The organism is Psychrobacter sp. UBA2769 (assembly GCF_002352555.1).
GTDB lineage: Bacteria > Pseudomonadota > Gammaproteobacteria > Pseudomonadales > Moraxellaceae > Psychrobacter > Psychrobacter maritimus.
Genome location: NZ_DEIR01000001.1, coordinates 57,672 through 115,342 on the forward strand (window position 1 = coordinate 57,672; position 57,671 = coordinate 115,342).

Below are 57,671 nucleotides of genomic sequence, written 5' to 3' on the forward strand. Positions count from 1 at the left end.
TTACCGTCCGCATTTTTCTCATAAGTATTTTCGACAGCGGCCCATGCGGTAGCAAACCAGCGTGATTCATCTTCATATTGTTTACTGGCGCTATTAAATGCTGCGCGAAAAATCTCTTGCGCATGCTTAGGCAAGTTGTCTTTTACGGCATCTGGTAATTCTGACAATTTATCGTAAGGCATAAAGACTCTCCTTGTCGGTATTTTTATCCTACTTTTGAACCTTTCCTTTTTTAAAGTATCAAGCTTTAACTCATCAAGCTGTTCTGAAATTGTTAAGTTATTCGCCATAAAAAAAGCCCATAACGATTACTCGTTACGAGCTTTTTTAATAATCATGCTTTGAATCATAACACTTTGCTAAGCAATGATTATGAGTTTAACGCCGCCTGTGCTTTTTTCTGCTTCTTAACGGTCATGGCAAGCAGTTGAATAGCGGCAGGCGTAACACCACTAATGCGTCCCGCTTGGGCAAGCGTGGCAGGGCGAATTTGCGCCAGCTTTTGTACAATCTCATTAGATAACCCTGACACCACACTATAATCAAAATCCATTGGCAATGCAGTATTTTCCAAACGCTTCATCTGGTCGATATCTTCTTGCTGACGGTCAATGTAGCCTGCGTATTTAACAGAAATCTCAATCTGCTCACCGACTTGGCTATCAACCTCTGAGCCCGTGATAGCAGCGATATCATTAAAATGTATTTGTGGGCGTTTTAATAAATCGTAAGCAGTCGATTCTTTAGAAAGCACCTCTCCTGTCTGCTCGGTCACTTGCTGACCTAGAGCATTAGCAGGCGTCGCCCAAATATCTTTAAGACGTGAAGTTTCGGTAGCAATGGCTTCCATTTTTTCTTGATAGGCTTGCCAGCGCACGTCATCTACCAAACCAAGCTTACGACCGGTTTCGGTTAAGCGTTGATCGGCATTGTCTTCACGCAACAGCAAGCGATATTCGGCGCGGCTGGTAAACATACGATATGGCTCAGTGGTGCCATGCGTAATCAAGTCATCGACCAGTACGCCAAGATATGCTTCATCGCGGCGCGGCGTCCAAACGTCAAATTCACTGTTTTCACAGGTGACCAGTGCCGCATTAGTACCGGCTAATAAACCTTGCACGCCTGCTTCTTCGTAGCCTGTCGTACCATTGATTTGACCAGCAAAGTACAAACGGTCAATCGATTTGGTCTCTAAAGTTGGCTTCAAGTTTTGCGGATCAAAATAATCATACTCAATCGCATAGCCGGGACGGGTGATGTGCGCATTCTCTAGACCCTTCATACTATGGATAAAATCTAATTGCACATCAAACGGCAAGCTGGTTGAGATACCGTTTGGATATAGCTCATGCGTGGTCAAGCCTTCTGGCTCGATGAAGATTTGATGACTGTCTTTATCGGCAAAGCGGTGAATCTTATCTTCAATTGATGGACAATAACGTGGACCTACCCCTTCGATTTTGCCAGAAAACATCGGTGAGCGGTCTAGGTTTTCACGGATAATGTCATGGGTACGCGCATTGGTATGGGTAATATAGCAATTGACCTGTTCAGGATGCATGGACACATCGCCCATATAGCTCATCACTGGTAGCGGTGTATCGCCTGGCTGCACTGTCATGACACTAAAGTCAACGCTACGCGCATCGATACGCGCTGGCGTCCCTGTCTTTAGACGTCCAACGGGTAATTTCAATTCACGTAAACGGTCAGCAAGCTTGATAGAAGGCTGGTCGCCTGCGCGCCCCCCTTTTGAATTCTCTAAACCGATATGAATGACACCGCCTAAAAACGTACCTGAAGTCAGTACCACGGTTTGTGTGTTAAAAATTATACCGGTTGCCGTCACAACCGCTGTCGCGCGACCATTTTCGACCAAGATATCATCAGCCGCTTGTTGGAATATATCCAAATTTGGCTGATTCTCTAACGTATGACGAATGGCGGCTTTATAAAGAATACGATCCGCTTGCGCACGCGTGGCACGAACTGCTGCACCTTTACGACTATTTAACACGCGAAACTGGATACCAGATTTGTCAGTCGCCAATGCCATGGCGCCGCCAAGCGCATCAATCTCACGCACCAAATGCGACTTACCAATACCACCAATCGCAGGGTTACAGCTCATCTGCCCCAGCGTCTCGATATTATGCGTCAAAAGTAAAGTTTGCGCCCCCATACGTGCGGCCGCCAGAGCAGCTTCTGTGCCAGCATGACCGCCGCCGATCACTACCACGTCGTAATTTTTTGGGTATTGCATGTATGCCTCACTTGACTCTCAACGCAACCGTGAGCCAGAGGCTATGGTTAAATAGCATGGCTGCCGGTAAATAAACGTCAGTCGAATTTAAAAAGAGATAACGACTCAGATGAGCCATTAAAGATAGGTTAGATAGCCGGTAATTATAACAATTTTTTGCCGCTGAAAAAACGTTATACGAAAAACTATTTAAATTAACTATTATTGCAATTGGCTATCAAGGCATATCAATAGAAGCTTGATGAACCTAGGTGGGATTTATTTACCAGGGCTGAGCGGTACAATACGGTCGGAGTGCCCACTTGCCAGCATATGATGGCTGCCATAACCTTCTGGATTAATCTGCAAATAGGCATTCATCTGCCCAATAGCATCACCATCATCGCTGGCCAAGACTTGCTCTTTAATCATCTCAACTGGCGGCAACGGCAAGTTTTTTAACAAGGCCAAACGCTGAGCGTTATCGCCTTTATTGACCACAAGCTCGATAAGTTGACGCGCATCGATGGGTAAATCTGGGGTGTTTTGTGCCAATAATGCCAAATGATAGGCACCGGCAGCATCTTGATCAGCGACGATACGCTGCTCAATAGCAATATAAGTCGCCTCGGTTGCACCGCCTGCCACGCTTAGCTGATGGATACATTTAAGGGCAGAATTTGGCTCATTATCCGCCATATCGATTAAACGGGTTGATTCGTTTTTTAAATGCTCGCGGCGTTTTTCGATGGCTGCTTGTTCAGCCGCCTCTTGTTGCTCCGTTAATTCCGTGTTTGTTAATTGATTATTCATATAATTCTCTCTTTTATGCAAAATATATTTATCTTGCACACTATATGGGGCTAAAAGCTATAAAAACAATAAATTGCATAGACAATAAAAAACCCGAATAGCCATTCCAATCTACTAAAGAAGGCTATTCGGGTTTAGTGTGCTTCAATGCTTCAAAAATGCTTCAAACTATTTATTGAGACATATAAACTGCCCAATAAACGCGCTTAAATATTAAGCAGCAGGACTATTGGCTTCAACCAAAGGTTTAAGCTCGCCTGATTGGTACATTTGTAAAATGATGTCTGAACCGCCCATCAACTCGCCGTCGATCCATAACTGTGGGAACGTTGGCCAGTTAGCAATCTTTGGCAATGTTGCACGGATTTCTGGATTTTCTAAAATATTAACAAAGGCGAATGGACGACCGATTTGCGTCAAAACCTCAATCGATTTGGCAGAAAAACCACACTGCGGGAACTGCGGCGTGCCTTTCATATAAAGAATGACTTTATTGTCTTTAATTTGATCACGAATCAGCTGTTCAACATCGTTTGCAGCAGTATTTGGGGTTTGCTCACTCATAAAAGCTCCTATGTATTAAAACTATTTATCAAAAAAAGATATTTCACATTAAATTTGGCATGTAGCTGCTACATGGGGCGATTGCCATTATATTGCAACCATCATAGATCATTATCAGGGATTAAGCGTCCGACACATTAACATCAGAAACATAATCGCCCGCCAGATTTGTATTCGGCACCAATAATACCATGGCATTGGCCATGATGCCCTCTTGGCGACCGGTAAAGCCCAGTTTTTCAGTCGTTGTGGCTTTAATGCTGACATTACTCACATCAGTTTGCAAGTCACTGGCGATATTTTCGCGCATCGCTTGATTATGCGGTGCCAATTTTGGACGCTCACACATGACGGTAATATCGGCATTGCCTAAAGTATAACCAGCGGCTTGCACTTTACCATACACATAACGGAGTAGGACGCGCGAATCCAAACCGGCGTGCGCCGCATCGGTATCTGGAAAATGCTGCCCAATATCACCGAGCGCCAATGCGCCAAGCAGCGCGTCAGCAAGCGCGTGCAACACCACATCGCCATCAGAATGTGCAAGCAAACTATGGGTATGCTCTATCGGCACACCTGCCAGTATCACATATTGCTGCTGCTCGCCCGTATTATGAAACGCATGGACATCGATACCTTGACCAATTTTTATCATTATCATTCCAAGTGAGTTAAGGGTGATTGAAATAATTTAGAACCACTATCTAAATTTCTAAAGCGGTTTTACGCTCAGTAAGCGCGCATAGGTCGCCACCGCTTACAATTAACTGTTATAATATGACGCTTATTTTATCACAATACCCAGACCAAAATACCCCGTCCAAAAAACGAGATGACCTTATCAGCTGACTAAGTCTATCACTCTTAGCCGTTTTATTGATAAATAGCGTCATGTCACACTTTGGATAACGTATAAATTGTTGAGCAATTTTATGTCAGCCACGCCAAACACCGCAAACCTACCCGTTTCAGATTCTTTTAGCGTCCATCGTCCTTTGACGCTTGCCGATATCGACAATCCTAGCAGCAAGCACGTCATCGTCGGTATGTCAGGCGGCGTCGACTCTTCCGTATCGGCCGTTTTGCTCCAGCAAGCAGGCTTTAAAGTGGAAGGTCTGTTTATGAAGAACTGGGAAGAAGATGACGGCACCGAATACTGTACGGCAATGGATGACCTAGCAGACGCGCAAGCGGTGTGTGACAAAATCGGTATCAAGCTGCATACCGCCAACTTTGCCATGGAATATTGGGATCGCGTTTTTGAGCATTTCTTAGCAGAGTACAAAGCCGGACGCACCCCAAATCCAGATATTTTATGCAATAAAGAAATCAAGTTTAAAGCGTTCTTAGACTATGCACTGACCCTTGGCGCTGATTATATTGCCACCGGTCACTATACGCGCCGCAGCCTGAACTATGAAAATAACAACGGCGAAACCGTCGCCCAGTTATTGTGTGGACTGGATAATAATAAAGACCAAAGCTACTTCTTACATGCGGTTGGTGGCGATAAAATCGCTAAGACGCTATTCCCAGTAGGTGAGCTTGAAAAACCAGTCGTGCGTCAAATTGCTGAAGAGCATGACTTGGCGACAGCTAAAAAGAAAGACTCTACTGGTATTTGCTTTATTGGTGAGCGCCGTTTTAAAGACTTTTTACAACAGTACTTGCCGGCGCAAAAAGGCGATATCGTCACCGACGACGGTCATGTGATTGGTCAGCATGATGGCTTGATGTATTATACTTTAGGTCAGCGCGGCGGCATCGGTATCGGCGGCGTCAAAGACCGTCCAGAAGAACCGTGGTTTGTATTGGCAAAGGATTTGGACAAAAACCGTTTAATCGTTGGTCAAGGTCATGAGCATCCGATGCTAATGAGCAATGAGCTACAAGCTTATAAGCTTGACTGGGTCGATGGCTTGCCGCCTGCCGATATTTTTAGCACGGAAGGCTTACGCTGCATGGCAAAATCTCGCTATCGTCAGCCCGATCAGGCCTGCCGTGTTTATACGCTAAATGATGATGGCTCTGAGGTTCGTGTGCTATTTGATGAGCCGCAACGTGCCGTTACTCCTGGTCAATCAGCAGTATTTTATATCGATGAGGTGTGTCTTGGTGGCGGTGTGATTGCTGTTATTGATGCGCCTTGTGGGTTTTAATTCTTAGGTTTTACTCAATTACTGAATAAATATTATAAGTCAATTGAGCGATTGGCTGAAGCTCTGAGGTAAATTGATAAAAGCGAATATCATAGCTTCCTGAAGTCCAGCCATCATATGGTTTAAAACTTACCCAATTCTGGTTACTGTCGGCGATAATATTCTTTTTCTCAAATAATAGCACTTGCCCTGTTTGATTGTTGACCCATTTTACAAAAACAAAAGGGCTAGCAGGGGCTTTACCATCTGTGTCCAAATGCGCAAATAGTTTAGTATCTTTATTTAGGGTTGATGTATCTAAAGAGTTTGGCGGCATTACTTGACTTAAAGATAATTTGACATCGCCTACTAAGGGTTGATTGTCATTTGATTTGTATAGTTCTTCGACAGCTCGCTGGGCAAACCGTCTTTTATCTGAGATAACATCACTGGAGCCTTTTGCCATAAATTTATCAACATACTGACCTAAGACGTAATCCGGCATATCATTAACGATATTTATAGCTTGCTGCTGTGAGTAATCATTAATAGAGGGAGATGAGACCTTTGTGTTTGGATCAGCTGATAATTTTCCTGCGCCTATATTATTTGCGTAACTCTCTAACTCCACTAAAGTATTACTTACTTGATTAGAGCCATTTTGATTATTTGTGTCTATAGGGGTTTGCCGCTTTGTCTGCATAACCCGATCCATTTGCTGTTTGGTCATAAACAAATAGGTGCTTAAAACACCAAATAAAAAGGCAACAAGAACAGATGAGATAAATAAGGTTTTGTCTTTCATAAGATATCAATGGTTTAATACTATAGTTGATTGAGTTGAAGACTTCTGATTATAACTTTTAGAACATAAAAAAAGCATCCACTACCCGTGTGAATGCTTTTAAAAATAAATCGACTTATCTTTTAAGCCGATAGATATTATTTAGCACATTGAACTATATAACCATTAAAGTTGAGGCTACCAGCAGATATTCCCCCTGAAATTTTTGAGCCTAAAGTAACAGTATTGCCCGAACATTCATAGCTACTCTCTTTACCGCCATTAACATTCGGAATTGCGAAAGTACATGTGCCTTCTCTAGGTACATATACATTGTTACCTTCAGATTTACATTTAGCAATACTAGGCTTGGGAGGAGTTGTAGGTTGTGTATTCGGAGTTGTGGGTGCTGAGTTAGAGCCCGTGTAAGATGAACCACTACTATCTGAGTCACCACCACAAGCAGTTAAACTCAAAGTAGATCCTAATAATAAGACGCCCAATAATTTATTCATTGTTTGTTCCTGGTTTGATATGAGTTTGAGTTAATCCGGCAATATATCACTAGCTATTTATCAAGTAAACATTATTTTACTAATGTGATATTTGTTTTTTAACTTAATCTTATTTATAAACAGGTTATAATTGTGCCATTAAAATTTCTGTACTGTGTTATTTACTATTTTATTTACTATTAAATGAGGCCCCTTCATGACTCCACTTACCGCACTCTCCCCAATCGATGGCCGCTACGCATCTAAAGCCGACAGCTTGCGTCCTTATTTATCTGAATTTGGTCTGATTAAAGCCCGCGTTACCGTCGAGATTCGCTGGTTACAGTCATTGGCGGATAATAGCGCGATTGGTGAGTTGGCAGCGTTTGATGCCGATACCAATGCCTTTTTAAACAGCATCGTTGATGACTTTAATGAAGCCGATGCGCAAGCCATTAAAGATATCGAAGCGACGACCAACCACGATGTAAAAGCGGTTGAATATTTTATCAAAGACAAATTCCGCGGCAATCAGCAGTTAGAAGATAGCTTAGAATTTATCCACTTTGCTTGTACCAGTGAAGATATCAATAACTTGTCATATGCGTTAATGCTAAAAGACAGCCGCGAAATTGTCGTTTCTAAAATGCAGCAAGTAACCGACAGCATCGTTGACTTGGCTATTACTCATGCTGACCAGCCAATGTTGTCACGTACGCATGGTCAAACTGCCAGCCCAACGACGCTTGGTAAAGAGATGGCAAACGTCGCTTACCGTCTAGCTCGCCAAATTAAGCAAGTGAATCAAGTAGAACTATTGGGTAAAATCAATGGCGCGGTCGGTAACTATAATGCGCACTTCTCAGCCTATCCTGATGTTGATTGGCAAACTCATGCTGAGCAATTTATCAATGAGCGTTTAGAATTGACCTTTAATCCTTATACCACGCAAATTGAGCCGCATGATTATATCGCTGAATTGTTTGATGTGGTAAGACGCTTCAATACTATTTTGATCGATTTTAACCGTGATATTTGGCAATATATTAGCTTAGGCTATTTCAAGCAGCGCCTAAAAGATGGTGAAGTGGGTTCTTCTACCATGCCGCATAAAGTCAATCCGATTGATTTTGAAAACTCAGAAGGTAACTTGGGCGTGGCAAATGCGATGCTTGCTCACTTAGGTGAAAAATTACCGATTTCACGTATGCAGCGCGATTTATCAGACTCTACCGTACTGCGTAATATCGGTGTTGGCTTAGCTCAAAGTATGATTGCCTTTGATGCTTGCCTAAAAGGTGTGAGCAAACTTGAGTTAAATGCGCAGCGCTTAAATGATGATTTGGACAATGCCCAAGAAGTGTTGGCAGAGCCGATTCAAACGGTCATGCGTCGCTACCGTGTCGAAAACCCATACGAGAAGCTAAAAGCTTTAACCCGTGGCAATGCCATGACTCGTGAGGCCATGCTAACCTTCGTTGAAAGTGATGAGTTGAATGCTGTGAGCGATGCGGATAAAGCGCGCTTACGTGAAATGACGCCTGCCACCTATACCGGTAATGCAGCTGAGCAAGCACGTACAATTAAAGAGTGGATTGCTAAGATTTAATAAACGCTGCAGTTACCTTAAAAAAAGATATCAATGACTATGCATTGATATCTTGCTAAATAATTGACCTTACTTTGAATGCTATGATTTATCCTTAAAGATGCGTCTTTAGAGGTACATAGCTTTTGAGTAAGGTTTTATTTTTTATCCTTTTTATCTTCGTCATCACTATCGCCCGGTATGATGGCTTTACCGACAGCGACGGTGCCTTTGACCACGCCTTTGGTGGTTTTATAAGCGATTTTAGCGGGTACGGTCACTATCTTATGGACACAAGCTTGTAATAAAAACACGCTAGCGATAATGACGATAAAATGCAATTTTTTCATAAACTTCCTACGATTGATGGAGTGTTCTGACAGTAGCTATTGATATTGACACTGTAATACTCACTATCAGATAGGCAATAATCATAAACTATTAAAACTGTCCTATAAAGCACTCCTCACTATTAATCTTATACCCATTTTTAGATATGGATTTATCAATGACCTCAATTCCCCTTTGTTTACCTGATTCTATTACGCCTGAGCAATTCTTAAACGAGTATTGGCAAAAAAAACCATTACTCATTAAACAAGGTCTACCGCTATTAATTGGTATGTTCGAGCCAGAAGACATGCTTGGGCTTGCGCTTGAAGAAGACGCTTCGGCGCGCCTACTGACCCAAGCCGCGACTAAGCAAGAAGGTGCGCCACAATGGCAACTCAAAAAAAGCCCATTGGCTGAAACTGATTTTGATAACTTGCCAAAACAATGGACCGTACTGGTGCAGAATATGGAACAGTGGTCACCTGAGCTTGGTCAATTATGGCAAGCATTTGACTTTATTCCGCAATGGCAGCGTGATGATATTATGGTCTCATATGCACCTAAAGGTGGCTCGGTGGGCAAGCACTATGACGACTATGATGTGTTTTTAGCGCAAGGGTTTGGGTCTAGACGTTGGCAGCTCGGCAAATTCTGTGATAAAGATACTGAGTTCGTTGCCGATGAGCCGATTAGATTGTTTGATGATATGGGTGAGCTCATCTTTGATGAGATACTAGAAGCTGGTGACGTGCTCTATGTACCGCCGAAACTTTCACACTTTGGCGTCGCGCAAGATGACTGCTTAACCTTTTCATTTGGCTGTCGTCGTCCAAATTTGATGCAAATTATCGATAGCCTAGCTGATATCGCCACCAACGATAGCGATTTATTTATCCCGATGCTACTACCACAAGCGCTGCAAGCATCAGGTGAATTGCAAGCAGATAGTATCAATGCGATTAAAGACCAACTATTACAAATGCTGCAATCTGAGCGCGGCGACGATATTATTCGTCAAGCAGTGTCGGAAGTCGTGAGCAAACGTCAGTATGATGCGCTAATTCCAGAAGAAACGGTAGACACTGATGAGCTGATGCAAGCATTATCAGAAGGTGCAACGCTGCAAGCGGACTATAGTAATCGCCTACTCTATAGCCAAACTGATGATGGCGTGACGCTATATGCCAATGGTCAACGCCTTGATGGTCTTGATGCTGCGGCAACAGCCATACTAGTGCGCTTGGCTAATGGCGAGCACTTGCAACATCAAGATGTCATAGATATCGATCCTGACGAGTTGAGCGAATGGTTAGAAAATGGTTGGGTGTGGCTACAATATCCCGAATGATACGGTAGCCATATTTTTAGCGATTGAGGTTTAAACATCGTTAATAATTAAAAACGATCAGTATTTTTTTACGCAAACTTAAAAGCTGTAGTAGAAAAAGGCTGATCGTCATTTAAAGATGTGTCCCAGTTCGTAGAAACTTTGCAATTTACTTTCTCTACACCCTTAACACACGAACTGTTCCTGTATGATTTAACCTTATGCTGTAGCCGCTTTTTTATAACGGCTTACCCCTGCAATGACGGTCTCCTCAACCACTCTATCATCACCGAGCATCATCAATACAAATAGTTGTTCTTCAAGTATTTTAGTCTGCGCCATACGTCTTTCTAATAAAGGCGTCGATGCCATGTCTATTACTACAAAATCCGCTTCTTTATTAGGCATAAAGTTACCGATTTTATCATCTAGCATTAACGACTGTGCATTGCCCAAAGTAATCTGGTATAGGCCTTGATGAGCGGACAATTGGTTGTTTTGTAATTGCTGAACTTTATAAGCCTCTGACAAGGTTACTAACATCGATAAACTGGTTCCCGCCCCTACATCAGTGGCAATACTTACGCCGGTATAGCTTAATGTTTTAGGCAAATCAAATAATCCACTGCCTAAAAACAAATTAGACGTTGGACAGTGCGCTATTTGCGTACCAGTTGCGCGTAGCCTTTCGTATTCTGGAGTCTCCAGATAGATACCATGTGCCAAAGTGGTGTATCGACCCAGCAGCCCCATATCCTCGTAGACATCTAGATAACCTTTATACTTGGGATACAGCTCACGTACAAAAGCCACTTCCTCACGGTTTTCTGCCAGATGTGTTTGCAGATAAACAGTGTCGTAGCTGGCATATAGCTCGCCTGCCAATTGCAGCTGTGTTGGCGTTGAGGTAATCGCAAACCTTGGGGTAATAGCCACATGTTGGCGTCCACGACCATGCCAATTATCAATAATATCTTGCGAATCTTTTATACTTTGCTCAGCAGGCACACACAGATGCTCAGGCGCGTTTTGATCCATCAACACGTTACCCGTAATCATGCGGGTATTGAGCCTGTGACTTTCAGTAAAAAAGGCTTCTGCGGACTCAGGATGGCTAGTAGAAAACACCATGGCGCTGGTCGTGCCATTGGCGAGTAACTGGTTTAAGAAGAATTGCGCCGTATCATGGGCAACTTTTGAATCACCAAAATTGGCTTCAGTGACAAAAGTATAATTATTGAGCCAATCAAGTAGCTGCTCACCGAAAGCCGCAATCATATCTATCTGCGGATAGTGCACATGGGTATCGATGAAGCCCGGCATAATCAGCTTATCTCGATAATCATGAATCTTGACCGGTTCTTGACCATTAGTTTGAGCATAACTTGCTAATATTGCTTCGCTACTACCATAATCTATAATGCAGCCTGTCACATCATCGACAACCAGCGCACCATTAGCAATATACTCAGGATAGACGTTAAGGCCTGCAATGACTGGTAATAGTGTTATGCTTTTATCAATGGTTGCTGGATTTGAATAATTAGAAGCTGTTGAGTTGGGTTTTCCAGTATGCGCACGCTCAACTACTTGATTCAGATCATTTTCGGTAAGATAGTGCAGGAGCTGCGCTTGATAAATATGTAGAGCCATTAGTAAATCTCCCTTCACTTGGTCATACCGAACGTTTTAGTTAGAATCTAAATTAATGGTAAAGGTAGAAATCAGTATTGATGGTCTAGCAGTTATGGATTATTTTTGATGATAATGCTGCAAAATTTGCGCAGCGATAGACACGGCAACGGCCATAGGTTCTTTACCACCAATCGGTAATCCAATTGGCATGGTTAGTTGCTCGACTATCTGCTTATCATAACCACGTTGCAGCAGACGACTTTTAAAACGCTCTGCTTTAGTTGCCGAGGCAATACAACCAATATAAGGCATCGATACTTTTGAGCGACCATTATCTAAATCATTATCTAAATCATCATTATCGAGACTAGTTGCTAAACCGTTTGCCTCTAAAGCAGCATCTAACGCGGCACGTACAAGCTCAAAATCCAGACTATGATCATGGGTCATAACTAGAATAAAACGCTGACCGCTTTGTTTAAATGGTTCAATAAACGGGCGAATGAAATCAACAGGATCATCATCAATATGCGGGCGAATATGAGCAGGAAGATTATAAAGCTTGGGCTGATTTGAGCTAGGCTGAGTTTCTAATCCTTGAGACAAATCTTCTGTTTGAATAGATTTGTTTGGCAAATTAGATTTATCTAATAAATAGCGCTCAAACATCTCAGGGCGACTATCGACCCAATCCACTTGGCAAGGCAGCTCCGCCAGTATCGTCATCAACGCTGCTGCCACATGCCCTGCCCCAAATACCAATATTGACATCGGCGGCGTCACATTAAAGTATTCAAACATGACAGTGACACTACCACCACAGCACTGCGCTAGCTTTGCGCCTAGCGGATAATGCTTGGTATAAACCGCATCGCGTCTTACTACTTTAGATGGCGTCGACTCACTGTCGTTATCTTTATCATTGTCATTGTCATTGTCGGTATTTTTATTGACACTTTTGTCTCTTTTAGAAGCTTTGAGTATGGTTGTATCTATCTCACCATTTAGCAATTGCCGTGCTGTCATGACGACATCATGCTCAAGACCGCCGCCGCCAAGCGTATCGCAACAGTTATCATGGGTGATCACCATTTTGGCCTGTAGCGCTCGGGGCGCAGACCCATTAACCGCAACGATAGTCGCCAATACATGCGCAGACCCTTGCTGCTGATACTGGGCTAGGCCATCATACCAACGTACTGGTATTGGCATAGGTGGCAATGATGAATTATTCACTGTGCGTCGGTTCACTATGGGCAGGGCCTCTAGCCGTTGCTACGTTAGGATGCTCTATCGCTTCTGGCTGCTCGTCGACTGTCTGACCCTCGACCTCTGGCGGCTTGATATCTTCGGCATGTGGCACAAGTTGTGGCTTAACTTTATCATCGTCAATACCGCAGTTGTCCTCCTCATCTCTAGTCAAGCTATCAATCGCATCAAAGTTTACATTCGTGTCAAGCTCCCACTCTTCGCCTTGCATGCGCATCACCGCTTTTAATACTGCCTCTGGAGTTGCTGGCATCGTAAGATCAGGGTTCTTTTTATAATCACTTAAGCTTGCGACTGCATTATTGATAGCACACCAAACGCTAGCTGCCAGCATAAAAGGTGGCTCACCAACTGCTTTAGAATTATAAATGGTTTGCTCTTCATTTTTACGATCGTATAATTTAACTTTAAATTGTTTTGGCAAATCATGTGACGTTGGAATCTTATAATTCGCGGGGCTATTGGATGCTAGTGTTCCCTTTTTATCCCAAGTAAGCTCCTCAGTTGTGAGCCAACCCATGCCTTGCACAAAGCCGCCTTCAATCTGACCAATATCGATAGCGGGGTTAATCGACTGTCCTGCATCATGTAAGATGTCGCAGCGCAGCACTTGATACTCACCCGTTAACGTATCTATTTCAACTTCAGAACAGGCAGCGCCTAAGGCAAAGTAGAAGAAAGGTCGACCCCACGCTTTAGAACGGTCGTAAAATATCTTTGGCGTTTTATAGTAGCCAGTAGAAGATAGACTAACGCGGTGCTGATACACTAACTGCACCATTTCAGCAAAAGTAAAATCTTCCTTATCACCAATATAGACATGATTGCGCTCAAAACGTATGTCTTCTTGCGCCACTTCAAAATACTCAGCGGCAAACTCGACGATACGTGCCTTGATGGTTAAACAAGCGTTTTGCGCGGCTTTACCATTGATATCGGTGCCTGATGAAGCCGCAGTCGGTGAGGTATTAGGCACTTTGTCGGTACGCGTTGCCGATACTTTTACGGTATCCAAATCCACATCAAACTCATTGGCGACGATTTGAGCAATTTTGACAAACAGCCCTTGCCCCATTTCTGTCCCGCCATGGTTGAGGTGGATACTGCCATCGGTATAAATATGTACTAGAGCGCCTGCTTGATTGAGCGTCTGCACGGTAAACGAGATGCCAAACTTCACAGGCGTTAAGGCCATGCCAAGACGTTTGTCGCTGCCCTCAGCTTCGGCTTGCTCATTGGCTTTTATCATCTGCTGGCGACGCTGATCATAATCACAATCTTTTGCCAGTGTCTCCATAATCGTTGCCAAATCAAAATGCTCAATTGGCTGACCATAATGAGTACTTTGGCCATTTTGGTAGAGGTTAGTCAAACGCACTTGCAGAGGGTCTTTGCCTAAAGTATAGGCAATATGGTCCATCATATATTCGGCAGTCATCAGACCTTGAGGCCCGCCAAAACCTCGATAAGCAGTATTCGACACCGTGTGCGTTTTACAGCGATGCCCTGCCACCTGCGCGGCTGGATAATAATAAGCATTGTCACAGTGGAACATCGCTCGATCGACGATAGCATCGGACAAATCTGGCGCATAACCACACAAGCCAGCCAGCTGCATATCGACGCCAAGAATTTGTCCTGACTCGTCAACGCCGACTTCATAACGGTTGGCAAATTCGTGGCGTTTACCGGTCACTACCATGTCATCTTGACGATCCAAGCGCATACTGACAGGGACATTGTGACGTTTGGCAACGATACCGCAAAAGCATGCCCATGCAGCTGCTTGGGTTTCTTTGCCGCCAAAACCGCCGCCCATTCTGCGTACGACCGTGTTGACCGCATGAAAGGGTAAATCCGTTACTTCAGCGACCAGCTGTTGCACTTCACTCGGATGCTGCGATGAGGTATAGACTTCAAGTCCGCCATCATCACAAGGCACGACATAGGACACTTGGCCTTCAAGATAAAAATGCTCTTGACCTAGCATATGAATATGGCCTGCAATACGCATAGGCGCCTTTGCAAGCGCTGCTTCGGTATCACCGCGCTGCATGAAGTGGCTTGGACGTACAAACTGTTCCTGCTCTAAAGCCTCATCAATACTTAATACTGCTGATAATGGCTCATATTCTACAACTGCTTTAAGCGCTGCCTTTTTTGCGGCACGGTGAGTGGTTGCCACCACCAAAAATAGCGTCTGACCTACGTACTCTGTGATCTCATCCACCATCAATGGCTCACCGTCAAACACTGCGCCGATATCCGTTTGTGCGGGTAAGTCTTTAAAACTTAAAACATCAATGACCCCATCAGCCGCTCTAACAGCACTGAGATCCATACTGGTTACCCGAGCATGAGCGTGACTGCTTTTACCGACTGCCAAATGCAAAGTGCCTTGCGGCTTTAGGATATCATCCACATAGGTTGCCGTTCCCATGACGTGGCTTATCGCACTATCATGTTTGGCAGAAGTGCCGATTTTATTTTTAGGCGGACGTACGCGGCGAATACTGTAGCTGTCAAATAAGGATGATTGATGGCTCATGATGATTCTCTCTCAGTTTGCGTCTCTTTTATCAGCTGCTTGCCACACTTAATTAGTAAACGTTGCACCACATGCAAGCGATACTCACGGCTTGCTCGGACATCTGTTAATGGCGAGACATCCATCGGTAGCGCTTTTGCAGCCTTCTCAAAACTTGCAAGCTCAAGGGGTTGACCTAGGAGCGCTTGCTGGCAATTTTTTGCTAATAATGGTATTGCCGCCATACCGCCGAGACCGATTTTTGCATGGTCAATAGTCATACCGTCTGCTGACAGATCGATTCTTACGGCAACCAAACAAGCAGAAATATCATCTTCATAACGCTTACTAATTTTATGAATAAATAAATGCTGATTAGCCTGCATCAGTGGCATATGAATAGCGACAATATAACTGCCTGCCCGTAGCTTGGTCTTTTTATAATCTATAAAAAATTCTGATAAGGGTATTATCTCGTCTATATAAGGCTTTTGATTATGTTCATTGTTTTCATCTTTAGCGTTTGCCTCTTCACCACCAATATCTCCATTATTGGGATTACAATGACGCAAATGAATGCGCGCTTCTAACGCCAGTAAAATTGGCGGTAAATCTCCAATTGGCGAGGCATTGGCAATATTACCGCCAAGCGTACCCATATTACGGATTTGTGGTGAAGCGGTTCTTGCGAATAATGCGGCAAAGGCAGGAAAGTTATGTTCCAGTATTGGTAGCATTTGCTGATAGGTCATGCCAGCCCCAAACGTCAATTCCTGTACTACTTCTTCATTATCAGTTGAATTGGCTAACTCGGATAACAGCTTTGCATTAGCCTTTGAATCATGCTTTGAGCTAGACTTTGAATGAGAAAGCGACCAAGTTTTTAGTTCATCAATAGCGGACAGCTGAATAATCACTTCATGATCAACCAAGTGCTGCGTAATGCTTAATCCCAAGTCCGTACCACCCGCCCAAATAGTCGCTTGTGGATATACGGCCAATAACTGATTAAGCTCGTCCACTGTCTTTGGAATGAATAACTGCCGCGACCCTTCAGCAAGAGCAGGCTCTATAGTCGACGCTTTATTCGAGGTATCCAATGATGCAGTTTTAAGCAGCGCATCACTTTTACTTGCCATCGCATCCGTCGCTAAGCTTATAGTCAAATCTTTTGCGACTGTTTTATCAGCGTCTCTTTGCTGACCAATCTTACCCATCGTTAGACCTGCTTCAATGATGGGTCGATAACCAGTACAGCGGCATAGATTCCCTGAAATTGCGGCGACAATATCATCATAGCTTAGGTCATCATAGCTTGATTCACCATTTGTGCTGCCCTGCTTGGCATTTTGCTGTTGTTGCATACGATGGTTTTCATACAAATTCGCCAGAGACATCACAAAACCAGGAGTACAAAATCCACATTGCGAGCCATGACAGTCAACCATCGCCTGCTGTGCAGGATGCAATAGGGCCCGTTCTGGGTGATGTGCTGGATTGTCCGCCAGATAAGAAGCGGTCATTAAATGATGACCATCCATCAGCGACAATAGAGCGATACAGGAGTTAAAAGTATAAAAAGGAGTGCTGTCACTAGAGTCGCTTGTCGCATGGTTAGGCAAGCGTTGCGCCATAATGGTACAGGCGCCGCAATCGCCACTACCGCAGCCTTCTTTAGTATCAGTTTGATGTTCGTGCAAGCGTAGATACTCAAGTACCGTCGTATTCGGATTGAGGTGGCTTATCTCATGGTGCTTTCCGTTCAGATAGAAACTAATCATAGCAATACTCGGCTAAAAAATTGGGCTTTGTGAAATTAAACAGCTTACATAGATTGTTAATATAAACACTTGCTAAATGGTGCAAACCAATCAATTAATATGTAATAGCTATCACACAATAATATTTACCAATCACACTTCTATTAAATATTTACTTTTATATATCAGCGTCTTGGGTATCTTCTGGTAAGAATAAACTCAATGCAATGGCAGTAATCGCTCCTATAGCGACAGGCGATATCAGCACGTTACGTATAAACTCAGGCAGTTGTGATAACACCTCAGGCACCATAGATACGCCGATACCGATGCCTACAGAAGTAGCAATAATCAACATATCACGGCGGTCAAGCTTAGCGCTAGCCAATACTTTTATGCCAGCTACCGCTACTGTCCCAAACATAACCAATGTTGCGCCACCAAGTACTGGCTGCGGCATGGTTTGCAATATGGCGCCAAAGATAGGAAACAATCCAATGACAATCATAAGAGCCGCAATATAAATACCGACATGACGGCTGGCGACGCCCGTAAGCGCAATGACGCCGTTATTTTGGCTAAAGGTGGTCGACGGCATGCTGTTTAAGGTGGCAGCAATCATAGAGTTGACCCCATCTGCCAATACCCCGCCTTGAATTCTATTAAGATAGACAGGGCCTTTGACAGGCTCTTTTGATACTACAGCGTTGGCTGTTAGATCGCCCGTCGTTTCGAGGGCGCTGACACAGTACAAAATAGCTAATGGAATAAAAGCGGTGATATCAAACTGAAAACCAAATTTGAATGGGATAGGAATGGTAATAAAACCGACATTGTTTAATGAAGAAAAGTCTAATCTGCCCATGAAAAAGGCGGCTAACATTCCTAAGATTAAGGCAATGACAATAGAAGAAAGTCTTAATAGTGGGTTTTTTGAGCGGTTAAATACAATCACCGATACCAGCACAACCATCCCTAAGAATAGGTTCTGCAAACTGCCAAAATCTTCGGCGCCAAAACCGCCTGCAATATCAGTCATGGCAACTTCAATCAGCGGAACACCGATGAGAATAATAATAGTGCCAGTGACCACAGGGGTAAATATTCTTTTTAATTTGTGAATAAAGCGGCTAAGAATAATCTCGACAAAGGCGGCACAAAAACTAACCCCAAAAATAGTAGCCAAAATATCTTCTGGTGAACCACCCCGCCCTTTTACAATCAGTCCAGCAGCGATAATAGCGGTTAAAAAAGCAAAGCTAGTACCTTGCAAACTGAGCATGCCCGCGCCTATAGGACCTATTTTTTTACATTGAATATAAGTGCCAATTCCAGAGGAGATGAGCGCACAGCTGATCAGATAAGGAACGTAATCACCCAAACCCAAGGTTCCGGCGACAATCAAGGTAGGAGTGACAATAGCGACGATACTAGCCAAGAGGTGTTGTAAAGCGGCAAAACTTGCCGGCCAAAAGCTAGGCTTGTCATTGAGCTGATACATCAGCTCAGCGTTTTTTTGAGACTCTAAAGATTGAGACATTTTAATCATCCTTGATTAATATGATCTTAAATCTATTAACAATCCTTGTTAATAGTTGTAGGCTGCTCTAGTTAAATTCCCCACCTTATTATTGGTCACAATATCAATTAAAAAGATGACTATTTGGTCAGGTTTTATTTATAGTATCACCACTATTGTTTGCCTACAAGCTAAAAAACCATGGATTTAAGAGATTTTTAACTTCTAAGCAAAATAATAAATACTTTAAAAAGACTATAAAAAACGGTCAGTAATCATTTCCCAAAACGCTTGGAAAACAATTACTGACCGTTATGTTTGTGCTTCTATTTTTTATCTACTAGCAATAATCTAACTTTTTATCTAGACGAGATTATTACTCTGTTCCAAGCTCCAGTAAGCTGGCATTACCACCAATCGCTGTGGTATTAATGGTTCTTACCCGTTCGGTGACAAAGCGATAGAGATAATCAGGCGTCAGCATCTCTGACAGTCCTTCCATGTCAGTGACAGCAATGACTTGCGTCAAGATGCCGTCAGTATTAGCAAGCTCTTGGCTAATCGTTTGGACTTCGCTTTGATTACCAGCGACAGCCACTTGTGCCAGACGATCGATATATAGCAGCGTCACGGTCTGTGAATCGTTCGCCACACTCAACACATCATCACTAATGCCCGTCTCGTACAGTATTTTTGCAGCCTCATTGCACATCTCATCTTGGCTTGGGCAATGTAGTATCACCTCGTTACCAGTCAATAATGCGGCTATAAGCTGCCCAAGTACTGCCATTGCGCGCGCAGACTCACCACCGATGACCATGGTTTTGCCACGAGCGGTCACGTATAAATCGTTGGATTCACCCGTCGCGCCCGTCATACGCTGCACTTCATCTAAGCTTGGCGCAGCACTTAATAAATGATTGAATAAACGCTTTGCTTTATTAACATCGCCAGTTAGCAAGGCCAACTTTGCAATGGCTGCTTGTAGATACGTTGCGCGATTGACCGCGCCAAGTAATCGCCAAGATTCACAAACTTGGGCATGATTCTTTTTAAATTCAGTCGCCATCTTGCTACTCCTTATGCGATTTGTGTTTGAGTGAGTGATTCAGTCGTTATTAACTCAGATTGCAGCTGCATGAGACGGGCTACATAATGTGGACCACCCGCTTTTGGACCCGTACCCGATAGACCACAGCCACCAAATGGCTGAACGTTTACAACGGCACCGATTTGGTTACGGTTGATGTAGGTGTTACCAACAAACGCACGGCGCTCTATATGCTCGGCAATATTTTCAATACGGCTATGAATACCTAAAGTCAGACCAAAACCAGTACCATTAATGGCATCGATAAGCTTATTCAGATCAGGCGCTTTATAACGCAATACATGCAATATCGGACCGAAATGCTCGCCACCGATGACATCGATACTTTTGACCTCAATCGCCGTTGGCAAGACAAAGGTAGAATGCTCTTCGCTGACAACCGAGCTTGCACTCATAGGCGTCTGCGCCAAAATAGTTGCTGTTGGTTCAGCGCTCATACGTTCGATATGTGCCTCCAGACTGTGCTTGGCATCCGCATCAATCACCGGACCTACGTCTGTGGTTACGTGTAGGGGATTACCGACGACCAATTCGGCCATAGTCCCTTGTAGCAATTCGATTAAATTATCCGCGACTTCTTCTTGCACGCATAAGATACGACAGGCTGAACAACGCTGACCGGCTGAGCCAAAGGCTGACAATACCGCATCTTTAACCACCTGTTCAGGTAGCGCGGTTGAGTCAACAATCATGGCATTTTGACCACCCGTCTCAGCAATAAAGACCGGTAGCTCGCCACTGGCTTGCACATGATTGTTTAAGCTTTGGTTGATACGCTGCGCCGTTTGGGTTGAACCGGTAAAAATAACGCCTGCGATATTATCAGCAGCTGTCAATGCACCACCAACATCGCCCGCACCCGTCACTAACTGTAATGCTTCGGCTGGAACCCCAGCTTGATACATTAACTGCGCACCAAAATGAGCGATTAAGCTGGTCTGTTCAGCAGGTTTAGCCACTACTGTATTGCCTGCTGCTAGTGCTGCAACGATTTGACCGGTATAAATAGCCAATGGGAAGTTCCAAGGGCTGATACATACGAAAGTACCGCGTGCTTTATAAACCTGACGCGAGGGTTTACCTGTTAAATCAGTAAACTCATGAACTACGTCGTCTAAACGCTCTGCTTCGTCGGCATAAAAGCGGCAAAAATCAACCGCTTCTTTGATTTCATCGATACCGTCTTGCATGGTTTTACCGGCTTCAATCTGGCAGAGCGCCATCAGTTCAGCATAGTTTTCTTCATATAAGTCTGCCACCTTGCGCAATATAGCAGCACGATTCGCGGCTGGTACTGCTTGCCACGCACTTTGCCCTGCTACTGCCGCATCGATAGCTTGCACCGCCAATTCCGCATTGGCATATTTTACCTCACCAGCGATGACTTCATGATTCCAAGGTGCACACACTTTCTGAAATTCAAGCTGATGAGTCTTACCATCCGCTTCGTATTCATCAACTGCTTTACCATTGATAATAGAAGTTGCTGACCACGTTTTATGCAGATGACTATCAATAGCAGCTTTAAACGGTAGCCATTGCGACTCTACAAAAATATTGGGACCGAAACTGGCACGACGCTCGCCATAGATATCTAACGGCAGCGGAATATCAGGGTTATGTAAAGTATCATTGGTCAATAATTTGTCGTATGGATGCACGGTTAGCTTATCAATGGGATAAGATTTGTCTAATAACTGATGGACAAACGAGCTATTGGCACCGTTTTCAAGCAATCGACGTACCAAATATGGTAGTAAGTCTTTATGGGCGCCAACCGGTGCATAGATACGTACCGGAATTTGATAGGCTTGCAAGATATGGTCATAAAGCGCATCGCCCATACCATGTAGACGCTGAAACTCGAAGTCTCTATGCGCACTCATGGTCATAATCGACGCTAGCGTGTGCGCGTTATGCGTCGCAAACTGTGGCCAAATCAGACCACGCAGATGCTCAGACAATAAGAAGCGCGCGCAAGCAAGATAGGCTGTGTCCGTACCTTCTTTACGCGTCCACACAGGATAGCCGGATAGACCTTTTTGCTGCGCCAATTTAATCTCAGTATCCCAATACGCGCCCTTTACCAGACGTACTGGAATACGATCGCCGACTTCAGTTGCCAAGCGCGCTAACCACACTAAAATAGCAATCGCGCGTTTAGAATAACCTTGGACTACGATACCTAGCCCATCCCAATCAGCGGTTAAATTATCGCGATATAGAGACTCAAATAGTTTCAGAGAAATCTCAAGGCGATCGGCTTCTTCGGCATCGATACTGATATCGACATTAACTTCACGCGCCGCCTCAATCAGTAGTAGGCAGCGTTGACGTAATAGACCCATGACTTGCTCTTCTTGGGTCGCTTCATAGCGCGGATGCAAGGCTGACAGCTTAATAGATACCGACGGCTTTGGCATACCCTCTTTAACTTTAATGCTGGCAGTGGCTTTAATCGCATGCAGATAATCGTTGAAGTATTTTTCAGCGTCTTTATGGGTAATTGCTGCTTCACCTAGCATATCAAATGAATAGGTATAGCCTTTATTACGATATGGTTGGCTGTTTTTATTCGCCCCTTCAATGGTTTCGCCCAATACAAACTGATGACCCATAATACGCATGGCTTTTTGCATCGCACTACGAATGACCGGCTCACCCATCTTTTTGGTCATGCGGTCCAAAAACCCTGATGCCGTAGTATTGCTATCAATACTGACCACACGGCCGGTCATCATCATGCCCCACGTCGAGGCATTGACCATGAAGCCATTGTCATTTTTTAGATGCTTTTTCCAATCAGCCACACTCATTTTGTCATGAATCAGCGCATCGGCAGTATAGTTATCCGGCACCCGAATCAATGCCTCTGCCAAGCTCATCAGCAAGATACCTTCTTGGGTATCGAGGCTATATTCAAGTAATAATGAGTCAACCATTTTCACAGCTTTGCCATCATTACGTACGTGCTCGACCAGTTGGCGCGTCTGCGTTGCAGCGGCTTCACGTTCGCTATCAGTCGGCTTGGCAAGGGGCAACAATTCTGACAACCAACGTTCTTCATCCACGCTATATAAAGGTGAAATACGGGCGTGCAGCGTTTCTGACGACTGAGCAATATAGTCTGGCGCTAGCAAATCTACCGGCTTAAATAAAATCGGCTCTTGCGGGGTAAACTGGTCTACTGGGTTCATAACAACTCCATAACTATCGTTTAAAAACCATAATAAATAGCGTGGTAAAAATTCTGATTATTTTTGGAAAATACTTATAACCATCATTAAATTGAATACATGATTAAATTAAATAATAGTCGTCGATGAATATTTACAGCAATAATCAAAAGGCCAAACCACACCATCACAAAACGAGAAAATCCAGCATAGGCTGGACGCGGTCAAGTAGGTCGTTTTAGTGTTAAACGGGCTACGTTAACAATATAAAGGCAACAACGAACAGCTAAGCGGCATTAGTGCCTTCTTCTTGTTAGTAGTGAATGGAGAGTGATGCTCAGATGCGGTATCGTTTTAATAAAACCGTATCTGTCATCTTATATGACGCAAATTCACTGTAAGAAAAACCTCTACGGCGTTGATTGAGGTGATGCGCTTAGCTTAGTCATGGTAGCATAAAAAAAGCGTCAAACGCACGCTGTTACTTATTTTAACCAAGCAGAATATGGTTTAAAAACAATTGGTTATTAACATCACAGTAAATATCAAGATTTGGTTATATATCTAGATTGCTGACGCTGATTTAACTGGTTTTTTGAAGCCATAATTAGGGTTTTCCTATCCCACTTATTCACGTTTTACCTATGATTTTCCTATAAAAAACCCTCTTTATCAGATTAGTAGATAAAGAGGGTTTTTATGGTGAACACACTAGCTAATATTTTATAAGAAGACAATCTTAATCAATAATACAGCTGTTAAAAGCCAAACAGGAATACTCACATCAGAGAATTTACCAGCGACTACCTTGATAGCGGTATAGGTGATAAAGCCAAGTGCAATACCGTCAGCAACAGAATAGGTCAAAGGCGTAAATAACAAGACCACCACGACTGGCGCCGCTTCTGTTAAGTCATGCCATTTCACGTCTTTTAATGTGCCCATCATCAGTACTGCTACGTAAAAGATAGCCCCTGCTGTCGCATAACCAGGAATCATGGCAGCAAGCGGTGAGAAGAACACGCTGAGTAAAAATAGCACGCCAACGGTCACAGCCATTAATCCAGTACGACCTCCGGAGGCGATACCTGAGACACTTTCGATATAACTGGTCGTTGATGAGGTACCCAGTAAAGTACCTGCTACAGTCGCCGTCGAATCTGCTAACAACGCTTTACCCATATTAGGAATTTTACCATCTTTACCAATCAAACCTGCTTGACTGGTGGTTGCAATCAGCGTACCTGCCGTATCAAATAAATCCACAAATAAGAAGGCAAAGATAACACTAATCATTGCTACATCAAACGCACCAGCGATATCAAGCTGCATAAACGTTGGAGCAATAGACGGCGGCGCTGAGATAATACCTGAAAACTGGGTATTACCGGTGATAAGGCTAATAAGTGCTACCAGCAAAATACCAATAGTTACCGCACCTGGTATTTTTTTGTGAGACAAACCAACAATAATGATAAAACCAAGTGCTGCCATTGCCGGCGCAAATGCTGTCATATCACCAAGACCTACTAATGTCGCATCGTTATTAACGATGACACCAGCAGTTTGCATGGAGATAAACGCCAAAAATGCACCAATACCAGCGACAACGCCTTGTTTGATACTGTCTGGAATAGAATTAATGATGATTTCACGGATTTTAAATAAGCTGAGTAGGACAAAAATACAACCTGACAAAAATACCGCGCCAAGCGCCGTTTGCCAGCTGTAGCCCATGCCCAAAACCACGCCATAAGTAAAGAAGGCGTTGAGTCCCATACCTGGGGCTTGCGCGACTGGCAGGCGGGCATAAAACCCCATGATAAAACAACCAATAGCGGCGGCAAGACAGGTGGCAACGAATACCGCGCCTTTATCCATTCCAGCGTCAGCAAGTACGTTAGGGTTGACAAAAATGATGTAAGCCATGGTTAAAAACGTGGTTACACCAGCTAAAATCTCTGTTTTGATCGTGGTATTTTCACCGTTGATCCCAAAATAGCGTTCGATTGCGTTCATAAGAGTCGCTTCCAAATAGCAGTAAGTAAATTATCATTATCCACCTGCGTTGATAAGCGCCGTTTTGCAATAGCGACCATCAATGCTGCTTTTAAATCAAACATATAAAAATACATCCAAATTGCGACGATAAATGACGCTTCCAAATTGCGACTATAAATGACGCTTACAAACTAAGATTCGAGATGATGTTTTTAATCCTTTAGCCACATATAACTTTGGCAAATGCAGAGCCACCATGAAAAGCGATAGCAACAAACAATTACATTCTAGTGAAATTGTCTTACAATTTCAATTAATGTCACGCTTTTTAAGTTAATGGGCACAATTAGCTGACTATATCGACAGCCTTATAAAACCCATTCACTATTATAATTTTTGCACCAACGATTAAATTTACATTTAACACTTTAATAAATGACCTTTTTATCATTTCACAGTACACTACGGGGTTATAGCGAAGAGGCAGAATTAACATATTGTGAAAATGCTACCCGCCCCTAGCCGCTATAAGCATTTAGCCATTAAAATCAAAGCCGTTATTATTAATTACCCATGAGCCTAACCCATGCCTGAATCATTAAATATTGTCGACCTCATCACCCAAGCCAGTCTATTGGTACAGATTGTGATGGCATTGTTATTATTAGCCTCGTTGCTTAGTTGGGTGATTATTTTTCGTATGAGTGCCCGTTTGGGTACGGCCAAAAATTTCGACCAGCAGTTTGAAACTTGGTTTTGGTCAGGAGAAGATTTGGCGAAGCTTTATCAAGGCGTGCAAGGTTCGCCTGAGCGCCAAGGGCTTGAGCAGATTTTTTATGTTGGGTTTTCTGAATATTTAAGAATGCATAAAAAACGTCAGCCTAAAGATGACATCATCGATGGCGTTGAACGTAAGCTTCGCGTTGGCTTGGGTCGTCAGCAGCAGTTGTTAGAATCAGGATTGACGACGCTGGCAAGTATTGGTTCGGTAGCACCTTATGTTGGTTTATTTGGCACCGTTTGGGGCATCATGAATGCCTTTTTGGGACTGTCGCAAAGCGAACAAGCGACCCTAGCGACTGTTGCGCCCGGTATCGCTGAAGCCTTGATTGCCACTGCCATGGGTTTGTTTGCCGCTATTCCTGCGGTATTGGCTTATAACCATTTTACCGCCAAATCAAGCCGCCTATATGACTCACGTGCTTTATTCTGTGATGAGATGACGGGGATGCTCCAACGCGAAACCAGTATCGAAAATCCGCAGCCTAGTACGCAAGTTAGCCAAGTTAATCAAAGCACTCAGGTAACCGGTCTATGAAACAAAGTCCCTATCGCCGTGAGAAAAAAGCGCTGAATGCGGAGATGAACGTTGTTCCTTATATCGACGTCATGCTAGTGCTGCTTGTTATCTTTATGGTCACAGCGCCGATGCTGATTACGGGCGTCGACGTTGATTTGCCAAAAGAGCAAACCAATACCATGAGCCAAAGTCAGCTACCCGTGATTGTGTCGTTAACGGGCAGTGGCGAGATTTTTATCAGTTATGAGAACAATATCGACTTGCCGATTAGCGAGCCGGAGCTGATTGATACATTATCCAATCTGCAAAATCAAAGTAGCGAAGTGGGTGCACAGCCTTTACAAGTGATGATCAATGCCGATCAAAACAATCAGTATGGCGCTATCATGACCCTGATGGCAACTTTACAACAAGCAGGCATCCAAAAGGTAGGGCTATTGACAGGCGCGCCTTTGCCCGCGCCCTCATTATAATAACGCGCCCTCATTATAAGACCGCCCACTTTTAGCTCAATAAGACCGCCCACTTTTAGCTCAGTTGGTTATAATAAAGTAGATAATTTGATGAAGCTCTTTTTTCAGTCTCACGTTCTTGAATGCGCTATTTTTGAGTGCCCTATGTTTAAGTACCCTGTTTTTGAGTACCATATCCTTGAGTATCAGTGCCATGCGTAATGCGCCGACTGTTTATGTGCCGACCGAACCTGAAGGTAACGGGCTAACCTTGCCTACGTTGCTCAGTTTTCTGGCACATGGTCTTGTGATTGGTATCCTAATTTATAGCTATCAGAATATGGAAGTCGAGACCGCGGGCACTATTGAGACCGTCATGATATCCCCTGAACAATTGGCTGAGATGCAAGGACAGATACTTGCCAATCGTGCAGCGGCTGCCAGCGCCATGCAAGCCGACAGCGGTGCGAGCGGCTCATCCAGTAATATGCCAGAAAATAGTACTGATGGCAGCGTCAGCTACGACAGCCCAACGCAGCCCAATTCTCAGCGCGTGCCTGTTTTTACCCGTTCTGATGATTCCGCTAGTCGCCCCATGCTAATGAGTGAAGAGCAACACCAACGCCTACTTGAGCAAACGCAAGAGTATGAGCGTAATATGGCGGAGTGGGCAGCGCAATTAGATGAGTCTGTACTAGAAGAGCATGAGCAAATTGAACAAGATAAGAAACAACAGCTTATTGAAGAGCAAAAAAGACTCGGAGATTTTCGTAATAAGCAAAATAATCCGCCTAAGATTAAACGCCCTACGGCCAATGATAGAAATATAGAAATCAATACCGGTAGTTCTGGTAGCGCAGGTCAAACGCTTAGCTTAGGAGATGATGGACAGTCGATGCTATCTGGTGACGCCACGACTTCAAGTACCGCAAAAGGCAGTAGCCGCTCGGCATCCAGTGGCAGCCGCGGTGCTAGCAATAGTGAAATTATCAACCTCATCAAACGCAACTATAATCCACCGACGGCAGCAAAAGGCTCGACGCAGCGCGCTACCTTAACCATCACTGTCAATGCTAGTGGTAATGTGGTTAACGTCTCTGCCTCAGGACCTGATAGCGCGGTCAATGAAGCGGCGAAGCAGGCGGTGTTGAATACCGGCAGCTTACCAATTGATGCCGATGATCCTAAATACCCTACCTTTACCATACAGTTTAAGGGCAGCAATTAATCAGTTGCCCTAAGACGATATTATTGCTAACTTTAGCTAACGCAACCTATATATGCGGCGATATTATCGTTATCGTCAGTTTACCGCCTTTAAAAAACATTATCCCAACCTAGGAGTTCGATTTGGTCATGCGCATCCATACAAAACTATGTCTCTCTTTACTTGCCAGCACCTCAAGCTTATTGCTTGCTCCTAGCGTCTTTGCAGCACCCGTCGTTCTAGAGTTGGATTATGAGATTCCGGTGCAGCAGAACCAAGTGGCTTTTGTGCCCTTTGCTGGTGACACGACCTTATCGTCTATTGTCTTAAATGATTTAAGTAAAACAGAGCTAAAAGTCACCAGTCAAAACCTACCGCAGCAGCCGCGCAGTAGTAGCGAGTTAGCAGGCACACTACCTGTATGGCAAAGCATGGGTATCCCTTATCTTGTCGTTGGTAGCACGCGCAGTAATCGCGGTAAAGTCGTCACCGATTATGAAGTCATCGATATCAAATCTGGGCGCGTGATAGAAGGCAAACAAAGCCTCACCGCTGATAATAATAAAGAAAGCATGCGTTACGCAGGTCATGTTATCGCTGATAAAGTATATGAGCTTATCACAGGCATTCCCGGCGACTTCTCAGGACGCATTGCCTATATCGAAGAGATTGGCACTGGCAAAGAGAAAATATCGCGCCTAAAAGTGATGGATGCTGATGGCGAAAATGCCAAAACCATTACCGAGGTGGCAGGCTCTATTTTCTCGCCTACATGGTCACCCGACGGCAATCGCATCGCTTATTCAGTGCAGCGCGATAAGTCTTATCCTGTTATCTATGTACAAAGCGTGAGCGGCGGCAGTGCGACACCATTAACGCCCTTCCCTGGTAGCAATCTTAGCCCTTCATTTTCACCAGACGGTAGCAAGATACTGTTTTCTAGTAGCTTTGAAGGCAGTGCTGATATTTATGAGATGAGCGCCAGCGGCGGTACGCCTCGACGTATCACCAATTGGCCAAGCAGTGAAGTGCAGCCGAACTATGCCCCTGATGGCAAATCTTTTGTCTTCGTCAGTGACCGTGCAGGGTTTAACAAACCGCGTATCTATCGTTATGAATTTGGTTCAGGACGTACGACTCAAGTATCAAGCAGTGGTTATGCGACCAGCCCGCAGTTCAGTAGCGATGGCTCACAAATTGCCTTTTTAAGTGGTCGCTCAGCTGCCATTATGAACAGTGGCGGCGCGGTCACTGCCAACTTAGGCAATACTGGTATCGACGAAGCTCCAAGTTTTTCGCCCAATGGTAAACGTGTGGTTTACGCCTCAAAGCAAGGCGGTAAAGGCGTACTGACCATCAAATCATTGAATGGTGGCGAATCATTTGGTAAATCTGGTCAAGGTACTATCCGCTCGCCAGTTTGGTCAGCGAGTCCTAAATAGCTTATGAATTTATTAAATTGTTATTTTACCAATTAAGCAAATCCTAGAAATGAAATCCTCGATATAAAAAAGCGCCTAATAAGTCATTAGGCGCTTTTTTTGGCTTGAAACAATTGAGCGATTTTTATAGTAATAATCAGTGATATAGTAGAATTACTTTAAAATCGATACAGTACGACTGGGATGAATTTTTCGTAGCCTCTGTGATAACAGCAAGCAAGGAAAATTTATACCAGTCGCACACAGCTATAATGTCTCGCTTTTATTTTGAACTGACTATACTAAAAATAAGCACTAAAACATTAACTCATTGTATTACTCATCACTAGGATCGCTGGCTGGTGGAACTGCGTGTCTTAGCTGCGCCACATCTTCAGCGGTAACCGTATCAGTATAACCATTTAAATCACTGACCACATACTGAGTGACCGCCGCCATCTGCTCATCATTCATCATCTTATGGAAGGATGGCATACCACGAAAGCCATTAATCAAGATATCAATGATGTAATACTTCGATTGCATCTTACTGTTATCAGCCAGGGGCGGATAATAACCTGCGCCATAAGCACCCTCGCCTTTATGCATATGACAAGCGGCACAAGAGTCGTGATACAGTTTCTTACCATCTGTCGTCACAAAAGCATTCGTGCCTTCAAACTTGGCTTCCCATTCGGCAATACTTGGATCGCTATCCATAGTAGGAAGTGAGCTGTTATCGACGATATTGATAGCAGGGGCAGCAAGCTCCTCACGGCTCATATATACGCCGCCCCACGCCCCCGTATTACGACTTGCTTGATAGTCATTGGTTGTCAAGGAGTCTTGATCTTGTACCGTAGAAATGGTCACTTCATCATCTGACTGTTGACTACAGCCTAAAAGCGCTGCACTGCTCAGCAAACTTAGCAGCATCACAGTCAGCAGTTTGGGGGTCATGTTTTTCATGACTTTTTTCTTCACGACTGCCTTATTCACGATTGCATTGTCCATGATAGCCTCTGAATTTTTATAGTTATTCATATTAACCCAGCATTTTTGCTTTTTTATGTAGGCGCTTGGCGGCATCCATACCAGATAAAATAGCACCTTCTTGCCATGCCGGAATGTGTGAGCAATGCTCGCCCGTGAGTACAATACGATTATCAATACTACACAAGGTGTCATAATGCTGACGACGAGTCGACTCATTCCAAATACCATAACAACCAAGTGTCCACGGGATACGGTGCCAGACGACTGATGTACCGGCGCGGAACTCTTTTGGATACTGAGGATGGATATACTTACCGTAAGCCAGCGCGACATTGATACGCTCTTGCGGGGTTAAGGTATTAAATTTATAAGAAGTTGGGCCGTAGCCATACGCGCCCAACAACACACCTGTACCGTCTTTGAACATATTTTCTGAAGGATAAGCAATCTGCGCTATCGGCATATCGGTATAGGTCAAGCCGCCATAGATCCATTCGTCCTCTTCCCAAAAGCGGCGATTAAACTCTAAGCCCACTTTATAAGAAGTCTCGTAAGGCACAGCTGCCATCGCCTCTTTCATCGGTTTTGAGACGTTGATATCAATTTGGGTCAGTACCGTTAGAGGAATATTACACACACACCAATCAGCACGAATGGTTTTGGTCGCGCCATTTGGGCTATTGCTGTCGACATAATCAACGGTAACGCCACTTTCATCTTGATGAATCTTGGTCACTTTGGCATTAAACTCAATCATATCGCGGCATTCACGGGTGAACGCATCACCGATTTTACCCATACCGCCAACAGGCTGAAACATGGTTGGCTGATGCGCATAGGTCATATGGTTGCCATAAATATCTGCCCACATGCCTGAATCTAATATCTCACTGATAGGCAAAGGCTTTGATGGGGTTTCATCGGGCATCAAGCCACCACCCGGAAAAACACTATAACCACGATGCTTACTGGTCGCATTGCTGGCACGGTAGCGATAGTCTTTATCGAGTACCCCCCAACCTTTTAAGCCTTCTAGGAGCTTTTCTTTATCTTCTTTATTAACCGAACGATCAAGACCGCCAACATTGACCGCTTTTGATAATAGTTCTGATACATGCCCTTGGATGTCGTTTTTTACATCACCCAAGCGCTGCGGCACACCATTAAAATGGGTGCTACGATGCAGATAAGCGCGGTCATTGGTCTGAATAAAAGGCTGCATCTCAACGCCGAACTGTTTGCAATAATGAAAAACGGCATAGTGATGGCTTGGCAAACGCCATGGTCCACCATTAAAATAGTTACCTTCTTCAAAATCGCAGGTGACTTCTTCGCCGCCAAGCTCAGTATATTTATCACCGCTATTGAGCGTCCAACTACGACCGCCACCACGGTTTTGGAACTCGAGCACCTTGACATCATAGCCCGCTTTACGTAGCTCGTAAGCCGCAGTCAGGCCGCCAAGACCGGCGCCAAGTATGACGATACTAGCGCCCGGCGGTGCACCCTTAAGGTCCATGGTTTCTTTAAAGCTCGATTCTGAGGCAAATCCTAACGTCGTCATTGCCTGATACATGGCGGTTGCGCCCGCTGTTTTACCAATCATCGAGAGCAGTTGGCGCCGCGTTGGTGATTGAAGCATGTCTTTCATAATAATATCCTTAAAGTAGACGTTCGTGCATGACGGTAAACACGGGTGCTTAGACACTGATTCTTAGACACTGGTTTTATTGATAAACACCTATCTTTATTTATCAGTATGTATGCTATTTATCAGCTTGGCTTAATTCTACGTTTATTTGCCAAGCTGCCCTACCGTATTGCCGTTAACCCCTGTCTTATAATAACTGTTTGATAATAGCTGTCTTATAATAACTACCTAAAACGCATTTATAAGCTTACTAGTCCGCTGTTTGATTGAGTTTTTTGCTATTTGTATGACGTCAATTGAACGTAGTTAAATCGAAACCATGGCAATCGAAGTCATTACAAATAGCGAAATTCGAATTAACAGCGGCGCTTAGAACGTAAAATGGCTCGTATAATAAATATAATGACCGCAATAGCAACGAGAATACCGATGATTGCCAATAAACCTGCGTACTTGATTAAGAAAGGTTTATCCACCCCTGTGTTGGCGATGCGATCGACATCAGCAGCACTGACCTCACTGTTAGCAAGCCCACCAAAATTGACACGTACATAGTTGGTAATGCCAGCAATCTGTTCACTGTTCAGCTCTTCTGAGAACCCCGGCATGATAGGCGACGTATCAGTCGCTCCCTCTACCCCATGCAATATCATATTAACGAGGGCATCAGGCTTTTCGCGGCGAATACTGCTGAGTCCCACGATAGGCGCATAACGCGCATCAGGCTGACCGTAACCATCGACACCATGACAGCTACCACATGCTGCTAGATATAGCGATTCTGGCGAATTGCTACCATTACTCACCTCTGTTTTTGCTTGGGCTAAATAATCTTTTTGCGCAAGTAGGTCATGAGTGATAGATTCATTGTCGGGCGTTGGCAAGCGTGACACATCAACAGCCGAGACCTTATCTTCTGTTTGAATGGCTGGTATCGCTTTTAGATACGAAGCAATGGCACTCAAATCTTCATTTTTTAGATAGCGGGTACTATGCGCGACTGCTTCACCCATGGGACCACCCGCATAAGCGCGTTGGTCTAGCTCACCGGTACGTAGATAGGTGATAATATCTTGCTCACTCCAACTGCCGATACCGCTCGACTCATCGGGCGTGATATTTGGCGCATGCCAATGACCAAGCTGAGCACCTGATAGATACATTTTTTTATCGAAACCCATGGTGCTATTACGCGGGGTATGACAAGTACCGCAATGCTCTAGATTGTTGACCAGATATTCACCGCGTTTTTGGGTCTCGTTCAGTCCGTCGCGCTTTTCGGTAGACGGTACATTGAGGAAATTCCAGCCAAGCATTAAGCTGCGAATGTTAAAAGGAAACGGTAAATTGGTTTTGTGCTTCGGGGCTTCATCGACGGCCGGTACGGTTTGCAAATAAGCAAACAATGCGCTGATATCTTCTTCCTTCATGCCGCTATAAGAAGGATACGGCATGGCCGGATACAGCATGTGGCTTGGTGCACGGCCTTTTTGCAAAGCGTTCTTTAAATCCGCTTCGGTATAATCGCCGATACCGTAACGTTTAGAGGGCGTAATATTGGTTGAATAAATCTCTCCCATCGGAGTTTCAATCACTGTGCCGCCGGTGTAATCCTCACCATGGCATGCCATACAGTCAGCAGCACGGGCAATATATGCACCGCGATTGACAAGCTCGCTATTGGCAGGGCTTACATTAGGCAAGCTGGCATTAGGAAGGTTAACACCTTCAGCCATTGCGGCGCTGGAGGTAATACCAATGACAAGCATCGATAACATCACAGAAAGTGGCTTCATAATATCCTCATATAGCTGGCACCTAGGGTGTTGTAATTATTGTTGGGATAAGACATTCGATATTGGGCAAGTTTTTATAACTGATGACTTATAATGCCCAATGCATAATCCATTAAATGAGGTAGCAAATCGTCCAGTAAATGCTTCATAAAAGAGGGTGATAAAAGCAACCTAATAAAAATAGTTGCTAAAGAATGTCTACTCACCTCACTAATGTAAGACTATTTCACGACTATTACTTGAATAGTAACGGATTGGCTGCATTTTTTTACAAAACTTAAAGAAACGCTTTAGCGCTGCTACCTTGGAATAAATTAATATGTATTTTTATATTATAATTATCAATAATTAGATAAATCCTTTAGAAAACAATCACTAAAGCCTAATAAATCTTAATTTCATCCGTAAAAACGAATATATAAAACAATTTATCTGCTAAATTTCGGCTTTATTGCTTATCATTATCAATTATAAGTGTACATAATAGATACATAGCGCTTAGGGTCAATCGCCTTTTTATGTCGTGATATCTGCTGTTCTCTCTAGCTTACACATTATCTCAACCTTAATAATAAATAGCCTTTTGTATCCTCCATTGTTTTGTTTATGATAAGCGCCATGCTAATGTCGCGCATTATTTTAACGTCGTTAACCATTTTAAAATCGCCAACTAGCGCCCGAGATGTCCTTATGAAATCAGTTGCCTTTATATGTCTGCTTGTAGCGACGATACCTCTGACAGGTTGCCAATCTTTTCAATTTGTCGAAAGCCCAATTCCTGTCAAAAATCTCCCTGCGAAAACTTTCGCTGTTAAAGACCGGCCATTAACCACTGTACCTAATGAAAGTATCTCTACCCCTACCGCTGCATTAGTTATGATTATTCCTGCTAAGAATACTGTTGATAATCCCTTTATCATTGATAATGATGTTACTAGAACCATTGTGGTTAAAAAGGTAGCAACACAAAATAACGCTCAATAAAAAAAACAGATATCGATTTGATATCTGCTTTTTTGTTTTGCCCTTCATAAAGTATTCAAAATACTGATAGCGCCTGAGTGACTGCTTAGGCTAGTTTTTAGCGGCTTCCATTTGCTGTTTAGGCTGATGCTTGATAATGGTCTTCGCCAAATGGTCACCAAACCAGATAGCTGTATCAATATCGCCCTTCCCTGGGGTTTCTTCAGGTGGACCATCTAGCGACTGAGTCATCAAACCCAAAAAACTTGAAAGACGATTTAAATCATGCGCTTCATGACCCGTTGGCATAAGCGGCAAACCTATCCAATTCATCCCGTGCTGCATGGTATAAAGACAAATCTGCTGCAAGACGGCAAGCTTATCACCACTCAAACCGCCTGAATTGGCAAAGCCTGCGGCCCACTTACCTTCCCATTTACGATGATACCAACGCTTGGATGTCTCATCCATAAAGGTCTTAAAGCCTGCCGTCACGCTGCCCATATATACGGCACTACCAAAAACTAGTAAATCCGCCTGATCCAAAAACTCCCAATCGACATCATGAACATCGACCGCTTTGGCTTGTGCGTCTGGCAATTGCTGGCGCGCGCCCATCACTATAGCTTCGGCAACACGCCTAGTATGTCCGTAGTTACTATGGTAGATGACAGCCATCGATAAGTTAGGCGGATTGTCCGTGGAAGCTGAGGAAGGCGTGATAGATGTAGTCATACGAACTCTAATAATGGATTGGGTGAATAGTAGTGATGCTGCAAATGTTCAATAATCTTTATTATAAATACTTTAGGTGGCTACTGTTATGTAGCAGCTAACTATTATTATATAGGACAGCGGACGCATTAATTCATTGATATGAGGCAAGCTTTGATAAATTCAACCTTCACTGAGCTGCGCTATTTTTAGACGCTGAACTTAAAGGCGAAATTAAATGGATGATATAGTTATTAATATGACTAGATACAGAGAAGCATAGCGAAATACAGTGAAACACAGCGAAAAAAAGATATCGGCTCAATATTTCCATGTCATACCATTCATTCATTGATTTTTATCTACTTATTCCATATATGAATATAATTATTCCCGCTCTTCTTGTAGTGATTCTTTAAAACGGGTCTATCATATAGCCCTTATTCAATCATACCTAGAAAAATCTGTTGGATATTCCAAATACCTTATCATAACCAATGATACAAACCATGAACAATGAACTCTGAAATATTATATCAGAGAAGGATGTGATTCCCTTGACGACTATAACGACGAGCGTTCAGCCCGTGAACGATACACGAGAGCCTATTGCTAAAGAGACGCTGGCTTTAAATAATCCACAAAAACCATTGATAATAGCTGGTGTTATTGTTGGTTTTATCCTGCTGGTCTATCTGTCTATTACCCAGACTACCGCCCAGCCGCTGCTTTTTGCTATCGGCTTATTGCTCGGCTATACCCTATTTCATGCCCGCTTTGGTTTTACTTCTGCCTTTAGACGCCTGATGTCGGTTGGTAATGGGCAAGCAATGCGTTCTCATATGCTGATGTTGGCCGTTGCGGTTACGTTGTTTGCGCCCATTCTTGCTTATGGAACGACGATTTTTGGCGGCTCGGTCGCAGGTTATGTGTCGCCAGTTGGTGTCAGTTTACTGGTCGGCGCTTTTGTATTCGGTATTGGCATGCAGCTTGGCGGCGGCTGTGCTTCTGGCACGCTTTACGCAGTAGGCGGCGGGCGTTCGGTGATGTTTATCACCTTTATTTTCTTCGTCATTGGCGCGACCATTGGTGCTTATCATCTGCCGTTTTGGACAGAAGAGATGCCGTCCTTTGCGCCTTTTTCTTTAGCCACCTCTACTGGTCTTGGTTATAGCGGTGCTTGGGTGTTGTCTTTGGTACTGTTTGCTTTGATTGCGTGGGTTACGCTCGTTGTTGAGCAAAAGACCAAGGCTCCAAAGATGGCTCCCGTTCCAACTGAGTCAGGTTGGAGACGTATTTTTCGAGGTTCTTGGCCGTTATTCGCAGCCGCCATTGTCTTAGCGATATTAAATGCTTTAACCTTGCTCACGCGTGGTCAACCATGGGGCATTACTTCTGCATTTTCATTGTGGGGCTCTAAAATCGCCAGCAGTTTTGGTGTTGATGTTGCCAACTGGGGCTATTGGCAAGGAGCGAATGCCGCTGCATTAAATGCGTCTATTTTCGCTGATTCAACCACAGTCATGAATATCGGCATTATCATTGGCGCTTTTATTGCCTCAGCAGCGGGTGGTTTATTCAAATTCACTCAGATTACTTTGGGGAATTTCGCCGCTTCGGTGATTGGCGGATTAATGATGGGTTATGGTGCACGTTTGGCATTCGGCTGTAACATCGGTGCTTACTTCGGCGGTATCGCCTCTTTTAGTGCTCATGGTTATATATGGGGCATCATGGCGATGGCAGGGACTTTTTTAGCCTTATATCTGCGTCCTTTATTCGGGCTGTCTGTGCCAAAATCGAATGATTCTGTATGCTAATTCATCAAATGTCGTCTTAATAAAACAAAAAAATAGCAGGCTTATCATTAGCCTGCTATTTTTTTATTGCATCATCAATATAATGCGCTTCATTACTTAAAAACTATTGCCAATTGTTTGCATCAAGAAACAGCAAGGCTGCGAACAATGACCAATGCCATACGTCCTGTCGCAGGCTGCTGAAGATGCGTTTGACGCCGATAAGAATAATAATGCAGGTCAGCATAACTACAAAGTATAGCGGCCTCATTGCTGACTATAATACCTGCTGCACTTAATTGGTCAGCCGCCAATTGTGGTAAGTTCAGCTTAATTTTATCCGCTTCAGAAGCTAAAACGTAACGTTCCTCAAAGCTCTCTAGATGATGCGCTGCTAAGGTTTGATTTTCAATACAACCTGTTAACAGCTTATCTCGTACTTGCCTGCCGACTTCATAATTTTCTTGACTGATACAAACCCCAATCCACGCCATGATTGGTTCAGAGCTGCTAAAGCGTTCAACCGTCGCTTTAATAACACCGCATGCCAGCCCTTGCCAGCCTGCATGTATAGCGGCTATCTGCCCCGTTGCCGGTTGGTATAAGACTATCGGCACACAATCGGCGGTCATCACCGCAAGCCCTAATTCCGCTTGGCAGCTGACCATGGCATCGGCGTCGAGCGGACGCATAGCCAGCGCAGTCGCATCGATATCATGAATCTGCTTACCATGAACCTGATTGAGCCAGTGTAAGCTATCAATAGGCTGGCGCTGTGTTGCTGCCAATTGCTCATTGATAGCGCTCAGCAAATGCATGCGATTGTTTAAGACCGTCTTTGCATTGTCATTAACATGCAAGCCTAAATTTAGCGCCCCATAACTTGCTTGGGTTTGCTGGTCTGTTTGCAGCTGATTTTGCAAATTAGCAGCAGTACCGTCAACATTATCATCACTGATAAAAGCCGCTGTTTGGAAAACAGCCACTTCATCAAGCTGAGCGAGCGAGGTAATAGGAAGCTTGTTTATTGTGCTAGTCATGGTCGATTTACCACACTTCTCGTTATCGTTATTAAGGCATTAGCGCTAATTTATACTTTTTAAATAAACATCATGAAGTCATTAATGATTATTCTTCGTCATAACCATCGCTTAAGACTGCCATCAATTGCTGCATATCTTCGGGGATGGGTGTGGTGACTTCGATATCTTCACCAGTCGTTGGGTGAACGAAACCCAAGGTATAAGCGTGCAATGCTTGGCGCGGGAAATTATTAATCGCTTGGCGCTGCGCTTCTGTTAAACCAGCACGCAATTGACGACGACCACCGTAGACACGGTCACCGACTATCGGATACGTAATATGGCTAAGATGCACGCGAATTTGATGCGTACGCCCTGTCTCCAGACTGACGTCTAGCAGACAGTAGTTATCGTTAAGCGGCGTCACGGTTAATAAATGGGTAACGGCTTCGCGTCCTGCCGTCATCACGGTCATTTTGGTACGCTGATTGCGGTGGCGACCAATCGGCGCGTCAATACGACGATGACGCAGTAAACTCGCTGCATCCCCTGCTACCACACATTGATAATGACGATAGACGGACTTGTCTTTGAGCTGCTCCATCAAGGCCATTTGCGCAGGCTTGGTTTTACCAATAAGCAATAGCCCTGAGGTATCTTTATCAATACGGTGTACCAGTCCGGCACGTGGCAAATGGTGCTGCTGCGGGTAGTGATACAGTAGCGCATTGACCAAGGTGCCGGTTTGATTGCCAGCGCCAGGATGGACAACCATACCAACAGGTTTATTAATTACTAAAACATCGTCGTCTTCATAAACCACCTCGATATCGATATTTTCTGGTTGATCTTCGCTATGCTGCTGCAGGGTCGTCGATAAATGTAAGATATCACCGGCTTTGACACGGATTTTTGGTTTTTGCACACTACCGTTATAAAGTAAGCTGCCGTCAGTGATCCACCCTTGTAGCTGGGCACGCGAAAAATCGGTAAATACTTTTGACGCCAATTTATCAATACGTAAACCCGCTTCCTCTTCTACTACCGTATGTGTGACATCAACGATGACAGGGACGGCTTGGCCAGCGACTGACGCTGCATCATCGCCGTCCTCATCGTCTTCTTCATCAAGTAGCTCACCATCCACCAATTCATCTAGCTCATCATCATCGGACAGCTCTTGCATCTGCTCATCAGGCGCACTTTCATGGTCAGCAAGCAGCTCATTATCCTCTAATAACTCATTTGGCATCGTCGATTTTTGCACGGGTGAACCTTTCGTTGGTGAAGTTTTCATGGCTAACTGTTGCGCGGATAACTCTTGCGCAGATAGCGTTTCTGATGTTGATATATTAGCATCTAGCGGTTGATTCTTAGGTAAATTGGTCGTCATAGCATCATTATTCATAGCGGATTCATACATGGTAAAGTCGCTTACATTGTTTTGTAAGCCGACCTCATAAGAGAGCAGACTAACGCTTGCTGACCGGCAAAAATAAGTGCGGGCAAAAAAAAGCAAAAGTCACATCGTCATAGTGTAACATGCTGAACGCCTAAGCCCTACAGAAGCTGCGCGTTATCTATGATTTTATCATGACCATGCGACAGGTTCTCAGCCGTCATATACTGGGCGTTACTCGCTAGATTAACTCTCTAAAATATAACATGGCTGTAATTTACTGTATATTTGTCCTTGTCAGCCATATTCATTATCGCTCGTGACAGCGGCTCATGCTACACTACGGAACAATGTCACCATACACAAAGCATTAGCGTAACCAGACATAAAGCATTCGCCGTTTAACTACAAAATAGATAACGAAAAAATAGACGAAGCAAAGGTTATTCTATAAAGTAAGCCATGTTTTGCTGTATGCTATGGCACTGAATTTTTAAAATAAATATATTTTATTCATACGAGCAAAACTGCATTCGATAAAAATTCTGTTGCTAATGAGTGCGCTTATTTATAGCGCCTACTCATTAATAGACAGTTAACGGATGCCGCAAGCATCGTTTTTTCATTATTATCCTTTTATTATTTAGCCTAATAGCGTCGCTGCTATTACGCGTCTTGTGTCGGAGAAGAAGTATGCAAGCTGTTGGCAATACGTTTATCAAACTGTCCTCAATCACCCTACTTGCCCTAAGTATCAACTTGGTGGGTTGTCAAACGTTTAAAAACCTAACCGGCGGTAAAGACGTGGATGCGGTTGAAACTGCTGAGAAGTCAGAGCAGCGTTACTATAATGACGCCATCGCCCAGATTGATAAAGGTCGCTATACGCAAGCTGTTGAAGATTTGACCAATCTGCGCACCTTTTATCCGACCGGACAATATGCCGAACAAGCATTGCTCGATATGATGTACGCTCAATATGAAAGTGGCAAGTTTGAGACCGCTGCAGCCAGTGCTGAGCAATTTATTAATTTGTACCCGTCTAATCCGCAAGTTAGCTATGCTTACTACGTACGCGGCGTGGCCAATATGCAAGGCTCATCAGAAGGTCTAAAACTGTTTAAGCTCAATCAAGCTGAGCGTGATACCGCGTATTTGCGTATTGCCTTTGCCAATTTCCAAGAGCTTATCAATAAATATCCTAACAGCCCTTATGCGCCAGATGCCGCTCAGCGTATGACTTTTATCTATAATCAGTTTGCCGAAAGCGAGATGAGTGCGGCGAATTGGTATATTGAGCGCGAAGCCTATGTCGCGGCTGTAAACCGTGCCAAGTGGGTGTTCCAATACTATCCATTAAGCGAATCAGTGCCTGATGCTATTGCGGTATTGGCTTATAGCCATGAAAAACTCGGTCTTAATGACTTGGCTAAAGAATATAAAACCCTGTTGCAGATTAACTATCCAAACATGCTAAGCGCTGATGGACGCGTTAAATTGAATACCAAACGTGAGCGCTCTTTGTTGAATAAATTGACCTTTGGGCAATTGAACCGCTTTAATAAAGATACCTCGGTTGCAACAGGCAACTACAGCGGTGCTACCAAAACCCAAGTGATTCGCAATGCCAATCAATTAAGATTGCCAAGTGATAATGCGGCAGCAGCGAATGCTAACGCACCGCTAAATATGTCTCCTAAGCGTGCCAATAGCGGTATCAATGTAGGTTTAGGTTTGCCTGAAGCATCGACTGAGCGCGTGACGAGCCAATCGAGCACTGGTGATACTGCTAGAGAAGCCGATGTCGATCCACAAAACATGAACCCTGTACGCCGTACCACATTACCTGCTGAATAAGTTGATACTACTCGCGTCTATTTTAGACGCTTAGTACCTATCATCACAAATAAGGTCAACGTTCTGTTGGCCTTATTTTTCTGTTTTTACTTCTTATAATTTTTATCTACTGTCAGTTTTTTCCTAGCTGATTGTCGATGCTTAATATAATTGACCTATGGTAAACTGTTTTTTGTATGAGCATTCCTAACCATATTCTCGAACAATTAAATAGCCAAGCTGACTTAATCAGTATCATTGGGCGTCATACCACGCTCAAACGTGCGGGTAGTGAGTACAAAGGCTGCTGCCCGTTTCATGGCGAAAAATCGCCGTCTTTTTATGTCAATCCGCAAAAGAACATCTATCACTGCTTCGGCTGTAGTGTCGGTGGTAACGCCATCAGTTTTTTGCGTGATTATGAAAACTTAACCTTTATCGAAGCGGTTAATGAGCTGTCCAAACAAACGGGCATCGAAGTACCAAAAGAAGAGCAGCAAAACGTCAGCTATCAGCGTGCCCCAATTAAGCCAAAAGTTAAGCCAAAAGCTAAGCCGGAAACCAAGCCAAAAACCGCTATTGAGCCAGCAACATCGGCAGCAGCAACGCACCCACAATCGACTAATAACCAACCTGTAGCCGATACTCAGCCATCCATAAACGTGCCAGCTGCTGATACGCAACCGCCAGCTTATAACGACAACTATGACAATTATCCGCCATTAGAGGCGTATGATTCCGTTCCTTATGCAACCGATGGCTATGATGCTAGCTATCAAGGTGACACCAACTATCAAGACGATAGTAGTTATCCGCCTGCATGGTTAACCGGTGATGCTGATACTACTGCTCTCTACGATGATAATAGCGTCTCTGATAAAGACGGCAATCTTTACGAGTTGCTAGAGCAAATCCAGCAGTTTTATCAGCATAATCTCACTATCCATCCGCATGCCAAGCATTACTTTTTATCGCGTGGCATCACCGAAGACATCTTTGAAACTTTTGGTCTCGGCTATGCGCCCTTTGGTTGGCAGCATCTTGAACATCAATTCCCGCAGGACATTGAAGGCCTTAAAGCCTTGGGCTTAGTGCGCAAATCAGAATCTGGGCGCGATTACGACCTACTTCGTGATCGGGTTATTTTCCCAATTCGCGACAACCAAGGTCGCACCATTGGTTTTGGCGGTCGCGCGCTTGATGACGAGATAAAGCCCAAATATATCAACTCATCTGACTCGCCGGTTTTCCATAAGCAGCATGTACTATACGGCTATTACGAATCTCGCCAGCAGCGCGCAAATGATTGGCTGGTGGTCGAAGGCTATATGGATGTCATTGCCCTTTATCAAGCAGGGATTTATGGTGCGGTAGCTTCTATGGGCACGGCGATTAATGAGAGCCAAATATCACGGCTGTTGACATTAAACCCTACCCTAACATTGAGCTTCGATGGTGATAGCGCGGGACAAAAGGCCGCTTGGCGCACCCTTGAAGTCGCGCTGCCTGTACTTGGCGATGATAAAGAGCTACGGTTTTTAACCTTACCTAACAATCATGACCCTGATACCTTTATAAAAAGTCAGGGCGCGGATGCGATGCGTGAGCAAATCGCTACGGCCATGCCGCTATCACAGTATATTTTTGCTTACTTAAGTGAACGCTACGACTTAACCTTGGCAGAAGGTAAAGCCAAGCTTATGTCTCAAGTGCGCGCATTGACCACCGCCCTACCTAAAGGCAGTAGTTTCCGCTATCTTTTGAATAATGACATTTATCAAAAGCTGGGCGGTAAACGTAGTCAAAACAAAGATGCCAAAGACGCGCTGCTAGATTTTGATGGCGATATGACCATCAGTCAGCAATTGCAGCTGTGTTTTTTGTTCCAGCCGCGCGCTTTAAGTGATGACCCTATCGAAGCCATTTGGCAGCAGGCAGGTATTAATGATTTGCAGCTGCCGGCGCATATTAAACAAAAAGCCTCTGCTGATATATTGCGTCCACTGGCTTGGGAAGACCTGCAAGATAACGCCCTGCTCGATATCGTCAGCACCATTAAGCGCTGTCTTAATTATTTGCCTAAAGACGCCAATGCAGCGGCGCACTTTATCTTATCCAATGTCAAACCCAGCACCCAAGAGACGCTTAGCCGCGATTGGGGCGGATTTTATAAAGCGCTTACCACGCGCAATATCTTAAGCCTTGATGGTTTGGTTGAAGAGTTGGTCAGCCAGTTGATTGAACGTCATATGAAGAAAAAAATCCAAGATTTGGTTAAGAACCCCGACAATATAAAACTGGCGATTGTCCGTAAGCAGTCACAATTATTAAACGACTGGTTACGCGCGCAACAAGCTGAGCAATCGGCACAAATGGCAACGGTAAAATCTTAACGGCTAGGCTGGGATACGTCCTAGATTTTATTTATGGGCAGCGACCCTTTAAAAGCATCGCGGTTGCCCCCACTATTAATGATTATACCCAGTTGCATATACCGCCCTCAATCAGGCTACTGATAAAAAACCAATGGGTGAAAAATAATGGGTAATATCATTAATAAACACCAGATAAATGCTAGATAAATAGCGGCGAGTGTCACTAGCTCGTGCTTGATTACGCTGGTCTGTGTTAAACTGTGTCGCTAACTATTTATAGCCCGACTTAATAGATAACGATAAACCCGCATCATTAAGCACAATTTTAGCTAAAAGCACGGCTCTAGGTGTGCATTTTCAAAGCGCTTTTTAAAACATAAATTTTAAATCGCTGTATTTTTGAATGACCATCTTTTAGCTCATAGTATTTTTTAGGGTTGTTTTTTAATTAATAGTATTTTTCAGATAACCGTATTTTTAGGCAACCGTATTTTTAGGTAATATGATTTTGAAGTATTTTGCGCATGACCAATTTTTAGCGGTTTTTTAGTATTGTAATTGTAGTATTTTGAGCCTTTATTCATATCCACTCATTTTTGTTATTATTGACAACCTTTACGCCATATTTTGATGAATCGATTGATTATATCAACGCACCCAGCGAGCGATAGCGAGTCACAATATAAAAATGTCCGATACAAGCAAGCGAGTATTTATGAACGATAAGTCAGTTTCTAAGTCCACATCTCAACTGGCCACCTTAATCCAAATGGGTAAAGAGCAAGGGTATTTGACCTATGCTGAGGTGAATGACCAACTGCCCGACTCTATTACTGAAAGTGATCAGATTGAAGATATCGTGCAAATGCTAACGGACGTTGGCATTAAAATTTTTGAATCTGCGCCCGACGCCGATGACATCTTGATGAACGATGATTCAAGCGATGATGACATGGCAGCCGATGAGGCAGCAGCAGTTTTGGCTTCGGTCGAGACTGAGCCTGGTCGTACTACTGACCCTGTGCGTATGTATATGCGTGAGATGGGTACGGTTGACCTTTTAACCCGTGAAGGCGAGATTGCCATTGCTAAGCGTATCGAAGAAGGTATTCGTGACGTGCAGCATGCCATGTCTTACTGGCCGGGTACGGTACAGTTCGTCCTTGATGAGTACCAAAAAGTCCAAGATGGCGAGAAAAAATTGTCTGACGTCATCACGGGTTTCTTAGACCCTGAAACCGAAGAAGACAAAATCGCCGCCCAAGAAGCAAAAGAAGCGGCGAAAGAAGAACGCGAGCGTATTAAAGAAGAAAAAGAGAATCCGCCAGTTATCAAACCAAAGGCCAATGCCAAAGCTGCGCTTGACGATGATGATGAGGACGATGAAGTCGAAGTTGAAGAAGAAGCCGAAGAAGAAACCGGCGGTATCGATCCAGAAGAAGTACGCTTACGTCTAGAAGAGATCGAGCACTTATTTATCAAAGCCAAGCAAGCCTTGCTTGATTATGGCCGTGGTAGCGTAGAAGCAGATGCTGCTTATGCCTTACTTGCCGAACGCTTTATGATGTTGAAGTTAAACAATCGCTTGTCAGACCAAGTGATGGCTATCATGCATGACGTCTATGACGATGTGCGTAAGCAAGAGCGTCAAATCATGCGTTTGGTGATTCGCCGTGGTCGTATGCCGCGTGATGAATTCCGTAAAACTTTCCCTAGCAATGAAACCAACGTTGATTGGCTCATTGAGCGTATTAAAGGCAAGCCTGCTTTTGGGGGTACGCTAGAAAAAGTCGCTGACGATGTGATTTTACTACAACGTAAAATTCGTGATTACGAGCAGCAGCTCGATATGAAAATCCACGACATGAAAGACGTCGCCCGTCGTATGGCGGTTGGTGAAGCAAAAGCGCGCCGTGCCAAAAAAGAGATGGTCGAAGCTAACTTGCGTCTGGTAATTTCTATCGCTAAAAAATATACCAACCGTGGTCTACAGTTCTTGGACTTAATCCAAGAAGGTAATATCGGTCTGATGAAAGCAGTTGATAAATTTGAATACCGCCGTGGTTATAAATTCTCAACCTATGCTACATGGTGGATTCGTCAGGCGATTACCCGCTCTATCGCTGACCAAGCGCGCACGATTCGTATTCCTGTGCATATGATTGAGACCATTAACAAGATAAACCGTGTCTCACGTCAATTGCTACAAGAAATGGGCCGCGAGCCGACACCTGAGGAATTAGGCGAACGCTTAGAGATGGACGAAGTTAAAGTCCGTAAAGTGCTAAAAATTGCCAAAGAGCCTATCTCTATGGAGACGCCAATCGGTGATGATGAAGACTCGCACCTAGGCGACTTTATCGAAGATGGTACGATTTCAAGCCCTGTCGATGATGCGACCGCAGCTGGCCTGCGTGAAGCGACGCGTGACGTTTTGGGTAATCTAACTGAGCGTGAAGCACGTGTGCTAAAAATGCGCTTTGGTATCGATATGCCAACTGACCATACCTTAGAGGAAGTTGGTAAGCAGTTTGATGTCACGCGTGAGCGTATCCGTCAGATTGAGGCAAAAGCCTTACGTAAATTGCGTCATCCTTCACGTTCTGAACACTTACGCTCATTCCTTGAAAATGACTAATTTAAATAGTATGTGCTAAGCACATCTTATTACGCCTAGTGACAAACCAAAAAAGCTGAGTATATCTCAGCTTTTTTGTGCCTGTTATTTAATGGCTGTTATTTAATGGCTATTAGCTTTTACTTATTAAATATAGAGCCGCTATAGCATGAGATAAGCAATTAATTCATAAAAATATTGCCTTTATTTAAAATATCGAGTATAACTACCTACCGTTCGGTAGTTAAAAAATTAAATAGATAAATAGTTAATAGTGCACTCTTATGAATAAACAAACCCATGTAAACCACATCAGTATCAAAACCGTCATCTCTCTTGCCATCATTGTGGCGCTTGGCCCTGCAGCGATTGATATGTATTTGGCCTCAATGCCGAATATGGCAACAGACCTCAATACCTCCTACGCCACCACGCAAATCACGTTGACCGTCTTTCTTATCTTTATGGGTTTAGGACAGCTGGTATTTGGTCCCGTATCTGATGCCATAGGACGAATAGCACCATTATTTGCAGGCTTGCTGGCATATATTGGCGCTTCCGTGTGGGCGATGTGGGCACAAAGTATTGAAAGCCTAATCTTTGCTCGTATCTTGCAAGGTCTTGGCGCCTCTATGGCTATCGTGGTGGTGATGAGCATGGTACGCGATCTCGTCGATGGACCAAAAGCGGCACAAATTTATGCTTTATTAAATACCATTGTGGCATTAGGTCCAATCGTCGCGCCAGCAATCGGCGGTATCGTCGGTGCGCATTATGGTTGGCGCGGTGTCATGTTTATTTTGGCGGCGTTAGGTATAATTGTGCTGATTAATACGCTGTTGAATATCAAAGAAACCTTGCCAAAAGACAAGCGCATTCAATTAAATATAAAAAATATTACAGGCATTTATGTCGGCATATTAAAGAACAAAACCTTTGTCTTTAATCTCTTTGCGCTATCTGCGGTGTATTTCTTTTTGTTTGCCTACATCGGTGGTTCTGCTTATGTCTATCAAACAGACTATGGTCTTAGCCTAGAGCAATTTGGTTTTGTCTTTGGTTTGACCAGTATCAGTCTGATTTTAGGGGCTTCTTCTACCGCTTATTTGGTCAAAAAAATATCAGCATCACATTTGGCCTTAATCGGTGCCGGTGTCATGATGCTCGGTAGTACCGTTTGCATCGTCGCTTATCTGCTATCGATGGGTTTGGTCGGTATTGTCACTGGCATCGCGTTAGGATTGTTTGGTCTTGGCGTATTGGAAGCGACGTTAATGGCAATTGCAATGGACTCGCAGCGCAGCGCTTTAGGTTCAAGCGCAGCTTTATTGGGCGCCATTCCTATGTTACTCTCATCCACTGCCACACCCATCGCAGGACAATTGGTTGAAATAAACACCTTATATTGGTTAATCTTGCTAGGTGCCATGGGACCTATTATTTTGGCATTGGTCTATCTTGGTTCTAGAAGCTTAAAACCTTATAACAGTGTCGCCATACCATCATTAGAGGAGGCCTATGCAAAGCCATAAACCACGTTCAAGTGCTAAGCAACGTATTATTGATGCTGCGTTTGAGCCTTTCTTTATGCATGGCTATGAGGGCGCATCACTCAGTGATATTGCTAAGGCGGTGGGCATCCGCAAAGCCTCTCTCTATACGCATTTTGCCAGTAAAGAAGCGATATTTTTAGAATTGCTGCAAGATGCTCTCGAGTCAGAATGTGCGTTTATTAAGTCATGCTTTGCGACGACTAGTGAATTTACTGCTCCCGGTGAAGCGTATTGCCATGCTTTTGAAGCGCGTTATGAAAGCGCAATTACCTTACGGTTTTTAATTCGCATGGCCTATACCGCACCTGTGCACCTAACTGATACCAGCGCGGCGACTTTTAATGTCTATATAAAGGTGCTGACTGAGCACATACAGCTTGCTCTACAGCCTTATCAGCTCGACTCTGAGCAGCTAGAGCTGTATACCGATGCTTATCTAGGCGTAATCGATAGCTTAAGTGTGGAGCTGCTATATGCAGAAGGCTTATATGAGCGCCGTTTTAAAGCCATGCTGATGCTCTATCACACTGCTATTGAACAGCTCGATAAAAAATAACTTTTTAAATCTAAGTTGCTTTTATTGAGGGTTATTTGGACATCACTTGCTAATGATGGCTGAGTTCGCCTATCATAGGGCTCAACTTCTTAAATAACAGCAGCTCAAAACCATTTAAATTTTATATTTATTATTAAAAAATAAACCTTGTCGGGGTGCTTTGATTTTGACGCTTTAACTACAATCAAAATCATGGCTGAGAGTTACCCGCGAACCTGATGCAGTTAGCACTGACGTAGGAAACAAGCGTGTCGATATATAAGTCACATTTACTTCATATTTTGCCAATCTATTTACCCTAGACTGGCAAATTTTTTGTGCCTTATCACTTCTCGTTTCCTGCCATTTGCTTGCTTGCGTTTTATAAAAGTAAGTAAAAACTATGGATTACCAAACGCTACGTCACAATTGTCCCACATGGGATGATTACATTCAGCATGATTTCGTCAAGCAGCTGACCGCTGGCACACTCGCCCCTGACAGCTTTCGCCACTACCTTGTGCAAGACTATTTATACTTAATTCACTATACCCGCGTGATGGCGCTGAGCGTATATAAGAGTGACACGCTGGCACAAATGCGCGTCGGTCAAGCAGGTATCAATGCCATGCTCGATATGGAAATTGCTATGTATTTGGATTTCTGTCATCAGTGGAATATACCACTTGAACAAGTAGAAAACGCTCCTGAATCTGCCGTCACCATCGCCTATAGTCGCTATATATTAGACGCTGCGATGTCAGGCTCGCTGGCCGAACTTTATGCCGCTATTGCGCCTTGTTTGATGGGTTATGGGGAAATTGGTAAACGCATCAAAGATGAGGGCTTTATCGCTGATAACCCTTATCAACCATGGATAGATGTGTTTTCCAGTGATGAGTTTCTATCGATTACCGCGCAGAACGAAGCACAGATTAATACGCTGCTAGCCGATGCCAGCCCTGCTCAGGCAGACAAGTTCCAACGGTTATTTAACACCGCCGCACGTATGGAAGTCAATTTTTGGCAGCAGGCGTTAGATTTGTCTTAATTTATACTCAATCTAGCTTGATTCTAAAAAAGCCCTCTAAAATCAAAAACAATGATCAATAATAACGATCAACAAGGAGAAACATCATGGCAGCATTCGATGAACACGCAAGCGCGTATGACAGCTGGTTTTTTGACAACCAAAACTTACTGACCAGTGAGCTAAAACTGGTCGCTCACTTCTTAGATAAAGACAGCGAGATATTGTCTATCGGCTGTGGCAGCGGTCTTTTCGAATCACTGTTAGCCAAAGATTACGGCATTCATATCACGCATGGTATCGAGCCTTCGAAAGATATGGCTGAAGTCGCTGAAAAGCGTGGATTGAAAGTAGATATCAGCCCTGCCGAGACCTGCGAGATTGAGCCTAATAAATTTGATATCATTATGTTTAACGGCAGCGTCAGCTATATCAGCGATTTGGATGTCTGTATCAAAAAAGCCTTTGATGCTCTAAAGACTGGTGGCAAACTTATCCTGATTGATGTGCCAAAAGAAAGCGGTTTTGCCAGCTTATACAATTTAGCCAGCGCGGTAGATACGTGGGAGCATCCACTACTCGAACACATCTCCCCTGCTGACCCTTATCCTATTGAGCTGGTGAAGTCAGCAAACTGGCGTACCTCTGATGAGAAAATCGAGTTAATGCAAGCCAATGGTTTTGTCGATTTTGAATATGCGCAAACTTTATTGACCCATCCTATGTATGCCAATGACAAGGTACAAGAGGTCATCGAAGGCTATGATCGCGGCGATTATGTGGCGGTATGTGGTTATAAAAAATAACGATTTTAATATGAGTTGTCGTTGGCTGACCCTTGAATAATATGATGAGTGGCCTTATAAATGGTGCATAAAGCGCTTATCGGCATAACCCATAAGCTCGTATTTTCACAAAGATAAGGACAACATCATGACTGATGATCCAAAAGACACCACTAACCCAAATCAAACGCCTAAAAGAGAAGTCAAAGTCACTGAGCTGGTCGCCAATGACGGTATCTTAAAAGGCAAAAAAACCGACGTACAAAATCCTGAGCTGTGGCAGTTCCCAATGAACTACCCACTCAGCATTATCGGTCATGAAGGCGAGCATGACAGCTTACTCAATGAAGTGAAGCTTATCCTTGGTAGCCAGTTTCCAGAGTTTGATTTGGCGTCTATGGAAGTTAAACCGTCAAAAACAGGACGCTTCCATTCGGTGCGTGCCAATTTATACTTGACCACCGTTGAGCAAGTGAACACGCTTTATGCATCACTTGATAATGCAAAAACGGTACGCATGGTCGTCTAATCATAGTTTTATCAATTTAAGAAAAACCAGTCCGTTTTTCGTCCGAATCGTCACTCATATGGGTGGCGATTTTCTATTGGCTGGGGTACAATCACCACCCGAAATATGCGCGCCATTCAACAGATTTGCGCGTGTTAATTTAGCCAACAATAAAAAGTAAATTCGCGCCATTTTTTACAAAACTTTTATTATTTTTCTTATTGGCGTCTAACCCTTATCCCATCGTCCTTTGCCAAAATTCGGACACGCTTTACCCTCTCATCAACATAGTTTGCCGCTAAAATCAATATAGCATTTTCAAAATTTTCCCGCTATATTGTGTCCACCTACTAACAAATACGCTATATGTAGTGCTCAGTGATTTAAACCCTCACTATGAGCAATGGCATCTTTTTGCCTAAAAAAACACTCTGCCATGACAGGATGTTATAGCGTCATAAAGATAGCGTGATAAAGAATGCCCGCCGGTATTAACCGCGCCGCATTACTATAAGTAACACTATAAGCATCATTATAAATTAATTGCCAAGCAATCAACTTACGAGGTCAGCATGACACATATCGATAAAATCCAAGTAACCAAACGTGATGGACGTTTAGAGCCTATTGATTTAGATAAGATTCACAAGGTTATCGAGTGGGCTGCTCATGATTTAGATAATGTGTCGGTATCACAAGTTGAGCTAAAGTCGCACATTCAGTTTTATGAAGGCATCAAAACTCGTGATATTCATGAGACCATCATCAAATCTGCCGCTGATCTTATCTCTGAAACCACGCCTGATTATCAGTATTTAGCCGCGCGTTTGGCCATCTTCCATTTACGTAAGATTGCTTATAATAAATTCACCCCTCCTCACTTGTATGACCATGTTAAAAAGCTAACTGATGCCGGTAAATACGATCAGCATATCCTAGCTGACTATAGCCGTGCGGAATTTGATGAGTTAGAAGAATATCTTGACCACTGGCGTGATATGAATCTTGCTTATGCTGCTGTCGAGCAAATGGCGGGTAAATACCTCGTGCAAGACCGCGTCAGCAAAACGGTTTATGAAAGCCCGCAGTTCTTATATATGCTCGTTGGTATGTGTTTATTTGCCAGCTATGAAAAGTCAGAGCGTCTCGACTACGTTAAACGCTTCTATGATGCAACCTCACAATTCAAAATCTCTCTACCAACGCCTATCATGTCAGGTGTACGTACGCCATCGCGCCAGTTCAGCTCGTGTGTATTGATCGAATGCGGTGATAGCCTAGACTCTATCAATGCCACCACCAGCGCTATCGTACGCTATGTATCGCAGCGTGCTGGTATCGGCATCAACGCTGGTCGTATCCGCGCCCTTGGTAGCCCTATCCGTGGCGGCGAAGCGCAGCATACTGGCTGTATTCCTTTTTATAAATTATTCCAAACTGCGGTTAAATGCTGCTCACAAGGCGGCGTCCGTGGCGGTGCAGCGACGTTATTTTACCCATTATGGCATTTAGAAGTTGAGTCGCTATTGGTACTGAAAAACAACCGCGGCGTTGAAGACAACCGTGTCCGTCACATGGACTACGGCGTCCAGCTAAACAAAACCATGTATACCCGTTTGATTAAAGGTCAAGATATCTCGCTATTTTCACCAAGCGACACCCCGGGCTTGTATGATGCGTTCTTTGAAGATCAAGACAAATTTGAAGAGCTATATACCAAATATGAAAATGACCCTAGTATTCGTAGCCGTCAAATTCCAGCCACTGAGCTGTTTAGTCTGATGATGCAAGAGCGCGCCAGCACCGGTCGTATCTATATCCAAAACGTTGACCATTGCAACACGCATAGCCCGTTTGACGCCACAGTTGCGCCGATTCGCCAGTCAAATCTATGTATGGAAATCGCCCTACCGACCAAGCCACTTGATAACATCAACGATGAAACCGGTGAAATCGCCCTTTGTACGCTATCAGCGGTCAACTTAGGTAAAGTTGAAAACGTTAGCGATATCGAAGAGCCAGCAGAATTAATCGTCCGTGCGCTTGATGCCCTGCTCGACTATCAAGACTATCCAGTCAAAGCGGCTGAAAATGGCAGTATGCGTCGCCGTACCTTAGGTGTTGGCGTGATCAACTATGCTTATTATTTAGCGAAAAATGGCGTGCGCTATTCAGACGGCAGCGCGCTTGGTCTAACGCATCAAACCTTTGAAGCATTACAGTATTACCTCTTGAAAGCGTCAAACAAATTGGCAAAAGAGCAAGGCGCGTGCCCTGCCTTTAATGAGACCACTTATTCGCAAGGTATCTTACCGATTGATACCTATAAAAAAGACTTGGACAAAATCTGCCAAGAGCCGCTACATCTCGATTGGGAAACGCTACGTGGCGAGATCACTGAGCACGGTCTGCGCAACTCCACCCTAACCGCCTTGATGCCGTCTGAGACCTCTAGTCAGATTGCCAATGCGACCAATGGTATCGAGCCACCACGTGGTCTGGTGTCTATCAAAGCGTCAAAAGATGGCATCTTAAAGCAAGTGGTGCCTGAGATTGATAAGCTAAAAGATCAGTACGAGCTACTGTGGCAAATGCCGAACAATGACGGTTACCTAAAGCTGGTCGCTATCATGCAGAAGTTCGTCGATCAAAGTATCTCTGCCAATACCAACTATGACCCAACGCGCTTTGATGGTCAGCGTGTACCGATGAAAGTATTGCTAAAAGACTTGTTGACGGCGTATAAGCTTGGCGTGAAAACTTTGTACTACCATAACACCCGTGATGGTGCGAACGATGCCCAAGCGGATATGGAAGATGATTGTGCTGGTGGTGCTTGTAAGATTTAGGCAAGTGATGAATGGCGGGTTTGGCTTTTGAGCTAAATCCGCTGTTCGCTGCTGTCGCGATTAGTGGGAAAATCGCAACGCTATTAAGAGTTGAGTTATTGTGATCTTTTTGTATATAAAAGTCACACAGAAAAATATGTAAAGTTAATTTTTAAAACTAACTTTAAGAAAAGAAGTATTAGGAATGTTTAAGATTTATTACAGGGAGGGTAAATATTTTGAAGGATTGAAATAGCTTAGCAAAGTTGCTGAAACAACCTCACTAAGCTAAGAAACTTAGAACAAACAAATGATTATTTAGAGTGTAGCTTTCAATAATCAGTCAGTTTTTAAGTTTCGATTCCTGATTCAACACCGAGAATCTTAACTTATTGTTTATGGAAAGTCTATGCCTGAATGGTCACTCATCATTTATTTAATTTAGATTTTGGAGTCCAAAATGGCTATAGATAAACGTAAAAAAACTGTTAGAGTATGTTCTTATCAACGAACTAGAAACGGGAATAAGGAGCATGTACGCAAGCATCTGCGCCGTCCTCCTCTCTAACAGTTAAATGTTTTTTGCCAAAAAATGATAACGGTTTTCGAGCCGTTATCATCCCAATATTTAAATAAATTTAATTTTCAAATATGATTAAATTAGTTCTATTTCAAAATTAAATATGATAACTAACGTTTTAATCGAACAATTCGTTGTGCTTCTTCCTTCGGCACCAACATAAAGAGCGTTAACAAGATTGATTTGTAGAGTCGTAAGGTGCGCCCAGCGCACTGATGATACGGAAATTGTGTTTAACGGTGCGCGAGGCGCACCCTACAAAATATATAGATTAACAAATATGACCTAATTTTCGTGCTAATATTAGCCCTATATTTAGAGCTTAATATTAGCGGAGAATGAATCATGCAACCCATATTTGCAACACAAACAGCCAGTATCTCAGAGCTGAAAAACAACCCTTCGGCACTGATTAAACAATCAGACGGTGAGTCTATTGCTATTTTAAATCACAATAAACCGGTGGCTTATTTAGTTTCCACAGATATGTATGAGCGCATGATGGAAGCGATGGACGATATGGCATTGAGCCAAACCATTAGCGCCCGAATGAATGACGGGCAAACACCTATAAAGGTAACGTTGGATGACTTATAATCTTGAGTTTCATCCTCTCGCGTTAAAAGAATGGAAAAAGTTAGCGCCCAATATTCAGCAGCAGTTTAAGAAAAAATTACAGCAGCGCTTAGCAAACCCTCGTGTTCCTGCGTCGAAACTTTCAGGACATACAGACGCCTATAAAATCAAACTACGCACCATAGGCTATCGTTTGGTTTATACCGTCAAAGATGACGTAGTGGTGGTTTACGTGCTAGCCGTAGGCAAAAGAGAAAACAATAAGGTATATGAAAGCCTTGTATCGCGCCAACCATAATTGAAACACACAGAGAATAGAAATGACGGAGGTCATAGAGTGCAATATACCGCAATCATCAAAGACGGTGGTTTGTTTATCCCTAACGTATTTTCCGACCTAAACAATGGTGGCTCGCATATCGTGCAAGTAGAAGTCGATATCGAGGAAGTTCGTCAGCAATTGAATAGCAGCGCAATGCCAAAGATGGACGCGCCAAAACAAGCAAAAAAAACAGTAAAAAAGCCTCTAAAAAAAGAAACACAGAAAGCCGCAGAGATAGATTTAAGTACGCTGCGTAAGAGCGCTATCGATGAGCTAGAAGGATTGGATGATAGTGAGCTTAGCGAGATTTTTAAAGCGTATATGAATGATGGACAAGAACCGACCCAAATATCTTTAGAGAACTTATAACGCCCTTTTGAAAGTATTTCTCAGGCGGCATTTTTAAAACTTTTGATTCACAACTGTATCACTTATAAAGGTGGAACTATGACTTACTCGATTTTTTCTCAAACGCCAAACAATGCGCTAAAAGAGCCGATGTTTTTTGGTCAGCCGGTCAACGTGGCGCGTTATGACCAACAAAAGCATCCTATCTTTGAGCAATTGATTGAAAAGCAGCTGTCGTTCTTTTGGCGTCCAGAAGAAGTCGATGTGTCACGCGACCGTATCGACTATGGCAATCTGTCGTCACATGAGCAGCATATCTTTATCAGTAACCTAAAGTATCAGACCCTACTCGACTCTATCCAAGGTCGTAGCCCAAACGTGGTGCTATTGCCACTGGTGTCTATTCCTGAGCTTGAAACGTGGATTGAGACGTGGACGTTTTCTGAGACCATTCACTCACGCAGCTATACTCATATCATTCGTAATATCGTCAATGATCCGGGTATTGTCTTTGATGACATTATGCAAAACGAGCACATTTTAGGGCGCGCGGCTGACATCGCCAAGTACTACGATGACTTGTACTACAACTCACAGCTCTACAATATGTATGGCGCAGGCACGCATACCGTCAATGGCAAAGAAGTGACGGTTAGCTTAAAATCGCTGAAAAAACAGCTGTATTTATGCTTGATGGCGGTTAACGTCTTAGAAGCCATTCGCTTTTATGTGTCGTTTGCCTGCTCGTTTGCTTTTGCTGAGCGTAAGCTGATGGAAGGTAACGCCAAGATTATTAAATTAATCGCTCGCGATGAGGCGCTACATTTAACCGGTACGCAGCATATCCTAAACTTGATGCGTAATGGCAGAGATGACCCAGAAATGGTCGATATTGCCTATGAGTGCTATCAAGAAAGCATCGATATCTTTACCAAAGCGGCTGAGCAAGAAAAAGAATGGGCCGGTTATCTGTTTAAAGATGGCTCAATGATTGGGCTCAATAAAGACATTCTTTGCCAATATATCGAATTTATCACCAACTTACGTATGGAAGCGGTTGGCTTGCCAGTGGCATTCCCGAACTCTAAATCAAACCCGATTCCATGGATTAATACGTGGTTGTCATCTGATAACGTCCAAGTGGCACCGCAAGAGACGGAAATCAGCTCGTACTTGGTCGGTCAGATTGACTCAGATTTATCAGACAGCGATTTTGATGATTTTGAGCTTTAAAAGCGTTGAACTTTAAGAGCTTTGATGTTTAAAAGCTTTTGGCTTAAATAGAGTTAAAAGTTAATCACGTAATTTTAATGGCTTAACCTTACTATTTTAAGGTTAAGCCTATGCTATTTTAGCAAGATTTTATCATTAAAAAGAACCATCACATTGACTTTGAATGCGATGGGAAAATTAAGAGAAGGTTGAATTATGACTTGGGTAATGACGAGTAAGAAGCAATTCTACTTGCATGATGACGAAAGTCTGCTCGATGGATTGCTACGTACCGGACATGATATCAATTATCAATGTAAGGAAGGCTATTGTGGCAGTTGCCGCATCAAGCGTATCGCCAGCTCACACGTTATTGATTATCCGTTTGAGCCACTTGCCATGATTGAAAAAGATGAAATCCTGCCCTGCTGCTGTCGGGTACAAGGGGTGATTTATATCAATGATGAGTCTTTTGCAAAATAGCAGCCGTTGTTAATATTAAATATTATTAATAAAAGCTGTCACCAATAAAAGCCATTATTTAAAGAAAGCTGTTATT

General features: G+C 43.6%; 45 protein-coding genes (1 of these 45 only partly in view). 23 read left to right on the top strand and 22 right to left on the bottom strand.

Annotation, left to right across the window (positions count from 1 at the left end; all coding sequences use genetic code 11):
• The 5 genes from B3Q63_RS00260 to ispF all read right to left on the bottom strand — a co-directional run.
• A protein-coding gene (locus B3Q63_RS00260; protein ID WP_296172388.1) for a ChaB family protein crosses the window boundary here: on the bottom strand, window positions 1-182 show its 5' portion. Its footprint begins 25 nt before the window's first position; only the first 182 of its 207 coding nucleotides appear in the window; its start codon is at window positions 180-182; its stop codon lies beyond the left edge, outside the window.
• 188 nt (window positions 183-370) lie between these two features.
• Window positions 371-2,266, bottom strand: coding sequence for a tRNA uridine-5-carboxymethylaminomethyl(34) synthesis enzyme MnmG (gene mnmG / locus B3Q63_RS00265; protein WP_201618632.1), 1,896 nt, complete (start codon window positions 2,264-2,266; stop codon window positions 371-373).
• 258 nt (window positions 2,267-2,524) lie between these two features.
• Window positions 2,525-3,058 (bottom strand): hypothetical protein, encoded by a 534-nt coding sequence (locus B3Q63_RS00270; RefSeq protein WP_296172392.1) that lies wholly within the window; start codon window positions 3,056-3,058, stop codon window positions 2,525-2,527.
• Window positions 3,059-3,271: 213 nt separating this feature from the next.
• Window positions 3,272-3,622 (bottom strand): Grx4 family monothiol glutaredoxin, encoded by a 351-nt coding sequence (grxD, locus tag B3Q63_RS00275; RefSeq protein WP_025653310.1) that lies wholly within the window; start codon window positions 3,620-3,622, stop codon window positions 3,272-3,274.
• A gap of 121 nt (window positions 3,623-3,743) precedes the next feature.
• Window positions 3,744-4,286, bottom strand: a complete 543-nt coding sequence (gene ispF, locus B3Q63_RS00280) for a 2-C-methyl-D-erythritol 2,4-cyclodiphosphate synthase (protein ID WP_296172400.1) — start codon at window positions 4,284-4,286, stop codon at window positions 3,744-3,746.
• Window positions 4,287-4,557: 271 nt separating this feature from the next.
• Between ispF and mnmA the strand changes: the two genes are divergently transcribed.
• Entirely contained in the window at window positions 4,558-5,784 is a 1,227-nt protein-coding gene (mnmA, locus tag B3Q63_RS00285) for a tRNA 2-thiouridine(34) synthase MnmA (RefSeq protein WP_296172402.1), read from the top strand.
• Between the two features lie 10 nt (window positions 5,785-5,794).
• On the opposite strand, the gene B3Q63_RS00290 is transcribed toward mnmA, so the two are convergent.
• Together B3Q63_RS00290 and B3Q63_RS00295 are read right to left on the bottom strand one after the other, a co-directional pair.
• The gene (locus B3Q63_RS00290; RefSeq protein ID WP_296172405.1) at window positions 5,795-6,568 is read right to left on the bottom strand and encodes a hypothetical protein; all 774 of its coding nucleotides are present in this window, start codon (window positions 6,566-6,568) and stop codon (window positions 5,795-5,797) included.
• A 137-nt stretch (window positions 6,569-6,705) separates the two neighbouring features.
• Window positions 6,706-7,062, bottom strand: a complete 357-nt coding sequence (locus B3Q63_RS00295; protein ID WP_271133140.1) for a hypothetical protein — start codon at window positions 7,060-7,062, stop codon at window positions 6,706-6,708.
• A 196-nt stretch (window positions 7,063-7,258) separates the two neighbouring features.
• Here B3Q63_RS00295 and purB point away from each other — a divergent pair, with 196 nt between their 5' ends.
• Window positions 7,259-8,650 (top strand): adenylosuccinate lyase, encoded by a 1,392-nt coding sequence (gene purB / locus B3Q63_RS00300; protein WP_296172413.1) that lies wholly within the window; start codon window positions 7,259-7,261, stop codon window positions 8,648-8,650.
• Between the two features lie 137 nt (window positions 8,651-8,787).
• On the opposite strand, the gene B3Q63_RS00305 is transcribed toward purB, so the two are convergent.
• On the bottom strand, window positions 8,788-8,979 hold the full coding sequence (locus B3Q63_RS00305; RefSeq protein ID WP_183617888.1) for an NF038104 family lipoprotein: 192 nt from the start codon (window positions 8,977-8,979) through the stop codon (window positions 8,788-8,790).
• 158 nt (window positions 8,980-9,137) lie between these two features.
• On the opposite strand from B3Q63_RS00305, the gene B3Q63_RS00310 reads away from it, so the two are divergent.
• A complete protein-coding gene (locus tag B3Q63_RS00310) occupies window positions 9,138-10,310 on the top strand; it encodes a cupin domain-containing protein (RefSeq protein WP_296172417.1) in 1,173 nt (390 codons plus the stop codon).
• Window positions 10,311-10,508: 198 nt separating this feature from the next.
• Here the strand turns inward: B3Q63_RS00310 and guaD are convergent, their stop codons facing one another.
• The 8 genes from guaD to B3Q63_RS00350 all read right to left on the bottom strand — a co-directional run bounded on the left by guaD (window position 10,509) and on the right by B3Q63_RS00350 (window position 25,305).
• Window positions 10,509-11,942 carry a guanine deaminase gene (gene guaD / locus B3Q63_RS00315; protein ID WP_296172420.1) on the bottom strand — a complete coding sequence of 478 codons (1,434 nt, stop codon included), beginning with the start codon at window positions 11,940-11,942 and terminating at the stop codon, window positions 10,509-10,511.
• Window positions 11,943-12,041: 99 nt separating this feature from the next.
• Window positions 12,042-13,160, bottom strand: a complete 1,119-nt coding sequence (locus tag B3Q63_RS00320) for an XdhC family protein (RefSeq protein ID WP_296172421.1) — start codon at window positions 13,158-13,160, stop codon at window positions 12,042-12,044.
• Window positions 13,153-15,741: a xanthine dehydrogenase molybdopterin binding subunit gene (xdhB, locus tag B3Q63_RS00325; RefSeq protein WP_296172424.1), complete on the bottom strand. Its 2,589-nt coding sequence runs from the start codon at window positions 15,739-15,741 to the stop codon at window positions 13,153-13,155. The genes B3Q63_RS00320 and xdhB overlap by 8 nt, the downstream gene beginning before the upstream one ends.
• On the bottom strand, window positions 15,738-17,501 hold the full coding sequence (locus B3Q63_RS00330) for a xanthine dehydrogenase small subunit (RefSeq protein ID WP_296172428.1): 1,764 nt from the start codon (window positions 17,499-17,501) through the stop codon (window positions 15,738-15,740). The genes xdhB and B3Q63_RS00330 overlap by 4 nt, the downstream gene beginning before the upstream one ends.
• 157 nt (window positions 17,502-17,658) lie before the next feature.
• The gene (locus tag B3Q63_RS00335) at window positions 17,659-19,020 is read right to left on the bottom strand and encodes a uracil-xanthine permease family protein (protein WP_296172431.1); all 1,362 of its coding nucleotides are present in this window, start codon (window positions 19,018-19,020) and stop codon (window positions 17,659-17,661) included.
• A gap of 355 nt (window positions 19,021-19,375) precedes the next feature.
• Window positions 19,376-20,068 carry a 1-pyrroline-5-carboxylate dehydrogenase gene (locus B3Q63_RS00340; RefSeq protein WP_201628563.1) on the bottom strand — a complete coding sequence of 231 codons (693 nt, stop codon included), beginning with the start codon at window positions 20,066-20,068 and terminating at the stop codon, window positions 19,376-19,378.
• Between the two features lie 11 nt (window positions 20,069-20,079).
• Window positions 20,080-23,307, bottom strand: a complete 3,228-nt coding sequence (gene putA, locus B3Q63_RS00345) for a bifunctional proline dehydrogenase/L-glutamate gamma-semialdehyde dehydrogenase PutA (RefSeq protein ID WP_296172434.1) — start codon at window positions 23,305-23,307, stop codon at window positions 20,080-20,082.
• 702 nt (window positions 23,308-24,009) lie between these two features.
• On the bottom strand, window positions 24,010-25,305 hold the full coding sequence (locus B3Q63_RS00350) for an NCS2 family permease (RefSeq protein WP_201563518.1): 1,296 nt from the start codon (window positions 25,303-25,305) through the stop codon (window positions 24,010-24,012).
• A 568-nt stretch (window positions 25,306-25,873) separates the two neighbouring features.
• On the opposite strand from B3Q63_RS00350, the gene tolQ reads away from it, so the two are divergent.
• The 4 genes from tolQ (at window position 25,874) to B3Q63_RS00370 (ending at window position 29,688) form a co-directional block, all read left to right on the top strand.
• A complete protein-coding gene (gene tolQ / locus B3Q63_RS00355) occupies window positions 25,874-26,605 on the top strand; it encodes a protein TolQ (RefSeq protein WP_296172440.1) in 732 nt (243 codons plus the stop codon).
• Window positions 26,602-27,060 (top strand): protein TolR, encoded by a 459-nt coding sequence (tolR, locus tag B3Q63_RS00360; protein WP_201563520.1) that lies wholly within the window; start codon window positions 26,602-26,604, stop codon window positions 27,058-27,060. Before tolQ ends, tolR begins: the two co-directional genes overlap by 4 nt.
• A 163-nt stretch (window positions 27,061-27,223) precedes the next feature.
• Entirely contained in the window at window positions 27,224-28,267 is a 1,044-nt protein-coding gene (locus tag B3Q63_RS00365) for a TonB C-terminal domain-containing protein (RefSeq protein WP_296172444.1), read from the top strand.
• Window positions 28,268-28,395: 128 nt separating this feature from the next.
• Window positions 28,396-29,688, top strand: a complete 1,293-nt coding sequence (locus tag B3Q63_RS00370; RefSeq protein WP_296172447.1) for a translocation protein TolB — start codon at window positions 28,396-28,398, stop codon at window positions 29,686-29,688.
• A 315-nt stretch (window positions 29,689-30,003) separates the two neighbouring features.
• Here B3Q63_RS00370 and B3Q63_RS00375 read toward each other — a convergent pair whose 3' ends face one another.
• From B3Q63_RS00375 to B3Q63_RS00385, 3 genes are all read right to left on the bottom strand, one after another.
• Complete coding sequence (locus B3Q63_RS00375) at window positions 30,004-30,636, bottom strand: c-type cytochrome (RefSeq protein ID WP_201618702.1); 633 nt, start codon at window positions 30,634-30,636, stop codon at window positions 30,004-30,006.
• A gap of 76 nt (window positions 30,637-30,712) precedes the next feature.
• A complete protein-coding gene (locus B3Q63_RS00380; protein ID WP_201618647.1) occupies window positions 30,713-32,314 on the bottom strand; it encodes a flavin monoamine oxidase family protein in 1,602 nt (533 codons plus the stop codon).
• A gap of 356 nt (window positions 32,315-32,670) precedes the next feature.
• Window positions 32,671-34,110: a cytochrome c gene (locus tag B3Q63_RS00385; RefSeq protein WP_296172449.1), complete on the bottom strand. Its 1,440-nt coding sequence runs from the start codon at window positions 34,108-34,110 to the stop codon at window positions 32,671-32,673.
• Window positions 34,111-34,800: 690 nt separating this feature from the next.
• Between B3Q63_RS00385 and B3Q63_RS00390 the strand changes: the two genes are divergently transcribed.
• Window positions 34,801-35,094 (top strand): hypothetical protein, encoded by a 294-nt coding sequence (locus tag B3Q63_RS00390; protein ID WP_296172451.1) that lies wholly within the window; start codon window positions 34,801-34,803, stop codon window positions 35,092-35,094.
• A 90-nt stretch (window positions 35,095-35,184) separates the two neighbouring features.
• Here the strand turns inward: B3Q63_RS00390 and B3Q63_RS00395 are convergent, their stop codons facing one another.
• On the bottom strand, window positions 35,185-35,808 hold the full coding sequence (locus tag B3Q63_RS00395) for a flavodoxin family protein (RefSeq protein ID WP_296172453.1): 624 nt from the start codon (window positions 35,806-35,808) through the stop codon (window positions 35,185-35,187).
• Window positions 35,809-36,344: 536 nt separating this feature from the next.
• Between B3Q63_RS00395 and B3Q63_RS00400 the strand changes: the two genes are divergently transcribed.
• Window positions 36,345-37,607 (top strand): YeeE/YedE family protein, encoded by a 1,263-nt coding sequence (locus B3Q63_RS00400; protein ID WP_296172455.1) that lies wholly within the window; start codon window positions 36,345-36,347, stop codon window positions 37,605-37,607.
• A gap of 122 nt (window positions 37,608-37,729) precedes the next feature.
• Here the strand turns inward: B3Q63_RS00400 and B3Q63_RS00405 are convergent, their stop codons facing one another.
• Both B3Q63_RS00405 and B3Q63_RS00410 read right to left on the bottom strand, forming a co-directional pair.
• A complete protein-coding gene (locus B3Q63_RS00405; RefSeq protein WP_296172457.1) occupies window positions 37,730-38,626 on the bottom strand; it encodes a polyphenol oxidase family protein in 897 nt (298 codons plus the stop codon).
• 88 nt (window positions 38,627-38,714) lie between these two features.
• Window positions 38,715-39,785, bottom strand: coding sequence for an RluA family pseudouridine synthase (locus tag B3Q63_RS00410; protein ID WP_413500535.1), 1,071 nt, complete (start codon window positions 39,783-39,785; stop codon window positions 38,715-38,717).
• A 915-nt stretch (window positions 39,786-40,700) separates the two neighbouring features.
• Between B3Q63_RS00410 and B3Q63_RS00415 the strand changes: the two genes are divergently transcribed.
• The 14 genes from B3Q63_RS00415 (at window position 40,701) to yfaE (ending at window position 57,595) form a co-directional block, all read left to right on the top strand.
• On the top strand, window positions 40,701-41,864 hold the full coding sequence (locus B3Q63_RS00415) for an outer membrane protein assembly factor BamD (RefSeq protein ID WP_296172460.1): 1,164 nt from the start codon (window positions 40,701-40,703) through the stop codon (window positions 41,862-41,864).
• Between the two features lie 176 nt (window positions 41,865-42,040).
• Entirely contained in the window at window positions 42,041-44,236 is a 2,196-nt protein-coding gene (locus tag B3Q63_RS00420) for a DNA primase (protein ID WP_296172462.1), read from the top strand.
• A gap of 697 nt (window positions 44,237-44,933) precedes the next feature.
• Window positions 44,934-46,856 carry an RNA polymerase sigma factor RpoD gene (gene rpoD, locus B3Q63_RS00425; RefSeq protein ID WP_296172463.1) on the top strand — a complete coding sequence of 641 codons (1,923 nt, stop codon included), beginning with the start codon at window positions 44,934-44,936 and terminating at the stop codon, window positions 46,854-46,856.
• 263 nt (window positions 46,857-47,119) lie between these two features.
• Window positions 47,120-48,367, top strand: coding sequence for a multidrug effflux MFS transporter (locus B3Q63_RS00430; protein ID WP_296172465.1), 1,248 nt, complete (start codon window positions 47,120-47,122; stop codon window positions 48,365-48,367).
• The gene (locus tag B3Q63_RS00435) at window positions 48,354-48,944 is read left to right on the top strand and encodes a TetR/AcrR family transcriptional regulator (protein WP_296172467.1); all 591 of its coding nucleotides are present in this window, start codon (window positions 48,354-48,356) and stop codon (window positions 48,942-48,944) included. The genes B3Q63_RS00430 and B3Q63_RS00435 overlap by 14 nt, the downstream gene beginning before the upstream one ends.
• Before the next feature lie 382 nt (window positions 48,945-49,326).
• On the top strand, window positions 49,327-49,974 hold the full coding sequence (gene tenA, locus B3Q63_RS00440; RefSeq protein ID WP_296172469.1) for a thiaminase II: 648 nt from the start codon (window positions 49,327-49,329) through the stop codon (window positions 49,972-49,974).
• Between the two features lie 86 nt (window positions 49,975-50,060).
• A complete protein-coding gene (locus B3Q63_RS00445; RefSeq protein WP_271133118.1) occupies window positions 50,061-50,759 on the top strand; it encodes a class I SAM-dependent DNA methyltransferase in 699 nt (232 codons plus the stop codon).
• A gap of 127 nt (window positions 50,760-50,886) precedes the next feature.
• Window positions 50,887-51,267 carry a YbeD family protein gene (locus tag B3Q63_RS00450; RefSeq protein ID WP_192524586.1) on the top strand — a complete coding sequence of 127 codons (381 nt, stop codon included), beginning with the start codon at window positions 50,887-50,889 and terminating at the stop codon, window positions 51,265-51,267.
• A 551-nt stretch (window positions 51,268-51,818) separates the two neighbouring features.
• On the top strand, window positions 51,819-54,095 hold the full coding sequence (gene nrdA, locus B3Q63_RS00455) for a class 1a ribonucleoside-diphosphate reductase subunit alpha (RefSeq protein WP_296172475.1): 2,277 nt from the start codon (window positions 51,819-51,821) through the stop codon (window positions 54,093-54,095).
• Window positions 54,096-54,999: 904 nt separating this feature from the next.
• A complete protein-coding gene (locus B3Q63_RS00460; RefSeq protein ID WP_296172477.1) occupies window positions 55,000-55,251 on the top strand; it encodes a type II toxin-antitoxin system Phd/YefM family antitoxin in 252 nt (83 codons plus the stop codon).
• A complete protein-coding gene (locus tag B3Q63_RS00465) occupies window positions 55,241-55,528 on the top strand; it encodes a type II toxin-antitoxin system RelE family toxin (RefSeq protein WP_296172479.1) in 288 nt (95 codons plus the stop codon). The genes B3Q63_RS00460 and B3Q63_RS00465 overlap by 11 nt, the downstream gene beginning before the upstream one ends.
• 39 nt (window positions 55,529-55,567) lie before the next feature.
• A complete protein-coding gene (locus B3Q63_RS00470; RefSeq protein WP_296172480.1) occupies window positions 55,568-55,921 on the top strand; it encodes a hypothetical protein in 354 nt (117 codons plus the stop codon).
• A 78-nt stretch (window positions 55,922-55,999) separates the two neighbouring features.
• Complete coding sequence (gene nrdB, locus B3Q63_RS00475; protein WP_201565347.1) at window positions 56,000-57,133, top strand: class Ia ribonucleoside-diphosphate reductase subunit beta; 1,134 nt, start codon at window positions 56,000-56,002, stop codon at window positions 57,131-57,133.
• A 195-nt stretch (window positions 57,134-57,328) separates the two neighbouring features.
• Complete coding sequence (gene yfaE, locus B3Q63_RS00480) at window positions 57,329-57,595, top strand: class I ribonucleotide reductase maintenance protein YfaE (protein ID WP_183617826.1); 267 nt, start codon at window positions 57,329-57,331, stop codon at window positions 57,593-57,595.
• The last annotated feature ends 76 nt before the right edge of the window (window positions 57,596-57,671 follow it).

Bases quoted from the DNA above. Each gene is read 5' to 3' on its own strand.
- mnmG (WP_201618632.1), bottom strand. From the start codon at position 2,266: ATGCAATACCCAAAAAATTACGACGTGGTAGTGATCGGCGGCGGTCAT.
- B3Q63_RS00270 (WP_296172392.1), bottom strand. From the start codon at position 3,058: ATGAATAATCAATTAACAAACACGGAATTAACGGAGCAACAAGAGGCG.
- grxD (WP_025653310.1), bottom strand. From the start codon at position 3,622: ATGAGTGAGCAAACCCCAAATACTGCTGCAAACGATGTTGAACAGCTG.
- ispF (WP_296172400.1), bottom strand. From the start codon at position 4,286: ATGATAATGATAAAAATTGGTCAAGGTATCGATGTCCATGCGTTTCAT.
- mnmA (WP_296172402.1), top strand. From the start codon at position 4,558: ATGTCAGCCACGCCAAACACCGCAAACCTACCCGTTTCAGATTCTTTT.
- B3Q63_RS00290 (WP_296172405.1), bottom strand. From the start codon at position 6,568: ATGAAAGACAAAACCTTATTTATCTCATCTGTTCTTGTTGCCTTTTTA.
- B3Q63_RS00295 (WP_271133140.1), bottom strand. From the start codon at position 7,062: ATGAATAAATTATTGGGCGTCTTATTATTAGGATCTACTTTGAGTTTA.
- purB (WP_296172413.1), top strand. From the start codon at position 7,259: ATGACTCCACTTACCGCACTCTCCCCAATCGATGGCCGCTACGCATCT.
- B3Q63_RS00305 (WP_183617888.1), bottom strand. From the start codon at position 8,979: ATGAAAAAATTGCATTTTATCGTCATTATCGCTAGCGTGTTTTTATTA.
- B3Q63_RS00310 (WP_296172417.1), top strand. From the start codon at position 9,138: ATGACCTCAATTCCCCTTTGTTTACCTGATTCTATTACGCCTGAGCAA.
- guaD (WP_296172420.1), bottom strand. From the start codon at position 11,942: ATGGCTCTACATATTTATCAAGCGCAGCTCCTGCACTATCTTACCGAA.
- xdhB (WP_296172424.1), bottom strand. From the start codon at position 15,741: ATGAGCCATCAATCATCCTTATTTGACAGCTACAGTATTCGCCGCGTA.
- B3Q63_RS00330 (WP_296172428.1), bottom strand. From the start codon at position 17,501: ATGATTAGTTTCTATCTGAACGGAAAGCACCATGAGATAAGCCACCTC.
- B3Q63_RS00335 (WP_296172431.1), bottom strand. From the start codon at position 19,020: ATGTCTCAATCTTTAGAGTCTCAAAAAAACGCTGAGCTGATGTATCAG.
- B3Q63_RS00340 (WP_201628563.1), bottom strand. From the start codon at position 20,068: ATGGCGACTGAATTTAAAAAGAATCATGCCCAAGTTTGTGAATCTTGG.
- putA (WP_296172434.1), bottom strand. From the start codon at position 23,307: ATGAACCCAGTAGACCAGTTTACCCCGCAAGAGCCGATTTTATTTAAG.
- B3Q63_RS00350 (WP_201563518.1), bottom strand. From the start codon at position 25,305: ATGAACGCAATCGAACGCTATTTTGGGATCAACGGTGAAAATACCACG.
- tolQ (WP_296172440.1), top strand. From the start codon at position 25,874: ATGCCTGAATCATTAAATATTGTCGACCTCATCACCCAAGCCAGTCTA.
- tolR (WP_201563520.1), top strand. From the start codon at position 26,602: ATGAAACAAAGTCCCTATCGCCGTGAGAAAAAAGCGCTGAATGCGGAG.
- B3Q63_RS00370 (WP_296172447.1), top strand. From the start codon at position 28,396: ATGCGCATCCATACAAAACTATGTCTCTCTTTACTTGCCAGCACCTCA.
- B3Q63_RS00375 (WP_201618702.1), bottom strand. From the start codon at position 30,636: ATGAAAAACATGACCCCCAAACTGCTGACTGTGATGCTGCTAAGTTTG.
- B3Q63_RS00380 (WP_201618647.1), bottom strand. From the start codon at position 32,314: ATGAAAGACATGCTTCAATCACCAACGCGGCGCCAACTGCTCTCGATG.
- B3Q63_RS00385 (WP_296172449.1), bottom strand. From the start codon at position 34,110: ATGAAGCCACTTTCTGTGATGTTATCGATGCTTGTCATTGGTATTACC.
- B3Q63_RS00390 (WP_296172451.1), top strand. From the start codon at position 34,801: ATGAAATCAGTTGCCTTTATATGTCTGCTTGTAGCGACGATACCTCTG.
- B3Q63_RS00395 (WP_296172453.1), bottom strand. From the start codon at position 35,808: ATGACTACATCTATCACGCCTTCCTCAGCTTCCACGGACAATCCGCCT.
- B3Q63_RS00405 (WP_296172457.1), bottom strand. From the start codon at position 38,626: ATGACTAGCACAATAAACAAGCTTCCTATTACCTCGCTCGCTCAGCTT.
- B3Q63_RS00415 (WP_296172460.1), top strand. From the start codon at position 40,701: ATGCAAGCTGTTGGCAATACGTTTATCAAACTGTCCTCAATCACCCTA.
- B3Q63_RS00420 (WP_296172462.1), top strand. From the start codon at position 42,041: ATGAGCATTCCTAACCATATTCTCGAACAATTAAATAGCCAAGCTGAC.
- rpoD (WP_296172463.1), top strand. From the start codon at position 44,934: ATGAACGATAAGTCAGTTTCTAAGTCCACATCTCAACTGGCCACCTTA.
- B3Q63_RS00430 (WP_296172465.1), top strand. From the start codon at position 47,120: ATGAATAAACAAACCCATGTAAACCACATCAGTATCAAAACCGTCATC.
- B3Q63_RS00435 (WP_296172467.1), top strand. From the start codon at position 48,354: ATGCAAAGCCATAAACCACGTTCAAGTGCTAAGCAACGTATTATTGAT.
- tenA (WP_296172469.1), top strand. From the start codon at position 49,327: ATGGATTACCAAACGCTACGTCACAATTGTCCCACATGGGATGATTAC.
- B3Q63_RS00445 (WP_271133118.1), top strand. From the start codon at position 50,061: ATGGCAGCATTCGATGAACACGCAAGCGCGTATGACAGCTGGTTTTTT.
- B3Q63_RS00450 (WP_192524586.1), top strand. From the start codon at position 50,887: ATGACTGATGATCCAAAAGACACCACTAACCCAAATCAAACGCCTAAA.
- nrdA (WP_296172475.1), top strand. From the start codon at position 51,819: ATGACACATATCGATAAAATCCAAGTAACCAAACGTGATGGACGTTTA.
- B3Q63_RS00460 (WP_296172477.1), top strand. From the start codon at position 55,000: ATGCAACCCATATTTGCAACACAAACAGCCAGTATCTCAGAGCTGAAA.
- B3Q63_RS00465 (WP_296172479.1), top strand. From the start codon at position 55,241: ATGACTTATAATCTTGAGTTTCATCCTCTCGCGTTAAAAGAATGGAAA.
- nrdB (WP_201565347.1), top strand. From the start codon at position 56,000: ATGACTTACTCGATTTTTTCTCAAACGCCAAACAATGCGCTAAAAGAG.
- yfaE (WP_183617826.1), top strand. From the start codon at position 57,329: ATGACTTGGGTAATGACGAGTAAGAAGCAATTCTACTTGCATGATGAC.